This window comes from Paenibacillus sp. CF095 (genome assembly GCF_900101225.1).
GTDB lineage: Bacteria > Bacillota > Bacilli > Paenibacillales > Paenibacillaceae > Paenibacillus.
In genome coordinates this window covers 3,402,616-3,460,286 of the sequence record NZ_FMZN01000001.1, presented here as the reverse complement: position 1 = coordinate 3,460,286, position 57,671 = coordinate 3,402,616, and the positions used below count along the sequence as shown (strand labels likewise).

Below are 57,671 nucleotides of genomic sequence, written 5' to 3'. Positions count from 1 at the left end.
AAGGAAAGAAGCCTGGTGAAATTTGACCTTGCTATCTATGGAGCCAATGTCTATGTGGTATTGCTTACGTTCCTGATGACGGCTGTGATGTGGGTAGACATGGCTATATTCAGCGGTCCGCACATTGCTAATATTTATGGATACTTCCCGTTATGGGTTGGGTTCGTGGCTATTGGCTTGAACATTCTGACGTTCCTACTGTCCATGGCGCTGGAGAAGGTTACCTTTGCCAAAGTTTATCTATATCTGATTTTGTTCCCGATCTACCTGCTGTCTTGGTACCCGATTACGTTCTACGCTTTCTTTACGCAGAACAACAAACAGTGGAGCCACACTCAACATACACGTGTTGTACGGTTGGATGAGGTACAGAGCAAACAAGGGTAAGGAACATGCACATGAGACTTTGTCGACATCTGATATCACAAATGTGTAATTCACGAAAAAAGTTGTGAAGAATGTTGACAATGTGTTTTATGGGTGATATAGTATTCAAGTGCCTTAAAACGAATAGAAATGGAATCACAAGCAGAAGTCCGACTTCTCACCTGATCAACAAACATGTTGGCTGGTCAACGATCCCAATAATTTATGAAGTGTATACTCATGAAGAATTGTGTTGATTACAGGGATGTCGGTAGCTTGACCGGCATCCCTTTTATTTTTGTTTAACTGGATATTCAAAATGACCTGGAGGTGGACGATTATTAGTAAAGATCACATGATTAATGATGAGATTCGGGCGAAGGAAGTACGCCTTGTCGGAGCTGAAGGAGAACAAATTGGGATTACGCCCATTCGCGAAGCACTGCAAATGGCGATTGACCTGAATTTGGATCTGGTCAATGTGGCACCACAGGCTAAACCGCCGGTGTGTCGTATTATGGACTATGGCAAATTCCGCTATGAGCAACAAAAGAAAGATAAAGAAGCCCGTAAGAACCAGAAAATTGTTGATATTAAAGAAGTATGGTTCCGTTCCAATATTGAGGAGCACGATTATCAAACGAAGCTTCGTAATGTAGTTAAGTTTTTGAACGAAGGCGACAAGGTGAAATGTTCTGTTCGTTATCGCGGACGTGAAATTGCACATGCCGCGATTGGTCAACGGATTTTGGAGCGCGTTAAGGTAGAAGTTGCAGAACTTTGTACTGTTGAACGTCAACCAAAATTGGAAGGCCGCAGTATGATCATGATCTTGGCTCCTAAAGCCTGATAACATTGGAGGAGGAAACACAAAATGCCTAAAATGAAAACACACAGCAGTTTGAAAGGACGCTTCAAAATTACCGGTTCCGGTAAGGTCCTTCGTTACAAAGCTCACAAAAACCACTTGCTTTCCCACAAATCCAAACGTGCTAAGCGCGTTCTGAACGGTAACCCAGTTATGGCTGCCGGGGATGTTAGACGTTTGAAACAAGGTTTGGCTAACTTGAAAGGCTAATTCTAATTAGTACATTCCGTATGGGGGATCGGCTACGGCCGTACACATACCACGGATACATTTATATTTATTTGGGAGGTTCTTTAATATGGCAAGAGTAAAAGGCGGTTTTGTAGTACGTCGTCGTCATAAAAAGGTTTTGAAACTGGCAAGAGGTTATTTCGGTTCCAAACACCGTATTTTTAAAACAGCTAACGAGCAAGTAATGAAATCCCTGGTATACGCATACCGTGACCGTCGCAACACGAAACGTAACTTCCGCAGACTGTGGATCGTTCGTATCAATGCTGCAGCACGTATGAATGGTTTGTCTTACAACAAACTGATCCATGGACTGAAACTTGCTGGAGTAGACATGAACCGCAAAATGTTGGCTGATCTGGCCGTTAACGACATCAATGCGTTCAACTCTTTGGCTACTGTAGCTAAAGGCAAAATCAACGCTTAAATTGTATGATACAAGCCGCCGTACCTATATGGCGGCTTTTTTTACGGCTTGGAAGAAATTCGAAGATGAATCTCTGAATGAATAGAGCGAATAGGCTGAAGTCTGGAAGGGAACAATGAAACCAGATAACTGGTGAATAAAGGCCCATGGGAATACATAAAATACGAACGGTGAAATAATACAAAAAAAAACAGGTAAATCCCACTTATCACTAAAGTTCGCGATATGTTTTTGTTATATAACATCACATCGTTGTAACGTTAGTGTGTTAAAACGCTAAATTATTAAGCGTTTTCAATAAAAAAAGAACAAAAATATGTGATATTTGGTGATGAAACATCTGGATTTTAACACTGGTTGATTGTATAATCACCTCTAGTAGGCTAGTCCTAGATCTTTCTCTCCATGTCATAATGTTCGGTTTTTCGACAGATGATAGGATGCTACAAGGGTGAGAATGCGCTTTTAATGTCGAAGAAACCATACATTCTGCATAAAAGTCATTCCTGCTATCTGTTAACCGTTCAATTGTAGGCTGGATTGGAATGAGGGATATATCATTAAGGGGGAAAAAGAGAAATGAAAAAGATGCTCAGCTTGTCTTTGGTAATGTTGCTGGCGGTATCGGTTATGCTCGCAGGTTGCGGTAGCAAACCGAAAGAAGAAACAAATGCCGGAGGAGATACAGGTGGCACTTCCACTGAAGCGAAATCCGATCTCAAAATCGGTATGGTTACTGACGTAGGTGGAGTTAATGACAAATCCTTTAACCAATCCGCTTGGGAAGCTCTGCAAGCGACTGAAACAGAAACAGGTACTGCTGTTAAATACCTGCAAAGTAAATCCGATGAAGAATACATTCCTAACTTGAACGAATTCGTTAAAGGTGGATATGATCTGACTTGGGGTATAGGTTTCCAATTGGCTGATGCAATCAAAACGGTTGCTGACCAAAACCCGGATGCTAAACTCGCGATCATTGACAGCGTAGTGGATTCTCCTAATGTTAAATCCGTAACTTTTGCTGAAGAAGAAGGATCTTTCTTGGTTGGTGTTGTTGCTGGTCTGACAACAAAAACGAACAAAATTGGTTTTGTTGGCGGCATGGAAAGCCCACTGATCAAAAAGTTTGAAGTTGGATTCAGAGAAGGTGTTAAAGCAGTTAACCCTGACGCTAAATTCATTTCTAACTACACAGGTGCATTTGATAAACCTGACTTGGGTAAAGCAGCAGCAGCAACACTTTACAATGAAGGCGTAGATATTATCTTCCACGCTTCTGGCGCAACAGGTAACGGTGTGTTTATCGAAGCAAGTGCTCGCAAGAAACAAGGTCAAGATGTATGGGTTATCGGTGTTGACAAAGACCAATCTCTTGAGTTTGGTGATGAGATCACTTTGACTTCAATGATCAAAAAAGTTGACGAAGCTGTTAAGCGCGTAAACCAAGAAATCATCGATGGTACCTTCAAAGGCGGAGCTGAGAATCTGACTTTGAAAGACAACGGTGTAGGTGTCGCTGATACTTCCACGAAAAATGTTTCTGCTGATACACTTGCAAAAGTGGACGAGTACAAAGAAAAAATCATCAGCGGCGAAATCAAAGTTCCTACAGAGTAATTTGATCTTCGTTGCAAAAGAATAATCATTGGGGCCGGTCTTGACCGGCCTTATGATTGCAAAAACAGGAACATTTGATCAAGTCATCATAACAATTGTACAAGGTCACTGTGCACCAACGCTCCGGTAGGAGCTTTTCTTAAGATAATAGAATGTACATGTTCTTATTGAGCTGAACCATTCGATTATCGCAAGAAAAACTTCAGCTAAGCGCGGTCTGTCTTCTTTGAAAGTACGTCGATAGACGTTTTTTTTTACGTTTGCGGAACCACACTATATCAGTTATAAGGGTGATTACATGGGTGCAGCAACCCCCGTCGTTGAGTTAAAACAAATTACGAAGCGTTTCCCAGGCATTGTTGCCAACGACGCCATCAGCCTTCAGCTTCGTAAAGGCGAGATCCATGCGCTACTGGGCGAAAACGGCGCTGGTAAGTCAACGTTGATGAATATTGTTTTTGGTCTCTATCAGCCAGATGAAGGTTCCATTGAAGTGAATGGCAAGCCTGTCATCATCGACAGTCCTAACCGAGCGATCGATCTTGGCATCGGCATGGTGCATCAGCACTTTAAGCTTGTACAGCCGTTCACGGTAACAGAGAACATTATTTTGGGATCTGAACCAACGAAGGGTCTCAATATTAATTATAAAAAAGCAGCCGCTGAAGTTCAGCGTCTGTCTGAACAGTATGGACTGAAAGTGAATCCTCATGCCAAGATTCATGATATCTCTGTCGGAATGCAGCAGCGTGTTGAGATCGTTAAAACATTGTATCGTGGTGCAGATATTTTGATTTTTGACGAGCCTACAGCCGTATTGACTCCTCAAGAGATTAAAGAATTGATAATCATCATGAAGAAGCTTGCTGCTGAAGGAAAGTCCATTATTTTGATCACACACAAACTGAAAGAGATTATGGAAATCTCCGATACGGTAACCATTATTCGTCGGGGTAAAGTAATTGATTCGGTTAAAACATCGGAAACCAATCCGAATGAGCTGGCAGAGAAAATGGTGGGGCGGAATGTCACATTCAAAGTGGACAAAAAACCGGCTACACCTGGAGCTAATGTGCTCGAAGTCAGTAAATTAACGGCCAAGAATAAAGAAGGTATTTCGGTTCTGAACCAACTTAACCTGAACGTACGTGCAGGAGAGATTGTCGGAATCGCAGGCGTGGATGGTAACGGTCAAAGTGAACTGATTGAAGCCCTTACCGGACTTCGTAAAGTCGAGAGCGGTTCGATTCTTTTGGAGGGTAAGGAGCTGTCCAATCATTCTCCGCGCCATATCTCGGAGTCGGGTGTAGCCCACATTCCGGAAGATCGACATAAACACGGACTTGTACTTGATTTTTCAGTGAGTGAAAATATCGTTCTGGAATCGTATTATAAAGCACCATACACACGTAAAGGGTTCCTTAACTTCGATGCGATCAAAAAGCAGGCTAAGCGGCTTGTTGAGGCATTTGACGTGCGTACACCAAGCATCGAGACCAAAGCTCGTTCCTTGTCCGGAGGAAACCAGCAAAAGGCCATTATCGCCCGTGAGGTAGATAAAAACCCTGAACTGCTTATCGCTGCACAGCCAACGCGTGGTTTGGACGTAGGGGCTATTGAGTTCGTGCAAAAGCAACTGATTGCACAGCGTGATCAAGGTAAGGCTGTTCTGCTGATTTCATTTGAGCTTGATGAGATTATCAATGTATCTGACCGAATTGCTGTCATCTATGAAGGCCAGATCGTTGGCGAGGTGCTGCCGGAAGAAACCAATGATAGGGAGCTCGGCTTGATGATGGCGGGCAGCACTCAAAAGAGAGGTACTGCGCATGAATAACGTATTGAAATGGTTTACGCGAGATTCATTTATTTTGCCTGTAGTAGCTATTATTATGGGTCTTATTCTCGGTGGAGTTGTCATGCTGATTGGTGGCTACAATCCAATCGAAGCCTATGGAGCATTGTTCACCAAGGTATTTGGAGACATGTACAACTTTGGTGAAGCAGTACGGGAAATGACACCATTAATTATGACTGGACTTGCATTTGCATTTGCATCACGTGCAGGGCTGTTTAACATCGGGGGAGAAGGTCAATTTCTCGTCGGAATGACAGCTGCGACATTTGTTGGTGTTAAATTTGCAGGTTTGCCGATCTACCTTCATGCGCCACTGGCTTTGATTGCTGGTGCACTGTTTGGTGGTCTCTGGGCAGCTATTGCTGGTTATCTGAAAGCGGCACGTGGGGTCAATGAAGTTATCAGTAGTATCATGTTGAACTGGATTGGTCTGTATCTGGCCAACCTTATCGTACGCCAATTCTTGCTGTTGAAGGGCGAGAATCGCTCCGTGGATATCAGCGAATCGGCTTCGATTAGTCTCACATGGTTATCTGAACTGATGGGCAACTCCCGTGTACACATGGGGACGTTGATTGCCCTTGTGATGGCTGTGCTCTTTTATATCTATATGTGGAAAACAAAACAAGGTTTTGAAATCCGCGCGGTAGGCTACAACCCTAATGCGGCTGAATATGCAGGTATGCATGTTAACCGGAATATCGTAAAAGCGATGTTTATCAGTGGTATGCTTGCCGGTCTTGGTGGTGCATTCCAGGTTCTTGGTGTGTTCCATTACCAGACCGTAATGTCGGGTTCACCAGGTACAGGCTTTGACGGAATAGCTGTTGCGCTAATTGGTTTGAATCATCCGTTTGGGGTGTTGTTGGGTGCAGTGTTGTTTGGTACCCTCACGTACGGATCTGCAGGTATGAGTTTTGCTGCGGATGTTCCGCCTGAGATTATTCGGATTGTGATCGGTTCGATTATCTTCTTTATTGCGGCACAAGGCATCGTGCGCTGGATACTCAAACCGTTCTATTCGAAGCGTAAGAAAGAGAAGGTGTTGTAGATGGACTTGTTGACAATTGGGCAAATTATCAATACGACGCTTGTCTTTGCTACGGCATTGATTTTTGCATCACTCGGCGGAATCTTTTCGGAAAAATCAGGTGTAACAAACCTTGGACTTGAAGGTTTTATGGTCTTTGGTGCCTTTGCAGCTGGAATCGGGGCGCATTATGCTCAAGAAGCGGGCATGGGTGGAACGACTTCGGCCTGGATGGGGGTTTTGCTTGCGATTGTATTGGGCGTACTGGTATCGCTGATTCATGCCGTTGCGTCTATCACATTTAAGGCAGACCAGATTATCAGTGGTATCGTCATTAACTTTTTGGCAGCAGGAAGTACGTTGTACTTGGTTAAACTGTTGTTTGAAGGTTCTGGTGATTCACCGTTGGTTCAAGGCTTCAGCAAGTTTGATGTGCCATTCTTGAAAGACATTCCTTTGCTTGGAGAAGCCTTTTTCAAGAACGTATATCCAACGACATATCTGGCCATTCTGTTCGTATTCCTGACGTATTACATTATGTTCAAAACGCCATTTGGTCTGCGCCTTCGTTCTGTAGGTGAACATCCAAGTGCGGCTGATACGGTTGGTGTTAAAGTGCTTCGTTATCGCTATATTGGCGTTATGATCAGTGGTGCGCTTGCGGCCATTGGTGGAGCTGCGATTACGTTGACAACTACGGGTACATTCTCACACAATACAGTTTCCGGCCAAGGTTATATTGCCATTGCAGCTATGATCTTTGGTAAGTGGAATCCGATTGGTGCCTTTGGTGCGGCTGTCTTCTTTGGATTCTCACAAGCGATCCGAAACTATGTACAGTTGTTTGAATGGTCACAAAGTATTCCCCAGGAAATTATTTTTATGTTGCCTTACCTGCTTACCATCATCGTTCTCGTTGCAGCGGTTGGACGTTCTTCGGCTCCGTCTGCACTCGGTGAAGCGTATGACCCGGGTAAAAGGTAAACTTGCAATATGTCAATTTACTATCCAAAAGCTTGATAAAAGGGTCCGCCTTGTGCGGGCCTTTTTTTGTTTTCTTGAGCGTCACCAATCCACTTTTTCACGTTTGTTTTGGTTCTCATGCAGATACCCATATTTTCAGGTAGGGACAAAGAAACAGGCGAATTCAGTGATGGACGAATACACTGTTTTGAACGATCCGAGGAGGAGGGGAAAGTATGAAACAACAAGTTACGCGTGATGAAGCGATGAAATTAATAGGCAAAAATATTGTTGCAATCAAAAAAGACGGCACTCGGGTTACGGGAAAGCTGTTGAAAGTATCGGGCAACAAACTGGTACTCAAGCGTTTGAATGGCAAAAAAGTACGTACAAAAGCGATTCTGCCACTGGTATTGTTTGATCTGCTCGCTATTGCCACACTGCCTTATGCTTATGGAGGTGGTCCCGGCTTCGGTCCCGGATATGGACCTGGACCAAAACCAGGCCCTGGATATGGTCCTGGCTACGGACCGGGATATGGACCTGGAGGACCTGGTGGCGGATATGGACCTGGTCCTGGATTCGGCCCTTATGGTCCAGGTCCACGCCCACCAGGATTTTTCTAGGACATTCTACAATGTTTTTTCCAATTCGTAGCAGCGGCTTATCATGATGTATCGAATCGCGCTGTATCCATTTTTTTGATAAAACTGAAGCCCTTTGGTATTGCCCTCATCCACCATCACTTTAGATCTTCGACAACCCCGAGATGCCGCAAAGCTCTCTGCTTTGAGCAACAAAGTTTGCCCGTAACGTTTGCGTTGTTCTTTCGGACTAACGGCCATCATATCGACATAGAGCAATTCCCCATGCATGAGAAAATGGATGAATGCCACAGCAGCTTTGTCTGGCTCCGGCGAGACAACAAAGGTCATGCCCCTGTTCATTCGCAGGGGTATTTCTTTGCGGATTTTATTAATTTCTTTTTCGCTCATATGGGATAAAGGAACAAGTTGAGTGTCAATCAACTTCATGATGGCGCCATCATCCAGCTTGGATGTGCGTTGCCGAATCACCATACGGAGCCTCCTTTCAGGACCAGTCGTGCTGCTCGTATATCCTATGCCCGAAGCAAGATAAAAGGTGACTGAATGAAGCGCTGGGATTAGGGCAACCTTATAGGCTGAAGAGGGAAGAAGGAAGGTTCTCTGAATTTTTATGCAAAACAGGTATTGACTTATCGGTTGGAGGAATCATATAATGTTCCTAACATTTAACGAGAATATTTCATCGGCTATGAAGAGGACGAAGTTTTAAGGGCTCTTTTGCTCAGAGAGTGGCTGGAATTGCTGAAACCACCACCATTATCCCTTATATACGAGCTCACCTCGGAGCTGTTTTCCTGAAAAGCACTGGATGTCACTCCTTTCGCGTATTAGGGAAAATCGTATGTCTGCGTTACAGACAACAGGTATGGGAAACGACTATGTTCGTTTGAGCTATTCGTTTTGTTGTACCTGGTAAGGTCCGTTATTGCGAAATTTCGGGCAAAGTTGGGTGGTACCACGGAAGCGATAACCTTTCGTCCCTCGCAAGCATGAACTTGTTTGCAGGGATGGAAGGTTTTTTTTGTAACTTTAAATGTCAGAATGGTGTAAATTTCGAGAGGAGGATGACTGATGGGAGCTCAAATTCCAGAAGTACGGTCAACAGATGAATTACGTGAAAAATGGATGAAGCCGGAGGTCATTAGCGGATCCGAAATTCTGCTGAGAAGTTTGTTACTTGAAGGTGTCGAGTGCGTATTTGGTTACCCGGGCGGCGCAGTGTTGTACATTTACGATGCGATGTATGGTTTCGAGGATTTCAAACACGTTCTCACTCGTCACGAACAAGGTGCAATACATGCAGCTGACGGATATGCACGTGCAAGCGGCAAAGTTGGTGTCTGCATCGCTACTTCCGGACCAGGAGCAACAAATCTGGTTACGGGTATTGCAACAGCGTATATGGATTCAGTACCACTCGTAGTCATTACGGGGAATGTTATTTCAAGCCTGATCGGTTCAGATGCTTTCCAGGAAGCGGATATTACCGGGATTACAATGCCAATCACTAAACATAGTTACCTGGTGAAAGATGTAAAAGATCTGTCCAGCGTAATTCATGAGGCATTCCATATTGCCAATACCGGTCGTAAAGGTCCTGTACTGATCGACATTCCAAAAGATGTATCAGCGAACAAAACATTGTTTGAACCGACAACTGAACCTGTTATATTGAGAGGGTACAATCCACGGACAGTACCAAACAAACTGCAGGTTGACCGTTTGGCCCAAGCCATTCAGGAAGCAGAACGTCCAATGATTCTGGCTGGTGGCGGTGTGGTATACTCGGGAGGACATGAAGAACTGTTCGAGTTTGTTGAGAAGACAGGCATTCCAATTACGACTACTCTCCTTGGTCTAGGCGCTTTCCCAAGCGGTCATGAATTATGGACGGGTATGCCAGGTATGCACGGAACGTACACTTCCAATCAGGCTATTCAAAAAGCAGACCTGCTGATTAATATCGGCGCTCGATTCGATGATCGGGTAACAGGCAAGCTGGATGGATTCGCTCCACATGCCAAGATCGTTCATATCGATATTGATCCGGCTGAGATTGGTAAAAACATTGCAACCGATATTCCAATCGTTGGTGATGTGAAGACGGTACTGGAAATAGCCAACAAAGAAGTTGGACGTGCAGAGCGTGCAGATGCATGGAGAGACCAGATCAAACAGTGGAAACAAGAGAAACCTTACAGCTATACGGATTCAGACGAAGTGCTGAAACCCCAGTGGGTTGTTGAAATGCTGAATGATACAACCAAAGGTGAAGCAATTGTAACTACGGATGTGGGACAACATCAGATGTGGGCAGCACAATATTATAAATTTAATCAACCGCGTTCATGGGTAACTTCGGGTGGTCTCGGAACGATGGGCTTTGGATTCCCTTCTGCCATAGGTGCTCAGATGGCCAATCCGGACAGACTAGTTATCTCCATTAACGGTGACGGCGGAATGCAGATGTGTTCCCAAGAACTTGCGATCTGTGCCATTAACAATATACCGGTAAAAATTGTGATCATTAACAATCAGGTACTCGGAATGGTTCGCCAATGGCAAGAGATCATCTATGAGAACCGTTACAGCCATATTGATCTGGCAGGAAGTCCGGATTTTGTAAAACTGGCTGAAGCTTATGGCGTAAAAGGTTTGCGTGCAACCAATAAGGAAGAAGCCCAGCGTGCTTGGCAGGAAGCCTTGGATACACCAGGACCGGTCGTTGTTGAATTCGTAGTACGCAAGGAAGAAAATGTATATCCAATGGTTCCGCAAGGAGCGACAATTGATCAAATGCTGATGGGGGATGCTGACGAATGATAAGACATACGATCTCGATACTGGTAAACGATCAGCCTGGCGTCCTTCAGCGGGTATCAGGGTTGTTCGGTCGACGCGGATTTAACATTGAGAGTATTACAGTAGGTCAATCGGAAGAACCTGGACTCTCCCGGATGGTTATTGTCACCATTGGTGACGATAAAACGCTGGAGCAGATTGAGAAACAATTGTACAAAATCATCGATGTCATTAAAGTGGTTGATTTCAGCCTGAAACCGATGGTCGCCCGTGAACTTGCCCTGATCAAAGTGAAAGCAGAGCCTTCCGAGCGTCCTGAGATTCTGGGTGTGGTAGAAACATTCCGCGCATCTGTTGTAGATGTTGGTCCAGGCAGCCTGATTGTGCAGGTAGTCGGAGATACGGACAAAATTGATGCTATGATTGAATTGCTCAAGCCATATGGCATTCGCGAATTGTCCCGTACAGGCATAACTGCATTGGTACGCGGCAACGTATAAAGCTATAATGAATGAAGTAGGGACGACGGTTAGCTAACATATACAGTTGATCTTATGTGAGTGTCAGTCCCTTAACAGTTGTAATTTAACATTTTAGTGATGTAACGCTTGAAAATATAGCTACATTCCCGCATTAATGGGCGGGTGTCTGAACGGATCGGATCAGACCAGAGATGCTTTTGACACTCCAAGCGAGTCGGTCCCTTGAGACACCCGCTCATTAATGAAGGGTTCTTTACAATACAAAGGAGGACTTATAAACATGCCAGTAACTACTTATTATGAACAGGATGCAGAGCTTAACGTATTGAAAGGAAAAACGATCGCGGTAATCGGTTATGGTAGCCAGGGCCACGCCCAAGCTCAAAACCTTCGTGATAGCGGATTGAACGTAGTCATCGGACTTCGTGAAGGTAAATCCTTCGACACTGCAAAAAATGACGGATTTGAAGTTCTGTCCCCGGCTGAAGCAACAAGCCGCGCAGATGTAGTTCAAATCTTGCTGCCAGACGAAACTCAAGCTTCTGTATACAAAAACGAAATCGAACCAAACCTGAAAGAAGGCGCTGCATTGCTCTTCTCACACGGTTTCAACGTTCATTTCGGTCAAATTGTTGCTCCAAAAAACAGCGATGTATTGCTGGTAGCTCCTAAGTCCCCTGGTCACATGGTACGTCGTACTTATGTGGAAGGTTTTGGTGTACCGGGCCTGATCGCGATTGAGCAAGATGCAACGGGTAAAGCTAAAGAAATCGGTTTGGCTTATGCTAAAGGTATCGGTTGTACACGCGCAGGGGTTATCGAAACTTCCTTCCGTGAAGAAACAGAAACAGATTTGTTCGGTGAGCAAGCTGTCCTGTGTGGTGGCGTGAGTGCATTGGTAAAAGCTGGATTCGAAACATTGACAGAAGCAGGTTACGCTCCTGAAATGGCATACTTCGAATGTCTGCACGAACTGAAGCTGATCGTTGACATGATGTATGAAGGTGGACTTGCAAGCATGCGTGATTCCATCAGTAACACAGCTGAGTACGGTGACTACGTAACTGGACCTCGCGTTGTAACTGAAGATACGAAGAAAGCAATGAAAGAAGTGCTGACGGATATCCAACAAGGTAAATTCGCACGCGACTTCATCCTGGAAAACCAATCCGGACGTGCATTCTTGACAGCAACTCGTCGTAACGAAGCTGAACACCCAATCGAAGTGGTTGGCGGACAATTGCGTGAGATGATGCACTGGATCAAGAAGTAAGCATTAACTTCTAGAACATGCACTTTAAGGTATTCAAGTAAACTTAGAGCTTTAACTGGGAATAGCGGCCGTGCTTATGCGTGAGCCGCTATTGCTGGTTCAGAGAAACATATAATAACAAGTACAGGAGGTGCGAAGCGTGCGTAAAATCTATGTATTTGACACAACGCTGCGTGATGGAGAGCAATCCCCGGGAGTCAATCTGAACACTCGTGAAAAGGTGGAAATTGCCCATCAGCTCGAGCGGCTTGGCATTGACCGGATGGAAGCGGGTTTCCCGGCGGCATCTCCAGGTGACCTGGCAGCTGTCAATGCAGTAGCAAATGCAGTCAAAAATGTGACTGTAATTGGCTTGTCCCGTTCCAGAGAGCAAGACATTGATGCGGTTAAAGAAGCACTTAAAGGTGCTCAGGACCCGTGTATTCACGTTTTCCTGGCAACTTCACCTATTCACCGCCAACATAAATTGCGCATGGACAAAGCGCAGGTACTGGATACAGCTCGTTCCGCGATTCGTTATGCAAAGAAAACATTCTCGAAGATTGAATTCTCACTTGAGGATGCAGGTCGTACCGAGTATGATTTCCTCGTGGAAATGGTGAATATGGCTGTTGAAGAAGGTGCAGCGGTCGTGAATATTCCGGATACGGTTGGTTACCTGAGCCCATATGAATACGGAAACATTTTCAAACATCTCAAGGAGAATGTACACGGTATTGAAAAGGTACAGCTGAGTGCCCACTGTCATAATGACTTGGGTATGGCGACGGCCAATACACTTGCTGCTATTCTCAACGGAGCCGATCAGATCGAAGGTACGATCAATGGCATTGGTGAACGTGCCGGAAACACGGCGATCGAGGAAATTGCTATGGCACTGGAGACACGTCAGGAATTTTTCCAGGCGAAAACATCGCTGCAGTTGTCTGAGATTGCACGGACCAGTCGTTTGGTTAGCCGTTTGACAGGTATGGTTGTGCCTGGAAACAAAGCCATTGTTGGCGCAAATGCCTTCGCACATGAATCCGGCATTCACCAGGACGGCATGCTGAAGGAAAAAACAACGTACGAAATTATGACTCCAGAGTCCATCGGTCTGAAAGAAAGCAAGCTTGTACTGGGTAAACATTCTGGTCGTCATGCCTTCCGTGAGCGGTTGATTGATCTGGGATATGAGCTGGAAGAAGAAGCATTGAATCGGGCTTTCGCCCAGTTCAAAGATCTGGCTGATAAGAAAAAAGAAGTTACTGATGAAGATCTGCTTGCCGTAATTGAAGAGAAATTGCAGGATGCACCTGAGGTGTATAAACTGGAATCCATCTTCGTAACGTACGGAGATGAATCGGTACCAACGGCCAAAGTCCGCATTGCAACGCTTGAAGGGGATACGATTGAGAAGCAAGCAGAGGGTAACGGATCGGTAGATGCAATCTACAATGCGATTGACCAAGTGAGTGGGGAAGATGTAACGTTGTCTGACTACTCCATCAAATCGGTAACGCATGGCAAGGATGCATTGGGTGAAGTACATGTTGTGCTGACTCAAAATCAGGTTTCGGTACAAGGACGTGGCGTAAGCACAGATATATTGGGTGCAAGTGCACGTGCCTATGTAGACGGTCTGAATCAATTGATTGAGAAGCGTAAAACATACACGAACCGTGTAAACGTTAATCTGTAGGCTCCGATGCAAGAAGCACGCACCCTTCATTGAACTGAACTTTAGCTGAGGCATATGTATGCTGTTAGAATGATCTATCTTTAATTTAATGGATATAGAAGATCGTTCGGCTTGCTTTGTTACGTTTAGTGAGGTACGTAAAGAGTCTGACTCTCCTGTGGAGGGTCAGACTCTTTTGCTTGTATTTAAGCATTTTGCATAAAGCCTCTAAGCGTCTTCCAATCAGCAAGATATAGATCGAAATGATTCTGTTCGTCTATATCTTGTACCCGTGAGCGGTATAATTCGAATTATGCAAAATGCTGATTTATATAATTATGGCAGTGAAACACAGAACCTTTTCTACGCTTACCTATTGCATTGGCTTACGCTATCAAGCTATTACCACGCGTATGCATTAGGGGCATGTCCACCTGGACCCGGGAAAATCTCATCCAGACGTTTGAGCACCGCTTCATCCAAAGTCACGTCCAGACATTTGAGTGCGGTCTCAAACTGCTCCAGCGTACGCGGTCCGATAATCGGGGCGGTCACTGCCGGATTGGCTGCAACCCATGCCAAAGCCACCGTATCCTGTGGTTCACCGAGATCACGACACAGTGCGGCAAAGTCTTCAAGCTGAGTTTGCTGCTGCTCGATCCGTCCAGCGATGCCCCCGCTGCGTGTTCCTTCCAGCTTCTGCAGAGCGTTACGTCCTAATAAACCACCATCCAGCGGACTCCATGGAATAACGCCGAGGCCCAGCTCTTTGGCAGCGGGCATTACTTCCAACTCGGGCAAACGACAGTTGAGGCTATATTTATGTTGTTCGGAAACCAGGCCGAGGAAATGACGATTCTTGGCTTCGCTTTGAGCGATTGCAATCTGCCATGCAGCAAAGTTACTCGATCCTACATAACCGATTTTACCCTGATGAACGGCATTTTCAAATGCGCCCCACAGCTCATTCCACGATATGGCAGGGTCTACATGATGCATCTGGTATAGTTCGATATGATCGGTCTGTAAGCGGCGGAGGGAACCCTCGAGATGCCGTCTGATTTTGTAAGCGGAGAGGCCAGCTTCGTTGTTGGGGCCATCTGTATCATCATGCATGGAGCCATAGACTTTGGTGGCCAGAACCACTTTCTCACGTCTGCCACCACCCTGGTTGAACCAGCGTCCGATAATTTCTTCGGTAAGACCGGAATTCTCACCCCAGCCGTAGATGTTAGCGGTATCAAAAAAGTTCACGCCTGCATCAAGTGCTGCGTCCATAATGCGAAAAGCTTCTTTTTCATCTGTAGCAGGCCCGAAATTCATGGTACCGAGACAGATTCGGCTGACCTTGAGTCCTGATTTACCCAAATACGAATATTGCATGTTGCTTATCCCTCCTGCGTACCTAATTTGAATTCAGCTATATTTTAACCCAGCCGGGAGGTCAGAACAACTTGGAAAGGCCAATCTCTATTGGCTTATAGGTAAAATCTATTAAAGTCATAGATTGTATATCTTGGTCAAATGACCTTGGAATATGATACAAAAGAGAGAGTTAATATGAGACGTTACTTTATGAATAATTAATGAATGAAATATAAGGAGTGGACAACCCAATGGCAGATGTGAAAAAAATTGCAGTTATTGCTGGTGACGGAATCGGCCCTGAAGTCGTAGCTGAGGCTGAGAAAGTTCTTAAACGTACGGAGGAAGTATTCGGTTATCGTTTTGAGACAGAGCATGCGCTGTTTGGCGGAATCGCAATTGATGAGAAGGGTACACCTCTTCCTGAAGAAACACTGACTGTATGTAAAAGTGCAGACGCAGTCCTGCTTGGAGCAGTTGGCGGTCCAAAATGGGATAACAACAGCAAGGAGCTTCGTCCGGAAACAGGCCTGCTGGGTATTCGCAAAGCACTTGGGTTGTTCTCCAACCTGCGTCCAGCTGTCGTATTTGATTGCCTGAAGGATGCTTCAACTCTGAAGCCTGAAGTCCTGGAAGGTACAGATCTGATGGTGGTACGTGAGTTGACAGGTGGTATTTACTTTGGTGAGAAGTTCAGACGTGAAAGTGCACAGGGCGAAGAGGCAGTAGATACATGTGCGTATAATGTAACAGAAGTGGAGCGGATCGTTCGTCAGGCATTCGAAATTGCGCAAGGACGTCGCAAAAAGCTGGCTTCTGTAGACAAAGCCAACGTATTGGAAACTTCCCGTCTCTGGCGTGAAGTCGTGAACCGGGTAGCACCAAATTATCCGGATGTTGAACTGGAGCATGTACTGGTAGACAACTGCGCGATGCAATTGCTGCGTCGTCCGTCCAGCTTCGATGTCATCGTAACGGAAAACATGTTCGGAGATATCTTGAGTGATGAAGCAGCGATGCTGACTGGCTCCATCGGTATGCTTGCATCTGCATCACTGGGAGAAGGCAGCTTCGGACTCTATGAGCCGGTACACGGTTCTGCACCAGATATCGCAGGTCAAGGCCTCGCTAATCCGATTGCAACCATTCTTTCTTTGGCGTTGATGTTCCGCACAACCTTTGGTTATGCAGAGGGTGCAGATGCCATTGAAGCAGCTGTGTCGGATGTATTGAACGCAGGACATCGCACAAGTGATATTGCTGTAGACAAGAGCACAGCGATCAGCACGACCGAGATGGGCGATTTGATCGTAGCGGCTATTCAGAAACAGGCGTAATTATATTACCAACAACATGGCAGCCCTTTGTTTCCAGTTATGGAATGTACAGAGGGCTGTTCCTTTATCATTTTTGCCACGAAAAATCCTTATTTATAATGATTATAAAAAAATAATGTTTATAATCTTGACTTTGGGAAGTCCGGATGATAACATTTTACTTGTACTTGTTATCAAGTATCAAATCATTTTAATTACAGGAAAAGCGTACGCGTTTTTCTTGATGATGAGCAATCCGCAAGGATGCTTACATAATCCCAAAGGAGGAATTTTTAGTTATGGCAGAACGTTTGGTAGGTAGACCAGCACCGGATTTCGCAATGGAAACAGTATCGGGAGACGGACAAGACTTTGGTTCCGTTAAACTGTCCGATTATCGTGGCAAATGGCTTGTATTCTTCTTTTATCCTTTGGACTTCACATTTGTGTGCCCAACTGAAATTACAGCTTTGAGCGTTGCTTCCGAGCAATTCAAAGCTTTGGATACAGAAATCCTTGGCGTGAGCGTAGACTCCGTACACAGCCACAAAGCATGGATCAACACACCAGTAGACAGCAATGGTTTGGGTCAATTGAACTTCCCGCTGGCTTCTGACATCACGAAGCAAGTGGCTAAAGATTACGGGGTTCTGATCGAAGAAGAAGGCGTAGCATTGCGCGGCTTGTTCATCATCGATCCAGAAGGCGAATTGAAATATCAAGTGGTTAACCACAACGATGTAGGCCGTAGTGTTGAAGAAACACTTCGCGTACTGCAAGCACTGCAATCCGGCGGATTGTGTGCAATGAACTGGAAACCAGGCGACAATAACCTGTAAGCCAGATTAACTTGAACATTTTTTGTTCAAGCCCTCATCCCGTTAGGGATTGAGGGCTTTTTGCACCCTTTTGCCGGAAGTTATCACGAAGTTAATCAAAAGTGTTTGAACAAGCAGCTAAGCGTGTTAATAATATATTAGAAGAAAGTCTTCTTTTTATCTGTTGAAAGAGGAATTGATGGCCTTTAAGGCGAATAGGGTATGGAAACCCGGTAAATATTCCGGTGCTCTGCATTTATAATCTGTACATGAATGTGATACACTGATGGAACTATTCCTTTTCGGAAGTGCTGGAAGTGTACGGGATGGCATTTTAACAAAAAAGTCCCGGCACGTAATAAGGAGGGTGAACAAAAATGAGTTACTGTTGTGGGGCAAGTATGGTTGGAACGAAGGGCACGCTGAAGCATTACCGCACCCAGGTTCATAATGTTCCCCTGCTGTTTTGCCCGGTGTGTCACCGGGTTGAGGTGCATTATAAAGTGGAAAATGAATATGAAATTCTGGCTGAATATGCGCATGGAGACGGTGCATCCGAGATCGACTTTCAAGATTATGTTACAGAAGATGAGGATGCGATTTTTGAAAACTGTGTAAACCGTGAGAGCGAGGATGCCATGGTTATTGTGCAGCGCCAGATTGATATGGCTCTGGATTTGCTCAGGCTCGCGAAGGAAACCAAAGACGAGAAGTGGGAAAGCGAACTTAAACGTCGATTAGCTGTGATGAGTCAGCGCAGACTGAAAATTCAGCATAATAAGACCGGACTATAGATGAACTCGGATATATCACAAATTAAAGATATTAAAAACGAAGCTGATTTGCCTATTGGGTGAAACGGCTTCGTTTTTTTGCTGTATTCTGGAACTAGTTCGAGGTTTTTTTTAAAATAATTTCCATTCGACACTTTCTCCGATTGACTCTCTTCTATAAACTTGTCTATGATAAAAACAGACTTGCAAAAGAGGCGGAGCAAAAAAAATGTTCGTGTTTGGGAATAGGAGAAGGTCAGAATGGGACAAACGTATATGATTTTCCGGATCGACTGTTGGTTACCGGGAATAGACCAGCTTGAGTTCCGGCCATGCCATCCATATTTTCGGCTCAGCCCCCCAACGAAAGGGCACCGGTAATGAAAAATAAAATCGGCCCTTCCTGTTTCTGTGATGATATGATGTCCGAATGGCAAGTTTATCATTTACGTGAAAAGGAGGAACCTGACATGATTAGTGAATTTCAGGATACAGTGCCTCAACCAACGGATGGTTTCCCGCCTGTGCATCTGGATAACAACAAGTACGAGAATGTACTGGAACATCTGGATAGCGGTATTATGTTGTTTGACAGTCACGGTGTATTGACGTTTATTAACGTTCAGATGGCAAAGTTGTTGGAACTTCCAAGAAGTCTGTTGAGCGGCTGCACCCTGATGCAAATGCTGCATCATCCGCAGATGAGCCGATTCAAGAAAAAGAAAATTTTACGTATCTATCGGGAAACTATTTTTCACCGTAAGCGCTATCATGAGTTGATTGATGAATACGGAAGGCATTGGCTGGTTACTGTGACGTACGGTGATCAGATGGATGGCGACTTCTTGTTCAGCGTCAAAGATGTATCTGATTATAAACAAATTGAACAGACCGCTTATCAAAATGACAAACTTGCGATGCTGGGGCGAATTTCAGCATCTATTGCTCATGAAATTCGTAATCCGTTGACTGCAATCCGTGGGTTCATCCAATTGCTCAGGCCCCATTTGCTGCAGCTCGGCAAAGACGAGTACGCTCGAATCATACTGACGGAGATTGATCGGGCGAATGACATCATCTACGAATTTTTGAATTCTTCCAAACCGTCAGCTCCACAGAAGACCGTGATGTCCGTCGACTCTTTGCTCAAAGAGGTGGTCTTGCTGACCGAAAGCGAAGGTTTGATGAAGGGATGCGAGATCATACTGGATGAAGGGGATGCCCCGCTGAATGTGTCCATTGATGTCAAACAGATTAAGCAGGTTATTTTGAATATGGTGAAAAATGCAATGGATGCCATTGAGGAAGTTGGCGAAGAACATACGGGTCTAATTCGAATATCTACCGCCACCGAAAACAAGTTTGTGCAGATCTCCATCGCGGATAACGGTCATGGAATGGACCATAATACGCTTGTACGTCTGTTTGATCCATTCTTCACGACCAAGGAGAGCGGAACGGGGCTTGGACTTTCGGTGAGTTACCGAATCATCAAGAACCATGGAGGCACCATCTCTGTGGATAGCAAAAAGGGCGAAGGCACGCAGTTTATGATTATGTTACCCTTAGTATATTGAGAAAAGTGGGGAGTCAAGGAGTTGGCCATTTGCCAACTCCTTTGTTTTATGTTGCCAATTAGGGTTATAGTTAGTAATGAATGCGAATACATAAGCTCCATAACGGAAGGATGAGATGCAGATGGAAATCCAAGGAATGGAACAAATGAATCAACAACTGATGGATCACGTGGGAAAAGTGATTGTGGGAAAAGAGCATACCATAGAGCTGGTGATGACAGCCATCATAGCGTCAGGACATGTGCTGTTGGAGGATGTACCGGGTACCGGGAAAACGATGCTTGCCAAATCGGTAGCCTCTTCATTGGACTGCACATTCCAACGGATACAGTTTACACCGGACTTGCTGCCCTCTGACTTAACAGGGATTCATTTTTTTAATCAAAAAGAAGGGGATTTTGAATTCCGACCCGGCCCCTTGTTTGCCAATCTTGTACTAGCTGATGAGATTAACCGTGCTACACCGCGTACACAATCAAGCTTGCTGGAGTGCATGGAAGAGCGCCAGATCAGTATCGACGGTTCAACGAGACAGCTGGAACGGCCATTTATCGTTATCGCTACCCAGAACCCTGTAGATAACCAGGGAACTTTTCCACTACCTGAAGCGCAGATGGATCGTTTTATGATGAAAATTCGCATGGGTTATCCAAGCAGTGAAGAGAGTGTAGAAATTTTGAGACGTACGGTAGCCAGTCGTTCAGTTGATGATCTCTCGGCAGTGATCAGTCGTGAAGAACTTTTGAAGGCGCAGGATACGTATAAAACAGTGCAAATCAACGAAGATTTGCTGCGATATATCATTCAGTTAACCGAAGCGACAAGGCAACATCCCGAGCTCTCGCTTGGCGTAAGTCCACGAGGGGCTCAGGCATTACTCAAGGCAAGTCAGGCTTGGGCTGCACTGCATGGCAGAGATTTTGTTTTACCTGATGATATTAAAGTGCTGGCGGAACCTGTGCTGGCCCACCGACTTGTATTCCGTAACCGGATCAGACAACAAGAGGGCTTGGCTGAGCGTATCATCCAGGAACTTCTGAATCAGACAGAAGTGCCTACGGAGAATCTCGCTACAAGCGGGCGTTAATCTTATGGCATTATTATGGCTTGTCCTTGTTGGAGGCATTGTCGTAGTTATACATGGTGTGTGGTTTGGACGACCTGCACTGCGAAAACTCAAGTACAGCAGACAATTCAGCAAGCTGCGTTGTTACGCTGGAGATGAACTTGAGATGGTGGAGACGATATCGAATGAGAAACGAGTCTCTGTTCCGTGGCTCAGACTTGAATCGATGATGCCAGTGTCGTTTGTATTTCGTTCCGGCTCAGGTATGGATATTAGTCAAGGCGAAATCTATCAGAACCATAAGAGTATTTTTACGTTAAAACCGTTTACTCGTATTACGCGTAAGCATCCTTTTACATGTACTCAGCGTGGAATTTATCCATTAAATACAGCAACGATGACAGGTGGGGATCTCTTTGGCGTGTGGCGTTCCACCAAACCGATTCCTTTGCAAATGTCTATGATTGTGTATCCTTCATTAGTGAATGCAGAGGATCTTCCTGCAATTTATCAGGTATGGCAGGGAGAAGTGGAAGTATCACGATGGATCGTTGAAGATCCGTTCTTGATCCTGGGTGTTCGGCCTTATGGTGCAGGAGACCCCATGAATCGTATCCACTGGAAAGCGAGTGCACGTACAGGTGAATTACAGGTCTACAAACAGGGATGGACAGCTGATCCGCAGTCCTGGATTGTAGTCAACATTCAAGAATCTGCAGATATGTGGAGTGTAGTCACTCGACCGGAAAAGATTGAACGGGCACTCCGTTATGCTGCCACGGCTGCAGTGGATGCCATTGGTAGAGGGTTGCCGGCAGGCTTCGCCCATAATGGTTATCATGTGGGTGGAGGCCGCGATACACTTCGGATTGAGCCGGATTATGGCACGCCTCATCTGGAACGGTTACTGGAAGCTATGGCTGAGACAGAGTTGAAATGCATGGTGCCCATGGAGCAATTCCTGAATGATGAAGTACGTCTGAATGAAGAAGCACAGCAAATCCGCAGCTATCTGCTGATTACATCCTATGTATCTGCCGCTATGGAGCACGAGATTGCACGTCTGCACGAACAAGGACATCGTGTAACGATTCTCCCGGTAGAGGACGTGAAGGGTAATACAAAGGCGGTGAGTGCATGAGGAACAGACCGGTAGCGACGACCAAAGGACTCATAGCAATGCTTGCCGTCTTGATGGCTGGCATCTACCTTTTTCCGATATTTACGCTTGCTTCATTCTACGCAATGGAACATTTGCCGTTCACATTATTCATCCTGGTCATTCTTGTAGGTTGGTTAGGACAGTTCATTCAACATAAAATTCCAGGTTTTAGCGAGAAGAGTACATTCATTCGTGGAGTAACGGCACTCGTCATAGGATTTCTCTTTGCACTCGTTGTTGGGATGAGCCTCATTCTCCCGTTGCCGGATATCATCACATTGGTACTGTGTGGAGTCATCTCGGCTTATGCAGGTCTGACCTTCCAGCCAGTCTTTCATTCTGTGTTGTTATGGCGCTTGCAGATTATGGGTGTAATCAGTGCAATCGTGCTTATGATTGCTTCGAACTCGTTGGAATTCATGCAGCCGATACGAACCTATACCCTATGGATTTATATTGCGGGAGTGATCAGCTTTGCCTTTTGGCTGGTTGGACGATATATGCTGCAACTGGATCAGGCAATACTCAACGATGGCAAGAGAAGATTGGTATTAAGAGATTTTGCACGTGCGAATCATCAGCGGTTCATGTGGATGTTTATTGTTATCGTCGCGATTGGTGCTTTCCCAAGTCTGGCTGCCTGGCTGGGACCGCTACGTGATCGCTTGCTCGCATGGATCAGGGGATGGTTTGGTCCGATTTCCGGCGAGGAGCCACGATTACCAATGGACAACCCCAATCAGCAGTTAAATATACCGAATGACTGGAGAGAGCCGCCATCCGAGCCCTCAGTCTTCTGGAACATCCTCGGATGGGTAGTGATGTGTGCTGTAGCAGGAGCAATTCTGTGGCTGCTTCTGAGGTTGGGACAAAAAACGATAAACAGACTTATGGACCGATTCAAGGGGATGTTACAACCCGGTGAAAAGAAGGCAGAACCACGGACGGAGTATATCGATGTCAGTGAGACGCTTGATGCGCCAGCAAAAGTCCGAAAGAATTGGTTTCGGAAGAAAGAAGCGCCCCCTGCACAGGATGCCGAACGTGTTCGGTATTACTATCGGACATGGATTGAAAAAGCAGCTCATCGAGGCGTGGTAATACAGGGGACGCATACTCCGCTGGAGGCTGCACAGACCATTATTCAGAATGGTGTGAAGGTAGAAGAAGATGAGCTGTCTGCGAGACTGCCAGATACGTATAATGCCGTTCGTTATGGAGAGAAAGCTCCCGATCGTTCCGATATGGTTGAGATTGACCGAATCTGGAGATCTTATCGAAGTAAATAAGTCCGGAATCCCTTTACTTTTCTTGTCACGTTCAAGTATCATGAGAGGAATACACAAGTTGGTCAGAAAAGGAGCAGACATTAATGAAGACAAATCATTGCAAAATTGTAGATTGTACGATCCGTGATGGCGGATTGGTGAATAATTGGGACTTTAGCGTGGACTTTGTTCAACAGCTGTATGCTGGATTGAATGAAGCTGGCGTTGATTATATGGAAATTGGATATAAGAACTCTCCGAAGTTGCTTAAAGGTGCCGAGGAAGCAGGACCATGGCGTTTCCTGAACGATGATTTCCTGCGTAAAGTTATTCCTCAAAAAGGAAATACCAAACTGTCTGCTCTGGTTGACGTAGGTCGTGTGGACGAAAATGATATCTTGCCTCGCAGTGAGAGCATGCTGGATCTGATCCGGGTTGCCTGCTACAGCAAAGATGTGGACAAGGCACTTGCTCTGGTTCAAACATTCCATGATCGTGGATATGAAACTACACTTAATATTATGGCACTCTCCAATGTTATGGAGAATGAGTTGCTGGAAGCATTTGAATTGATCAAAGAAAGTGCTGTGGATGTTGTTTACATTGTAGACTCCTACGGTAGCTTGGACCATAATGATGTGAAATACCTGGTAGAGAAGTTCAAGACTCACTTGCCTAACAAGCGTCTTGGTGTTCACACACATAATAATATGCAGCTTGCGTTTTCTAACACATTGGTTGCGGCAGAACTTGGCGTCGAACTGCTTGATGCTTCTGTGTATGGCATGGGACGTGCGGCAGGAAACTGTCCAACCGAATTGCTCGTAGCTCATCTGAAAGGAACGAAATACAATCTGCGTCCAGTACTTGGTGTATTGGAACAGCTGATGGTTCCACTGAGAGAAAAAGAAGAATGGGGTTACATTCTGCCTTACATGATTACAGGTGCGTTGGACGAGCATCCACGTTCAGCGATGGCGATTCGCTCATCGGAAGACAAGGATAAGGTTGTTGATTTTTATGATAAATTAACAACACCAGAAGTGAATTTTGATAAGTAATATAGTCTGAAATACAGTTGTAAAATAGGAAAACATGGACTCTAAATGGAGATCCATGTTTTTTTAGTTCTTAATGCCTTGTTTTTCTCTATATTTATGAATAAATATTCCTAGGAGTAACTATTTTTTAGTTCACGTATACAAAATTAAATGTTATTATGTACCAGATAGCATGTGTATGCATGTGAATTGAACGTTGGTTAATATGTTTTTTGTCGAATCGTGTAGTAAGCTGTTAAGTTTGGTTAATGTAATTCAGGATAGGTGATCCCGGGAAGGAAAACACGGCATGAAGGTTAATCTGCAAGATCAGAGAAAAATAAGTTGGGTCGCTGTGTGCGGCTTATTGTGTTTCCTCGCAAGTCAATGGTTTCGTTCTTCTTCAAGCTCTGATCTGATCATATCGGGTTACCCGGTTTTGACACTCTTGGGTGGATTCGCTGCGGCAGCGGCTTGTATCGGCATCTACAATCAAAGCTGGTTGTTTCGGACACAGAAGCTAACTCTTCGGAGGACATTATTGACAACACTCTTTTTATTGATTGGTCTGTTTGAACTGGTTCATATTGTTTCATTTGCAGAAGAGATTCCAAATGGAGCCATGATGGAATCGGAGTTCTCCTTAATGATGTCAACCATGGGATCTTTGGTATGTTCCGTAGGTTTACTGCTCGTGTATACCTTAAATGAGAAAGAAATTGCATTACCACGCAAATTCTTACTGTTCAGTGGGACATTGGGTACCTTTGTTATTTTGTACATACTGGCTATTCAGGAATGGAGCATGTTACCAAGTATGCTTGATGGGGAAGTACTTGGTGGTATCTTCACCCGAGTTCATTTTATGGTCGGATTGCTCTATGGCATTATTGCAGTTCTGTTGTTTGTACAATGGAAAAAAACCAAAGATGGTGATTTACCAACCATTCTATGTGGCATTCTGTGTTTCTTTTTTGGTGAATGTTATTTTGTTTCAGCAACTGGGGTGAACGATCTCAATCTGTTATTAGGATTGCTGAGTAATTGCATGGCGTATTTTTTCATTCAAAAAGGGCTGTATACTTCTGTAGTGGACACGCCTTTTCTGCAACAGCAGGTCGCGGAAGCCAAGATGAACTATATTGCTCATCATGATGATGTAACGGGACTTCCCAACCGTCGTCGCCTTTCCCAGCGGTTGAAAAAGATGATGGATGATGCCGTGGTACAGGAACAGCTTGTTGGTGTATTGGTCCTGAATATTAATCGGTTCAAAACCATTAATGATTCGCTCGGACAGCAAGCAGCTAACCGGGTTTTGCGTCAGGTAGGTCAACGACTGAAACATCTGTCACTTCCAGGAGAAGAAGTCTTTGGATTGGGGAGAGATGAGTTTGCTTTAACGATGACAGATTTCAGTTCAACCGATACAGCGTTGCGTCGAACAAGATCCATTTTGCAACTTTTTGAGAAGCCCGTCTTGGTTGATGGCAATGAGTATCATCTTACACTTGGAATCGGGATGGCCATTTTCCCGCATGATGGAGAGTCACCACTGGAGATTATTCAGAATGCAGATACGGCTTTGCACAGTGCCAAGGAACAAGGAATGGAACTGAATCGTTTTGCCCATGCGATGCAGATGAAGGCACAGGAGCGTTTGCAGCTTGAGAATGATCTGCGTAAGGCGTTGGATCGAGGTCAGTTTTACTTGGTCTACCAGCCGCAGGTTAATCTGCAAAGTGGGCTAATCGTTGGCATGGAAGCCTTGGTGCGTTGGCAGCATCCGCAGCGAGGCTCGGTATCTCCGGCGGAATTTATTCCTCTGGCAGAAGAGAGTGGGCTCATTGTGCCACTTGGCGAATGGGTGCTTCGTGAAGCGTGTGCACAGAACAAACAGTGGCAGGAAGCCGGTTATCGTAAACTGTGTGTTTCGGTGAATCTATCGATGAGACAATTCAGGCATTCCCATTTGTTGGACAATATCAATGGCATTCTCAAAGAGACAGGACTAGAGCCTGTATGGCTTGAACTGGAGATTACAGAGAGCATGACATTTGACAAAGACCGGTCATTCGAACAGTTGCGCAAAATCAAAGAAATTGGTGTGCATATCAGTATTGATGATTTTGGAACGGGATACAGCTCGTTGCACTATCTGAAGGATCTGCCGATTGATCGGCTCAAGATTGACCGTTCATTCGTGAATGAAGTCATGGAAGACAGCAATAACGCCGCGATTGTATCTACCATCACTTCAATGGCGCATCATTTACAACTGAAAGTCACAGCTGAGGGCGTGGAGAACGAAGATCAGATGGTCTTTCTTCGCAATCAACACTGTCACGAGGCACAGGGTTATTTCTTCAGTAAACCGATTAAAGCCGCTGAATTTGAAAAGCAGTTTTTGAGAGATGTGGATAAGCCTACAGGATAGGGAACAGCGGGGGCGCGAGGGTGCTCCTGCTTTTTTTGATGGATGCGTAATGAAAAAAATGGGAAATATGACTTGCATGCTATAGAGGATCATGGTATATTATTGTTTGTAAAAACACTGTTAAATTCTAATGAACTTAACAATAAAATCTTCAATCATGCGGGTGTAGTTCAATGGTAGAACTTTAGCCTTCCAAGCTAATAGCGTGGGTTCGATTCCCATCACCCGCTTAACGAAGCAGTACCGGAGTCCTTGCGATGCAGGGGCTTTTTTTATTGCGCTAAAGGAAATCCCGTGGTAACAGCGATCAGAAGATTGTTCTGTCTTCGGAGTGGAGAGTAGTAAGTATTCTTTAGTTTAATTTATATAACCTTTGCTTTTTTACAATGATCTGGTACAATAACGGAGAAATTGATACTACACATGAATGAGAGGTAACCATACGTCCCATGAAGTAAAACACATGAATTGAACCCCAGTTAACTGCAGACGGTTTTATAACGCAGTCAGCCAGAGCGGCTGAGCAATGAGGGGATTCGTGTGTCCAAATTCAGCTATGGGAAAAGGTATGGAGCAAGTAAGCCTTGAAGGTTTACGTGTACCCTGTATTTTGGGTTTCTTTGTTCATGCCGTAGCTTACCTTAGATCTGTCTTTGAATGCTTGATCCAACCCTGAATTGCCAAACCGCCGGCTGATGCCAGCGGTTTTTTTTGTTCAGCAAAAAGGATGCAGGAAGGATGAGGCCTCATGATGACATTGGTACGCTTACATGAAGTATCAAAAGAGTGGAACGGTAATGAATTGTTTACAGGATTGAATTTGGAGATTAATGAGGGCGAACGACTCGCCATTTTGGGTCGAAACGGATGTGGCAAGACAACGTTGTTACGCATCATTTTGGGTGAGGAGCATGGTGGCGGACGGATAGAACGTCATATCCCTCAGCAGGAATGGGGGTTCATGCGCCAGCGCTCGGAGATTGAGGCCGGGATGAATGTACTGGATGCGGTCCGGCGTGAGAGCGGTCAGATCTATGAAGTAAAACGGAACTTGGAAGACCTGGAACAACGTCTGAGCATCAGCACTGAAGCGGATGAAGAACTGCTTGCAGCTTATACACAAGTGATGGAGCAATATGAACAGTTGAACGGTTATATGTGGGAGACTGAGGTAGAGAAAGTACTGACTCGTCTTGGATTATCCGCAGAGCATTGGAATAGACCCTATCATTCCTTGAGCGGTGGACAAAAAACAAAGGCTCGTTTGGCGGGGCTGCTTGTCAGCAAACCCAAATTCCTGATCCTGGATGAACCTACGAATCATCTGGATGAGGGAAGCATGCGCTGGCTTGAAGAGTGGTTATCCTCATATGAAGGTACGCTGTTATTTGTATCACACGATCGTACGTTTATTGATCAGGTAGCAACAGGCGTCATTGAGTTCAGTCCAGATGCCCTGACCAAATACAAGGGCGGATACTCCGACTACAAGATCCACAAAGAGCGTGAATTACGCGAACAGGAAACGATCTACCGCAGGCAGGAATTGGAACGTAAGGCGCTGGAAGAAACGATTCGAAATTATCAGGAATGGTTCCATAAAGCGCATAATTCGGCAACCGATGTGGAGGTGAAGATCACCCAGAGCTTCTACAAGGCCAAAGCCAACAAAAATATTTCACGATACCATGCGAAACAAAAACAGCTGGAGCGTTTGGAGCGGGAACGGGTGGATAAACCTCGTGAAGCTGCAAAATTGAACATGGAATTACAGATGAATCCACTGGCTGCACGCCAGCTGCTTGCGCTGGAAGAGGTGAGTTTTTCATATACGGGAGACAAACCATTGCTGCGCAATCTTCGAATTACTGTGGAACGCGGAGATCGGCTTGCTGTACGAGGTCCTAATGGAACGGGCAAGACAACACTGTTGAAGTTGATGATTGGTGAACTGGAACCTTTGCAAGGCAAGGTCACACGGCATCCACAGCTGAAAATCGGTTACTTTTCACAGGAGCTGGAAGGGCTTCCCGAAAATCTGACGTTGCTGGACAGCTTGCTTACCCTTCCATCCATGACACAAAGTGCGGCACGTACCATTCTGGGATGTTTCTTATTTTCCAGAGATGATGTGTTCAAGCGCATTGGGGATTTGAGCATGGGGGAAAAGTGCAGAGTGGCATTTCTGAGACTGTATTTTGGCGGAGCAAATCTGCTGGTGCTGGACGAACCGACAAACTACCTAGACATCGATACCCAGGAAGTCATGGAGAATGTATTAAAACAGGCTTCAGGTGCTTTGGTGCTTGTATCCCATGACCGGATGCTGACGAAGTCACTCGCGAATCGGTTATGCGATCTGGAGACTGGTGGCACAGCAACGCTGTTTGAAGGAGGTGTGTCGGATTGGGAGCAGTCCACCAAACTTCGGGAGGTTGCGCTGGAGACCCGGGAATCCGATGATGAGCGGTTACGATTGGAGATGCGACTATCGGAGTTGCTGTCTCCTGTAAGCACTGCTGGAAAAGACAGTCTGACACAGCCCGAGCATTCGAATGAGCGAGCAGTCGAGGCAGCTGAGATTCGGGAAATCCAGCAGCGCCTGAAACAATTGAAAGATAAGGGTGCAAGCATAAATTAGAACATGGACGGCTTGCTATTTCGATCTATTTTGCATATAATTATGAACGATCATCGATGATTACATCGATATGGGTTTAACTAACAAAGAAACGTGATGATGGAGATAAGTAAGCAGTGCCTCTGGACAGGGAGGAAGCGCCGTAGATTGAGAGCGTTTCTGTAGAACAAGGCTGCCGAAATTCACTCCGAAGCGGTTCCCTGAACCTGTTTGTGTGCAGACACAGAGGCAACAGTAGGGGCAAACGGTTAACGGTCGTTATTCCGTACAAAGTGAGACAGAACCAGTTGCAGGCCAGAAGGCCACGCAGCAATGGATGTCTAACAAGGGTGGTACCACGGTCTTTTCGTCCCTTCAGGGGAGAGAAGGCCTTTTTTTGTTGCAAAAACACCACAAAAAGGGGGCAATTACACATGAAAGAACGTTTAGAGGCATTGAAGATCGAAGCGCTGGAGCAGTTGTCTGGTGTGAATGATCCGCAGACGCTCGGTGATCTGCGTGTAAAGTATTTGGGGAAAAAGGGTGCATTGACTGAGATTTTGCGCGGAATGGGTGCACTTAGTGCAGAGGAACGTCCGGTTATTGGTCAAGTAGCCAACGATGTTCGAGCTGCCATTGAGGAAGTTATCGACAGCAAGCAGGATCAGTTCCAGAAGGAAGAGACGGCGAAACGTCTGCAATCCGAGAAAATTGATGTAACTCTGCCAGGACGTCGTGGACGTCAAGGCGGACTGCATCCACTGACCAAAGTGGTACAGGAGATCGAAGATATTTTCATCGGTATGGGATACCGCGTTGCGGAAGGTCCTGAAGTCGAAATGGATTATTACAACTTTGAAGCATTGAATCTGCCGAAGAATCACCCGGCGCGCGATATGCAGGATTCCTTCTATGTTACAGAAGACTTGTTGATGCGTACCCATACGTCTCCGGTTCAAGTACGTACCATGCAGAGCATGAAGGGCGAAGTGCCTGTCAAAGTCATCTGCCCAGGTAAAGTATACCGCCGTGATGATGATGATGCGACGCACTCTTTTCAATTCAACCAGGTTGAAGGATTGGTCATCAGCGAAAACATTCGTATGAGCGATCTGAAAGGAACCCTGCTGCAATTCGTGCGCGAAATGTTCGGTTCCCACACAGAAATTCGTCTGCGTCCAAGCTTCTTCCCTTTCACAGAGCCAAGTGCGGAAGTGGATGTAACTTGTGTACAATGTGGCGGCAGCGGCTGTCGCGTATGTAAGCAAACAGGCTGGCTTGAAATTTTGGGCGGCGGTATGGTTCACCCGAAAGTACTGGAAATGGGTGGTTATGATCCGGAGAAATACAGTGGTTTTGCATTTGGTATGGGCGTAGAACGTATCGCCATGCTGAAGTATGGTGTCGATGATATCCGTCACTTCTACAACAGTGATCTGACCTTCCTGAAGCAATTCGGACGGCTGTAACTTTACAATAAATAGATTAACGTATATAGAGCAAGCGTTATGAACCGGGAATACCAATTTATAGATGAAGGAAGTGAACGTCCATGAGAGTATCGACAGATTGGCTGTCTGATTATATTTCCCTTGAAGGTGTGACGCCACAGGAATTGGCGGAGAAAATCACCCGTGCGGGTGTCGAAATTGATGTAGTGGAGAACCGCAACAAGGGCGTGAATAAAGTTGTTGTAGGTTATGTGAAGAGCAAGGAGAAACATCCCGATGCAGACAAACTGAATGTATGTGTCATCGATGCCGGCCAAGAAGAAGATCTGCAGATCGTGTGTGGTGCGAAAAATGTGGATGCTGGCCAAAAAGTAGTCGTAGCCCTGGTTGGAGCGAAGCTCCCTGGTGGATTGGATATCAAAAAAGCCAAACTGCGCGGTGTTGTCTCCCTTGGCATGATCTGTTCCGCCAAAGAGCTGGGCATGAACGACAAATTGCTGCCGAAAGATCAGCAGGAAGGTATTCTCGTTCTGCCAGAACAAACGGAGGTTGGCACGCCAATCAGCCAGGTTCTTGGTCTCGACGATCATGTGCTTGAACTGGACCTGACACCAAACCGTTCCGACTGTCTCAGCATGCGTGGTGCAGCTTATGAAGTGGGTGCCATCCTGGGTCGTGAAGTGAAGCTGCCGAGTCCCAAAGACCAACTGGTTGAAGTTGGTAATGCAGCTGCGAATCATATCTCTGTAGAGATTAAGGCACAGGAGCAATGCAGTCACTATGCAGCTCGTTATGTAACCGGCATTAAGCTGGGTGCTTCCCCGCTGTGGATGCAAAACCGTCTGATGGCGGCAGGTGTTCGCCCAATCAATAACATCGTTGATATCACGAACTATGTCATGCTTGAATACGGTCAACCGCTACATGCATTTGATGCGGATAAGCTGGAAAAGGGCCATATTGAAGTGCGGATGGCCAACGAAGGCGAAACGATTGTTACACTGGATGGACAGGAGCGTAAGCTGGAGCCGCACATGTTGCTCATTACGGACGGCGTGAAACCTGTAGCCATCGCTGGGGTTATGGGTGGCGAGAATTCCGAGGTATCGGAAGGCACGGTGAATCTGCTCTTGGAGTCCGCCAAGTTCGACGGCGGAACCGTTCGGAAAACGTCGCGCCAACTGGGGCTGCGTTCCGAAGCAAGCATGCGTTTTGAGAAGGAAGTAGATCCGGGTGCGGTCATTACGGCTTTGGATCGTGCAGCTGAACTGATTCAGCGTTATGCTGAAGGTGAAGTGCACCAAGGAATCTTGGAAGCTGGAGCTGAAGCTGCGGAGAAACGTGTAATTCAATTGTCGCTGGATAGACTGAATCGTTATCTGGGAACCGATCTGTCTTTGCTTGAGGTAAAAACCATCTTCGCTCGTTTGCACTTTGCATGTGGTGATGCCGATCAAGGATTGCTGGATGTGGAAGTACCAACACGCAGAGGGGATATTACGCTCGACGTAGACTTGTTTGAAGAGATTGCACGCCTGTACGGATACGACAACATTCCAACCACATGGATTGAAGGACCAACGACTCCAGGGGCATATACACGCTCTCAAGCGATGCGTCGCACCATTCGTGGATTGCTCTCCGGCAGTGGCTGGCAGGAAATGATCAGTTACTCCTTTGTACACCCGGATAAAGCGACATTGTTCCCGGCGTTGACACAAGGCAGTAAAGCCGTGAAACTCGCGATGCCTATGAGTGAGGACCGCAGTGTGCTTCGTACGAGTATTTTGCCGCAAATGCTGGATGCAGCGGTGTATAACATGAACCGTAAACAGGATTCACTGGCTGTATTTGAAGTGGGCAATGTGTTCTTCACCGAAGAAGATCAGCTGACCAAGCAACCGCATGAGATTCCGGTACTGGGCTTGCTGCTCACCGGGAATCGTGCAAGCCAGCAGTGGAATGTTGGAGCAGAGAAAGTAGACTTCTTCGATCTGAAAGGTGCACTTGAGCATCTGTTCGCCTATGTGGGGCTTGAACAACGCATTCGCTTGGTAGCAAACAGCCCTGAAGGATTCCATCCGGGACGTTCCGCATCGGTTTATCTGGAAGGCAAGGATGGCGGGGAAGGCACATTGATCGGTACATTGGGTCAATTGCATCCGGAACTGCAACAGCAGTATGATCTAAATGATGTGTACATCGCAGAGATTGCACTTGAATCAATCTACAACGAAGCAGACGCTGACATTCGTTATCGTGAACTTCCGCGTTTCCCAGCCATGGAACGTGATATCGCGGTTGTTGTGAATGAGGATATTGAAGCTGGAGATATGCTTCGCGCCATTCGTGAATCGGCGGGTGAATTGTTACAAAACGTACAGGTATTCGATGTGTTTACTGGCAGTAAACTGGGTGAAAACAAGAAAAGCGTGGCGATGGCACTGGTATACCGGAATCGTGAACGTACACTGACCGATGAGGAAGTTACTGAAGTTCATGCCCGTGTAGTGGCTCGTCTGGAAGAGCAATTCGGAGCGGAATTGCGCAAATAGGACAAAAGAAGATTTTTTGAACAAAGATTAGCAGGAATTGTTTGAAGTCACATCGAATCCTTAGCATTAGAGGATCGATGTGACTTTTTTGTGATTACAGCTTAGAATCAACATACAGACTTGAAGGAGGGCACAACTGTGACTACACCTGATCGTACACGCGTCACCGTAGAGATCTACGGGACTTCCTATAAACTGGTTGGCAGCAGTGCCGACTATATGAAACAAGTAGCTAACCTGGTAGATGAGCGTATGGGCGCAATCTCCAAGCAAAATTCCCGTCTGGATACTCCGCGTATTGCGGTACTGGCGGCTGTACATATGGCTGAACAGTCTCTTCAGACTCAGGAAATCCGTAATGAACTGAAGATGCTTACTGGAGAACGTACAGAACTGAGAAACGAATTGAATCGGTTAAACGCCATACAAAATGAACATCAACAAGAATTGGAACGGCGTGACCAGGCTCTTGCTGATTTGCAAAAGCTGAAGATTGAAGCAGAGCAGGCGTTGCAAAAGTCCGAATTGGACAAAAATTCAGAGATAGCCAAGTTGAATACGCTGCTGGAGCAAGAACGCGCTCAAGCAACGGAGCGAGTGCAGAAATTGCAGGCCCAAGCGACGGCACAACTGAAGGAAGCAGAAGCCAAGGGAACGAAACAGCTGAAGGAAATGGAAGAGAAAGCGGCTAACCAGCTTAAAAATGCACAGGCACAGGCTGCTTCCCAGCTCAAAGAAGCTCAGAACCGTTCTGCAGCCGAATTGCAGCAGGCGCAGGCCAAAGCTGCGGCGCAATATAAAGAGCTGCAGGACAAGACTGCAGCTCAATTAAAAGAAGCCGAAAGCCGTGCCGTTGCAGAACGTCAACAGATTGAAGCCAAAGCTGCGCAGCAGGTTCAGACAGCCAAGGAAGAAGCCGAGTCGGCCATTTTGTCCGAGTTGGAGCAGGCAGAGAGCAATCTGAAGAAAGCTCAGGAAGAAGCAGCGCTACAGTATAACGAACTTCAGCAACAGATGGAACTTCGTCTTCAACAGGCTGAAGAAAAAGCGCTGCAACAGACACAAGAGCTCACGGATCAGGCGAATCAGGAACGGGCTGACTTGCAGGCACAAGCGGAGCAGAAGCGCCTGACTGAGATAAATCAGTTGAATGCGGAGTTTAAGGCGTTATCCGAGCAGTTGGAACTCGAATGGATGGAGAAAGAAGCGGCCCTCGAGGAACAATTACAGCAAGTCAAGGAAGCAGCAGCGTCCCAGGCGAAAGAAGCCGAAGCGGCGGCAGAGGCCTTATTGCAAGAAGAACAGGGCAAGCTCAAGCAGCAACTTGAGGAACAACGTAAACAGGCGGAGACTCGACTATTAGATGTCGAAGAGCAATTAGAAGAAGTGATGACCCAGCTCATCAGTGCACAGGACATGGTTGCTGAACAAGAACAGCAACTTCAGCACGAGCGTGGTCAATTGGAATCGTTACGTCATGAGCATGGGGTCCGTAAACAGGAGCAGGAAGTTCAGACTCGCCGAATCACGGAACTGGAGCAACAACTGGAGCAGTTGAAAGAGGACCGTTCCCAGTTGCAGGAGCTTCTGCGTGAAACGGAACAGGCTGCCCAGCAATCCCGTGATTCACAGGAACAATGGAAGCAGAAGTATAATGAAACTGTGGATAGAGAAACCTCTCTCACAGCACAGCTACGCAAACTTCAGGAGCAACATGCACAGCTTGAACAGGAAGTTCAAAAGCTTCGTGAGGCTGAAGTGAAGTCGGAAGAGGAACAGCGTAGGTTGCATAAGGTGCTTGAACAGGCTCATGCCGCGGTGCGTACATTGCAGAATGAGATCGGCACGCTTACGGAACGTGAGCAGTCCTGGAAGGACCTTGCTGAGCAGCGATTGGCTGAGATCGGGGACCTGGAGAATCAGATTCTTGAAGTTGCTGAACAAAATGAAACGTTGGAGTCTGGTGTGCAATCCCTTCATGATGAATTGTCCGTGGTGAAGGAAGAGTCTCGTTTCAACCATGAAGAGGCTGTGCAATACCAGAAGGATGCAGAGCTTTTGGAAGAGAAACGCAATCAGCTTGAAGTTGAGCTAAATGTTGTTCGGGAAGAGCTGAACCGACTTCAGGATAACTATAAACAAATCCGTAATGATTACAGTGATGCATTACAACGGGAAGAGAATTATAGTTCCAAGCTGGATGAATTGAGCAAGGAGAAACAAGAGATTGTGAGCGCACTTGAAGAAGCGAGACAGTCTTCAGCTAAACTTTCCGAGCGCTACTCGGAGCAAGAGAGCCGGCTAGCCCAGACTGAGGAAGAAGCGTTGGAGTGGCAGATCAAATACGAAGAACTGTCAGCCAAACAGACCGAGTTGGCATCCCGTCTGGAGCAGTTGACAAGACGTGAAGAAGAACTTCGCTCAAGCGTTGAACAAGCAGAGCAGAACGATCAGGTATGGCAACGCCGTGCAGATGAATGGGCGGCTCAGGAACAATCCTGGCAGGAACGCTGGGCTGCACTTGAGAATGAACTGACGGTTTGGAAGAGAGAAAGTGCGGCAAGTAGTGAGTTGCTGGAGGGACTGGAGCAAGAACGACAGCAGCTGGACAAGTTACGTGCAGAAGCGACCCAAGAGAAAGAGATCATGGAAACGGAACTGCTTGAGATGGGGGAGCGTTACGAACTAGCGGCCAATCAATTACGTTTGTTACAGGTTGAACGTGAAATGGAGCAGGAGAAGGCAGAGCAGCTGAACACGGAATATCGTCAGTTGCATGATGAATATACGAAATTGCAGACGGAATATAACGAATGGATTGAATTGATTGAACAGGACCAGACCTAGCGTAATGAATGTAGCAGAACTGGCTCGTGGGCAACGTACTCTGGTACAATTTGTTATACTAAAGAAGGAGCTCCCGTCGCTGCGGGGGCTCCTTGTCTTGAATACTATTCTTCAACGATAATTTTGGAGATCATGCTGCTGTGTCCTGAACCACAGAAGACGGAACAGGACATTTCAAACTCACCAACTTTGTCCGGGGTTATGACTTTGGAGCTATTTCTGGTATCCAGTTGAAGATTCAGCTCAGGCACAAGGATACCGTGATTTCCGTTTTCATTTTCATAAACAATGTTGACTGGAACGCCTTTTTTAAGATGGTACTCATGTTGATCGAATTCATAGTTACTCGCCTTGATGACCAATTCTTCACTGGCTGTAACTCCAGCATCAGCATCGGATCCATTGCTGCCAGATTCTGCGGACTGTTTCGCTCCTCCACATGCAGTGAGGACCAGAATTAACATACAGGCAGCAAGCCATGTTATGCCTTTCTTCATCATGTGCCTCCTTAAAGCGTGATTTGGATAAAATTTGAATGATTGCTCCAGTCATCATACCGCAATATGTGGATGCCTGTACACGCTGCGTATGTCGTTTTTTTGAAAATTGAACGTGTACGGCAGAGCGTGCGTACTGCCCGAATGAAATAAACCCCTTCCGGCACAGGGCCTTCAGAGGTTTAGGAGAATTCATGGGGACGTTAAGGTGAAGTGGAGATTAACTTTTGGAGCTTCGTCCGGCATCAAAAGGGGTGGATACCGGGATGAAGAGATCGATAATCCCGATGACCAGCGCAGCGAGAATGGCACCGAGCAGGCTGACTTCAACATGATCTACAACATATTGACCAAGCCAAATCACCAGTGCGCTAACGATAAATCCGACAATACCGCGACCAAACGGGTTGACTCTTTTGCCGAAGATACCTTCAACGATCCAGCCGAGCAGGGCAATGACGAGAGCAAGCAACAGGGCGCTCCAGAAGCCACCAACGGCGAATCCGGGAACGATCCAGCTAACCACCATTAATACAATTGCAGCGATGATAAATCGCACGACATGTCCCAGAAAATTCATGGTGTTTACCTCCTTTTATTCGGATTGAACTGAGCAGGGCAACTCCAAGGGGATGGAGAGGTTGCACAGTCCTGACACCTGTAGTTTGTGGTGCTATGGTTGAAGTTATGTGTGGAAGGATTCGTTAAATAGCGTAAGAAAGTTTCTTTCGTTATAATACAGATATAGTTTGGAAGGAGTTGTACACTTGGACACGAAAATTTTACACACACTGGAATATCGCAAAATTTTAAATACATTGCTTAGCTTTGCTCAGACAACCATGGGAAAAAAGAAAGCGGAGCAACTTGAACCAAGCAGTGAACTTGAAGAAGTGAAACGGTTGCTGCAGCAAACTGATGAAGCCTTCACATTTGATCGTCTAAAAGGCTCACCGTCGTTTGGAGGAATTGTAGATATTACGGCTTCCATCAAACGTGCTGAAATTGGAGGCACACTTAACCCTCACGAACTTTTGGGAATATCCAATACAACCTTTGCGGCGCGGCGATTGAAACGTCAGATTGGTACTTTGCATGAAGATGAGCCCATCGAATCTTTGTTCTATATCAGTGATCAACTGTCAGAGCAAAAAACGCTTGAGGATGCCATCAAAATCTGTATTGACGATAATGCAGAGGTTGCCGACAGTGCAAGCGTAACGTTGGCGCAGATTCGTCGTGAACTGCGAGGCGGAGAAGCGCGGATTCGCGAAAAACTGGATTCCATGATTCGATCCTCTACCGTATCCAAGATGCTTCAGGATCAGCTCATCACCATCAGAGGAGACCGTTTTGTTATCCCGGTGAAAGCTGAATATCGTTCGTACTTTGGCGGGATTGTGCACGATCAATCTGGTTCGGGTGCGACATTGTTCATTGAGCCGGAATCCATTGTTGCAATGAACAACAAATTACGCGAAACCCGGATTCGGGAAGAACGCGAAATAGAAATTATTTTGCAGAAATTGACAGCACTTGTCAGTGAGCAGGGAGAGTGGCTGTTGTATGATGTCGACTTGCTGGGATCACTTGATTTTATCTTTGCCAAAGCACGTCTGGCTCGTGAACTGAAAGCAACATTGCCTCGCATGAATGACCGCGGATTCATCAAACTTAAAAAAGGTCGGCATCCGCTGATTGCGATCGAAAACGTGGTTCCAATCGATATTGAGCTGGGCAATGATTACACATCCATTATCGTGACAGGTCCGAATACGGGTGGTAAGACGGTAACACTCAAAACGATTGGATTGCTGAGCCTGATGGCTATGTCCGGTTTATTTGTTCCGGCTGAGGATGGCAGTCAGTTATGTGTATTTGATGCGATCTATGCAGACATTGGGGACGAGCAGAGTATCGAGCAGAATCTGAGTACTTTCTCCAGTCATATGACCAACATCATTCGCATTCTGAAAAACATGACGCCGAAAAGTTTGGTATTGCTCGATGAACTTGGAGCAGGGACAGACCCGGCTGAAGGTTCTGCACTGGCGATCTCCATGCTGGAGCATATGCACCGGACGGGATGTCGCATGGTTGCAACAACTCACTACAGTGAACTGAAAGCATACGCATATGAGCGTAAAGGTGTCATTAATGCCAGCATGGAATTTGACATCAACACACTGAGCCCGACCTATCGCCTTCTGGTGGGTGTGCCTGGACGAAGTAATGCATTTGCCATTGCAGAGCGACTGGGACTGCCGGGTTACATTCTCGACTACGCCCGTGGCGAAGTGAAGGAAGAGGATCAACGGATTGAGCACATGATTGCTTCTCTTGAAGAGAACCGTCTTACGGCTGAACAAGAGCGTGAGAAGGCAGAGAGTTTGCGCCAGGATATGGAGAAATTACGCAGTCGTCATCAGACCGAACTGGAGAAGCTGGAACAGCAGCGTGATCGCCGGATTGAAAAAGCAGAAGAAGATGCACGCAGCATTGTGGAAAAGGCTCGCGCGGAAGCGGAGAAGATTATAGCAGATCTTCGCCTGTTGGCTATGGAAGAAGGTGCTTCCGTGAAGGAGCACAAACTCATTGCTGCCCGCAAACAGCTGGACGAGGCAGAACCGGAGAAACGCCGGAAAACGGTCAAGAAGACGGCAACCACGCCGAAGACTCGTGCCATCGGTCCTGGTGATGAAGTGCTTGTCTACAGTTTGAATCAAAAAGGCCATGTTGTAGAGATGGCGGGCAGCAAAGACGCTATGGTACAACTGGGGATTATGAAAATGAAAGTATCCCTGGATGACCTGGAACTGCAGCAGTCGGCTCCCGCAGCCAAACCGAAACAAAAACCGGTAACAGGTATGAAACGTACACGTGATGACAATGTGAAAAGTGAATTGGATCTGCGTGGTACCAACCTGGAAGAAGCCCTGATGGAGACAGACCGGTTCATTGATGAAGCTTTCCTTGCCAACCTGGGCCAAGTTTATATTATTCACGGTAAAGGTACAGGAATTTTACGTTCCGGTATTCAGGATTACCTGCGTAAGCATAAACATATTAAAAGCTACCGGCTGGGCAATTACGGAGAAGGCGGGAACGGTGTGACCGTCGCAGAATTGGAATAGCCGGTCCATGAATCAATGATATTCTGCGACCTTATTCATGAAGGTCGCAGATGGGGAGAGGGGAACGGTGCGTGATAGAAAGCATTGACCAATTGCTATCTCATCCCTTGGGGATGGTACTCGGTTTTTTCTCGGTAGCGATTATGGAGCTGCTTGTATTTCTGGCTTGCTTCGAACTGGTGACTAAGTATAAATGCTGGACTGAGATCAAGAAGGGCAATGTGGCCGTTGCGATGGCTACAGGAGGTAAGATCTTCGGGATCTGCAACGTATTGCGGTTCTGCATACAAGCAAAATCTTCGGTATATGAAGCCATGACGTGGTCGTTTGTAGGGTTTATCCTTCTGCTCATTGCCTATTTTTTGTTCGAATTCCTGACACCCGTGTTCTCCATTGATAAGGAGATCGAATCGGATAACCGAGCTGTCGGATTGATATCCATGATTATTTCAGTCTCGCTGTCGTTTGTTATTGGCGCGAGCATTATCTAGGGGGACCGGTCATGAAGATATTGATACGGATTCTGTTTGCGGCATCGATCGTGTTTTTTGCCATCGGTGTGATCTATGTAATGAATACATGATGATTTGAAGAGAGAGGTTGATTCAATATGGAAACAACAATATGCCCTTGGTGTCAGACGGAGATTGTATGGGATGAGGAACTCGGTCCTGAAGAAGAGTGTCCATACTGCCACAATGAATTAAAGGGATATCGAACGCTCAACATTAACATCGGTGACGAAGAGAACGATGAAGCTGAGGACGACATCTATGATGTGGATGATGTAAAGGATGAGGAGCAGACTACGGATCTTTCGGATCTGTGGGGGGATGAAGTTGAACTCAAATTGCCGGAGTTGCGAACGTTGACCAAATATGCGGATGAAGGTAATGATCTCATTCAGTATGAACAAGGTGTTCAGAAGCAACTTGATCATCAGGAAGAAGTGCCTGAGTGCCCGAATTGCCGGGAATTCATGATTCTCGCAGGTACGCAAGCTACAACGCAGGATAACTTCATACCAGTTGCTAACGCAGCTTCAGGTGAAGGATCACTATTGTCACCACCGTTTAAAGTATTGACCTATGTATGTTCGGGATGTTTCCAAGTTCAATACAGTCTGTCTGAGGAAGATCGTCTGCGTCTGATTAAGAACCTAAGTACGCAGGAATAAACATTTCGGAAGATTCTAACCAATTTCATAGCAATCCTGAAGATTCATCATGTTTTCCTCTTGCTTGGGGCACGTTAACCCTAAGACCTACCTGTACACAATTCACTTCAGGTGGATGAAGGAGGAGCAGATGAAGATTACTTTAGGCCGACAATCCATTCTGCTTTTGGGCGTGAATGGATTGTTTGCGTTAGCCGGAGCGTTGTCGGGAACCTTTTTGAATGTGTTTCTGTGGAAAAGCCGTCCGGATTATGCCATGTTGGGGTGGTTCACTCTCAGCCAGCAACTGGCCATTGGACTGACATTCTGGCTTGCTGGCAAATGGGTCAAGGAACACAATAAAATGAGTGCACTACGATTAGGTACTGCGCTGTCCGGCATATTTTATATGATAGTCCTCTGGGCTGGTTCCAAAGCTGTAGACTGGATATGGCCTCTGGGTATACTACTGGGTTGTTCCCTGGGGCTATTCTGGATCGCATTTAATGTTGTGTATTTTGAAATAACGGATCGGGAAAACAGGGATCTATTCAATGGCTGGGTTGGGTTACTTGGTTCGATGACCGGAATTATAGGTCCATGGTTCTCCGGTCTGATTATTACTCGCATGACAGACAACACAGGATATCGGCTCATCTTCACGGTATCACTCGTTATTTATGTCATAGCGGTAGTTTTCAGTTTTTTTCTGAAAAAAAGAAAGGTGAGCGGTACATACCGCTGGTCAGAACCTTGGATACAGCTATCCAAGCGGGATAGTCCCTGGAGGACCTTAGGCTTGGGGTTATTCGCTCAGGGTGCCCGTGAAGGTGTCTTTGCCTTCCTGATTGCACTGCTTGTATATTTGGCTACCGCACAGGAGTACAAATTGGGGCAGTTCTCACTCATCACTTCAGCTGTGGCACTAGTAAGTTATTGGGCAGCTGGGAAATGGTTCAAACCACAGTATAGATCAAAAGGCATGTTCATCGGAGCCCTCATTCTGCTCGTTGTGCTTCTTCCTCTTCTCTGGAAAGTGACCTATGGAACGCTGTTAATCATGGGGATTGGGAGTGCTGTTGCGATGCCGTTATATGTACTACCGATGATATCAGCGGGATTCGACATGATGGGCACAAGTGGCGAAAATGTGGAGAAAAGGGTTGAACTTGTCGTTTTGAGAGAGTTATGCCTGATGCTTGGCAGACTATGTGGGTTGGTCATATTTATTGTGACAGTCTTAAATGCTCCGTCTCTACGCATGTTAACCTGGCTTATTATTGTCCTCGGTGCTTCTCCGCTAATTGGATGGATCTTTATGCGCAAGTTATTGAACCAAACGGAAGGGCAAGAGCCCTCGGCTTAGCAGGCTTCCCAATATATAGACAGGGTACAGCGGCGGGAAAAGAGAACTTTCCATGTGCTGTACCCTGTTTGTAGTTGTATTGGTTCAGTTGTTGGTTATACAGGAGATGGTTTACTTGTACGTGTGAGAGAGAACAGATCCATATCAGGGTTTTGTTTGCCCGTAATGGCATCCACAATTAAGGAAGCAGCAATCATACTGTATACGGTCCCGTTACCTCCATACCCTTCTACAAAGTACGAATTCGGATAGTCTGGGTGTGGACCGATTAACGGAAGACCATCATGGGTGCTTCCAAAGACAGCCTCCCAAGCGTAATCGACTTCGAGATCAGGTAATGGGAAATACTCGGCAATCTTTTGTAACAAAATCTCACCTTTATGAACCGCCTTGATCGCCCGTTGTTCTTCTCGAGGACGATTCTCATCAAGTCCACCTGCAATAATTCTTCCGTCTGGAGTAGTGCGCATATATAGATAAGGTCGTTCGGTCTCCCATATCATGCATTGCTTGTACCAGCTGCTGAGATCCTGTAGTGGCTTGGTAGCGATAGCATAGGTGCTTTGAAGGTATGCGCCTCTATCCTTTTTAATTTCTTGTGTTTCATAGCCTGTTGAGAAAATAACATGTTTGGCACGTACAGTGCCAAGAGGTGTGTAACATAGGACACCATTTTCATCATAATCACAATGGGTGAATTCACTATGAGCATAGACTCTTGCTCCTTGACGTGAGGCTGAGTGGAATAGTGAGTGAACCAAACGATACGGATTAACCTCAGCATCCCCGCTTGTGTATAATGCAGCACGTTTGCTGAACGGGAATAGTGCACTAATTTTTTCCTGATCCCACAGCTCCACATCAAATCCATAATGTTTCAGGTTACGATATTCTTCCTCTAGCAACGATACATCTTCCTCGTGACTGGCACAATAAAGACTTGTGCGAGGCACAAACCAAGGATCTATCTCAAGCTTCGATGAAATTTTTTCGAGATGGTGCATGGCATCCCGGCATAATTCGTAGAATCGAACACCACGTTCTTCTCCAAATGTCTGGATACAAGAGGTGAGCGTTTTGTCATTCGTATATTGGAGCAGGCCCGTATTTGCCATACTACTGCCATAACCGATATCTCTTTTGTCAATAACAACGGTGTCAATCCCCTGATCCGTCAAAAGCTTAGCAGACAACGCGCCTCCCATTCCACCACCGATGATTAGACAATCACAGGACAGGTTTTCTTGCAAAACAGGATAATGGGGATGGGAAGCAAAGGTAGTTGGCCAAAATGTTTTTCCGTTAATAAGTTCCATAATTGATCACCTCTGTTGAATATAGTTGAAGTATACTTTTTCGGGTTAGGGTAACAATAAATTCGCAATAACTTTAGATTAAGGAGGTCAGATATACATGCAAAACTCACAAATGCAAGCACTGAGCCCCAAGGAACTGAACTATATTGCGGATTCAATTTCCAATGAGGAAATGTTAATCAAACAATGTGCAGCTACAGCCTCCATCACACATAATCCGCAAATTCAACAGGCGCTGAATCATTATGTTCGCTCACATGAGCAGCATCTGAATACTCTTGTCAATACGTTACAGCAACATCAATCTCTTGCACCAGCGCAATCACAGTAAAGTTCAAAACATGACAAGTTATTTCAAAGTATAGGAGGAAAATACGTGTACACTCAATCTTTGTCATCTGGTGGAAATTTTATGCAGGAGCAGGATCTGCTGAAGTCGATTCTTGCAGATTTAAGACGAACCTCACGCGAATATACAACTGCGACAACGGAAGCTTCCTGCCCCATGACACGTCGAATGTTCACAGATCTGACGAACGATACCCTAAGATTACAAGGGGAACTGTTCAATCTGATGCAGCAAAACAACATGTATTCTGTCTCATCCAAGGCACTTCGTCAGGATGTGGACAAGCAAATTCAGTCCGCCCACCAGACCCAACAAAAGTGTCAGCAATTCATCCAGGAAAAGAATTCGCAGAACAGTTCATATAGCCAAGCTCCTAATGTGCCTCAGCATCAACCGAATAACGGTAACCCTTATTACATGTAACCTTTGCAAAAGAGGTTTGAAGCACCTAACGTTCCAGGACCATACCACCGCTTGCCTGAATTCAGGGCAGGCGGTCTTTTGTCTATGCATCAACGTCAAATTCATGTAATATAAGTATTAATTCATTTTCAGGAACCTGGATGATGCTGGAGGGAAAACCATGAAAGATTTGAACGATCTGCAATTAAAAGTTCTGGATCTGCTGAAGGAAGACGCGAGAAGGACTCCCGCACTGCTGTCGACGCTGCTGGGGGAGTCGGAAGACAAGATTAAGAACGCCGTGGCACAGCTAGAACAAGACCACGTTATCGTAAAATACGCAACCGTCGTGAACTGGAGCAAAATAGATGATGAGAAAGTAACGGCCCTGATTGAGGTGCAGATCACGCCGGAGCGTGGTCGTGGCTTTGAAGGGATTGCCGAACGCATTTATCTCTATCCGCAAGTGAAGTCCGTATATCTCATGTCTGGTGCATACGATCTGCTCGTTGAAGTGGAAGGTGGCAACCTGCGTGAAGTCGCTAATTTTGTGTCAGAGAAACTGTCTCCGATAGACTCTGTACTTTCAACCAAAACGAATTTTATTCTTAAAAAATATAAGCAGGACGGGATTATTTTTGAAGACCATCAGGAAGACAACCGTCTCATGATCTCGCCGTAAAGGAAGATGTGTCATGATAGTGAATGAACAGACAACCGGGAACAACAAGAAAATGACATCTTATCTGGCACCCCTCGTGCAGCAGATACCTCCATCCGGAATTCGTAAATTTTTTGATCTGGTTGGAGACAACAAGGATATTATCACATTGGGTGTGGGTGAACCTGATTTTGTTACACCTTGGCATATGCGTGAAGCTTGTGTATACTCGCTGGAAAGAGGTATGACCAGTTACACATCCAACGCAGGTATGCCGAAGTTGAGAGAAGCCATCAGTGAATATCTGGATACTCAGTTTGATACCAAATACGATCCCAAGGATGAGATTATTGTTACCGTGGGTGGCAGTGAAGCGATTGACTTGGCTTTGCGAGCATTAATCGTACCTGGCGACGAGATTCTCATTCCTGAACCTTCGTACGTGGCTTATTCACCAATCGCTTCAATCGGTGGCGGTATACCGGTTGGTGTTGAAACCTACGCGAAAGATCAGTTCAAGTTAACGGCCGAAGCACTTGAAGCTGGCATCACGCCGAAGTCGAAAGTGGTTATTCTGTGTTATCCGAGTAATCCCACTGGAGCCATCATGACGTATGAAGAGTGGCTGCCTATTGCTGAAGTGATTAAAAAGCATGATCTGATTGTGATCGCGGATGAAATTTACGCTGAATTGACGTATACGCAAAAACATGTTAGCTTTGCAGCTATCCCTGACATGAAGGAGCGGACCATTCTCGTAAGCGGATTTTCGAAGGCTTTTGCAATGACAGGTTGGCGGATCGGTTACATGTGTGGTCATCCTGAGCTTATTGCAGCCATGCTCAAAATCCATCAGTATACGGTAATGTGTGCGCCGGCCATGGGTCAGGTTGCTGCACTTGAGGCGTTGACAAATGGTTTGGGTGAGAAAGATCGGATGGTAGAATCGTATAATCAGCGTAGACGTTTAATTGTGCAGGGCTTCAGGGATATTGGACTTGATTGTCATGAACCTCAGGGAGCATTCTATGCATTCCCAAGCATTCAAAAGACGGGTATGAGTTCCGACCTGTTTGCTGAACGATTGTTAACGGAGAATAAAGTGGCTGCTGTTCCGGGCAATGTTTTTGGCCCTCAGGGTGAAGGCTTCTTGCGTTGTTCTTATGCTACTTCCGTAACCCAATTAAATGAAGCTTTGGAACGAATCGGAAACTTTGTTTACAAACTGCAAAAAGAGGGTTAATACTAAAGTAGAATCTTTTTACAAATGTGACATTTTCATTATTGGAAAAAAATAACTTTCTTTTACAAAATAATGTGATATAATTTCAATTTGAAATAAGTTTTCATAAATTTGGAAACCATTTTTCCAAGGAGGGGTTAGCTTTGTTTTGTGTTGAATATGATTTACCGACGAATCGTGGGCACTATCTGGCAGAAGGCGATCATGGCGACCGATGGTCGGTGAAACCCGATAACGCATCTTTGCATGACATTTCCTTGGAAGATGAAATTCATATGCTTCGTCGCAAGATGGAACAGATCTTCCTCGAAGAGAAATCATTCACATCCGATATTGTAATTGAAATCAGCAGTTTGCTGGATTTAAAGATTAATGAATATATGAAGGCTAACCCGATTAAAGGAAAATAACGTTTATGCTGGAGTGAAACGTTTCATTAATTGAATTAGAAAGGGAGACCTGAGAAGGTCTTCTTTTTTTGTGTGAAAAGGCAAGGTGATCCCCCGATAAACTAGGTTATTTTTTTGCGTGGAACAATTGTGATATATTGGACATAGGAGACTAAAGGGGGAACTGGAATGAAGAGATTTTGGGGGCTTACTGCAATCATTTCTATCGTTTTTCTGCTTGCTGGTTGTGGAGGTAAAGATGGTTTTTCCATATTCATCATTGATAACCAAGGAAATCCATCTGTAATCTCAGAGCAGTTACAGGCCAATCTGCAACAGAAACTGGGTGAGGAACCTAAGGTGGAAGTGATTACCAGTGCAATGTATGATGTTCAGAAAATTATGGTAGAATATGCGGCTGGAGGACATGATATTTTCATTTTGCCTGAGTCCGACATGAAACAATACGGAAGTAATGGCTCCAATGTTCCGCTGGATGATACTTTTGATCCGAAGAAGTTTGAACGGGGTGTATTTGAGGGTGGAGTATTGGTAGAGAAGGGTGAAGGAGATGGAGGTTCAGATCTCAAGCAAGAATCACATCTTTACGGCATTCCGCTTGAAGATATGAAAATGTTTAAAGATGTAGAATATGCTGCGAGCAATTTGTTCGCCACCATTCCAGTGTCGTCTTCCAATGTCGAAGAATCCAAGAAAGTGCTGAAGGCGCTGACAGAGTAAAGAAAATTCAGAATGGCTATGGAAGGAGGGAAGCGGATTGCTGATTACGGTCACAGGCGGCATAGGTAGTGGTAAAACCCGGTTTGCCCTCAAGTACGCAGCCGGGATTAGCCGGGAGGGTGTGTATTTATCCACTGGTGATCATGATCCCGTTATTCCCGAATTGCCATCCGCTCATTATCGTGCCATTCATGCCGGGAACGGTCAGCATCTGACAGAGGTGATTACCCAGATTAATCGGGAATCCAATCTGTTTTTGGCGGATCAGCGAATTGTAATTGTAGACAGTCTGACCTCCTGGATGGCTGCCGGTTTCAGGGCAACAGAGGATCTGGATCATCAGCGTTCAGAGACACAGCTTTTGCTTGATGCTTTATTGTCTTATCAGGGGAAGTTGCTTGTGATTACCAATGAAATGCATGGCACATTGCATCCTACCGAGGAAGAACGAATATTTACAGCGAGAATGGCTTCGGTTAATCGGATGCTGCAGATACATGCTGAAAAGATGTACTTGCTGGTATCTGGTCTGGCTATCGATCTTAAGAGTCAGGGCATGCGAAATGAAGATGAACGATAGCAGATGACATAAACGGGTGACATAAAGAAGCCTCCTTAACCACGAATTGGTGGCGAGGAGGCTTTATTTATTAAGTTATTTTTTTTATTTCTGCTTTTTGCTACGTCTGATCCACCAGATGATACATCCGATGACAATGATGGCCAGAATGACGTACACTACAATGGAATAGACGTCCATGAAGTGCAAAATGCTCTCCCATGATGCGCCAAGCGCAGCACCAACGCAGACCAGAATGACATTCCAGATCAATGTACCAATGGTTGTAAAGAGAAGGAATAAACCAAATTTCATATTGGACATGCCTGCGGGAATGGAGATCAGACTACGGACGAGGGGAACCATTCGGCAGAACAATACGGTCCACATGCCATATTTGTCAAACCATGCATCGACACGGTGAATATCCTCTTTTTTGATGCGCAGAACATGTCCCCAGCGTTCCACAATTTTCTCAAGGCGTTCGACGTCAATGAGTAGACCAATACCATACAGGAGAACAGCACCAAGGACAGAACCAATGGTTGCGGCGATAATAACTCCTGGAAGAGTGAGACTGGTATAGGTGGTCATGAATCCGCCAAATGGCAGAATGATTTCGGATGGAATCGGGGGAAATACGTTCTCAAGAGCAATAATGAGTGCAATGCCTATGTAGCCGTATTGTTCCATGAAATCGGTTATCCAGTTTTGCATAATCGTCTCCTTTACTTTTGGTTTCCTTCGATTTGTCGTATACTCGGCAGAGCACACCAATTCTTATATACGTGTAAAGCGATAGACGGGTTTCTGAAAAAATGGCATTCCCGTATTCATTATTATATTACCAATTGGAGGGATAACGATGGGCATATATACACGAACAGGTGACGAAGGACAGACTTCGGTCATCGGTGGACGCGTCATCAAGGATGATGATCGGGTTGAGGCTTATGGCACGATTGATGAATTGAACTGTTTTGTAGGCCAGGCGATCAGCCTTATTGACTCTGCTCAAGGGGAATTTGAAGATCTGCGTGAGCATCTTCTGGAAGTTCAGCAGGAACTGTTTGATTGTGGGTCGGATCTGGCCTTTGTGAAGATTAGTGAGACCAAATATAAGGTGAGAGATGAAATGGTCACACGTTTGGAACAATGGATCGACCAGTATGATGCAGAGAATCCAAAAGTGGAACGATTCATTATTCCTGGTGGCAGTCAGCTGTCTTCTGCTCTTCATGTGTGCCGTACTGTATGTCGTCGCGCAGAGCGTCGCACGGTAACACTTGGACAACATACAGATATTAATCCGTCTGTACGACGGTATCTAAACCGACTGTCTGATTACTTCTTCGTGGTTGCACGGACGGCCAACGCGAGACAACAGGTGGCGGATATTGAATATGTGCGGAGCAAAAAAGTATTCCGCCGCAAAGAATGAGCCAATATTATTCGCCGATTGTCTACACGGTGACCGAACAAGAAGATGGCTGGCTGCTGAAGACCGTGCTTCAGCGCCGGTTGCTGGTGTCGCGTAAGCTTTTGTCTAAAATTAAGCTGACTGAACAAGGTGTCATGCTAAATGGAGAGCGCGTTTATATTAGCGTCAAGGTGGCTGCGGGTGATGTCGTTGAAGTTCGGATGGAGCAAGAGGAATCGGATGATATTTTGCCTGAACCTATTCCATTTACCGTTCTGTATGAAGATGAGCACTTGCTTATTGTTAACAAGGACGCGGGCATCATCGTTCATCCGACACATGGACATTACACGGGTACTTTGGCAAATGGCGTTGTTCATTATTGGAAATCCAAGGGCGAGCGCTTCCGGTTCAGACCGATTCATCGACTTGATCAGGAAACGTCAGGAGTGCTCGCGATAGCCAAGAATCCTTATGTCCATCAGCATGTCTCTGAACAGATGATTGCGGGAACGGTGGATAAGAAATATATTGCGCTTGTACACGGAAGCCCTGTTCCGGAACAGGGCGCAGTGGATGGCCCGATTGATCGTGATCCTGAAGAGCCGCACCGCCGAATCGTAACACCTGATGGTTACGCTGCAAGAACGTTGTACACGACCTTAACACGTTGGACAGAAGGCAGCGCCAGTGCAGTAAGTCTTAAGCTGGAAAGTGGCAGAACCCATCAGATCAGGGTACATATGACGTCCATCGGCTGTCCATTAATCGGTGATCGAATGTACAAGACACTACCTATGCATGAGATCGATGAGCAGACCATGGCTGTTCGAGAAGAACGGGATACCTGGATCGAACGCCAGGCATTACATGCCTGTGAGCTGACGTTCGAACACCCAATTCTACAGAAACGCATAACGTTTCAGGCGCCTTTTCCACCAGATATGGCCGCGCTGGAGCAGCGTTTGAATGATGAGGCAGCTCCCAGAGAAGAACTGTAGGAAGCTGCGACGGGGCTCTTAGTTCTGCACCCTATGTCGCATTCTCTTGCACGGCCCGTCCTGCTTGGGAGCAACAATGATCGGCTATTCCATGTGAGGGGGGCTTAATGCACCCGAACAACATGCCGTAGGCTAATCCTTATGGTTGTATGTTTCATGTATGGATGTTTAGCATTTTCATAATAAATCCGTTAACATGTCCAAACTTTAAAATGCTTTTAAAGTGATTAAAGCAAAGTAGTAAGGTCTTGATCCCAAAAAATATAGCGAATGTGTGTTTTTGATCTCATTCGCAAAAGTCAGTAAAATTACATGGCGATGGTATCGATTTGGAGCGACTTTTGGATTTGCGAAGCAAACCAAGGGAAGCGAGAAGTCGAAACCGGAGCCACACTGGAGCCACAGGAGGAACACATACATGAGCAACTTAAAAGTATATCAATATGCCAAATGCGGCACATGCCGCAAAGCTGTAAAATGGATGGAAGCGCAAGGACATGAGCTGGAGTTAATCCCTATTTTCGACACACCGCCATCAGAAGCTGAACTAACAGAACTCATCCAAAAGAGTGGGCTGGAAGTGAAAAAGTTCTTTAATACAAGCGGGGAAGTGTACAAAGAACAACAACTGAAGGACAAGCTGCCAGGCATGTCCGCTGATGAACAGATTCGTTTGTTGGCTTCCAATGGTCGGCTGATCAAACGTCCGATCGTTACAGATGGAGAAAAGGTGACGGTTGGATTCAAGGAAGAAACGTACGAGCAGGAATGGAATAACGCGTAAACGTGCTGAATATCAGCCTTGAATTGTTCAAAATTCAGGGCTTTTTTGGCTGATCGATGGTTGGCGGAACTATGCTATAATGATAGAATTAGTTCGATATTTTATTTGCTATAGAAATTGAACTAAACATTTACACGAAAATGGAGAGGACAGAAATAACCTGAAGAAGCGGAGCGTTCGCCTTTATCCCCGGATTTTCCCTTTTGGAAAAGGGAATCAAAAAAATCTGGGGATAACAGCGATCAGAAGGTTGTTCTGTCATCGGAATGGTAAGTGTAAATATACTTTAGTTTAATTTCTATAGAATCAGGACAGGAGAGAACAAATTCAAGTGAATCAACGTAATGAACCTACTTTGTTGCTGGTAGACGGTATGGCGGTGTTGTTCCGTGCTTTTTATGCGACATCTGCAAGCGGATATATCAGACGTACAAAGGCAGGAGTGCCTACCAACGCAGTCTACGGATTTATCCGTTATTTCTGGGATGCGGTTCAGACTTTTGGGCCAAGTCATGTCGTATGTTGTTGGGATATGGGCGGTAAGACGTTCCGCGGTGAAGAATATGCAGCCTACAAAGGCAACCGGGCCGAAGCTCCGGATGACCTGATTCCCCAGTTTGCCCTGATTCGTGAAGTCATGGATAGCCTGGGTATTCCGAACATAGGTGCACAAGGTTTCGAAGCCGACGATTGCATCGGGACGCTTGCGAAGTATTATACCGAAGAGACCGATATGAATGTTATGGTACTGACGGGTGACCACGACATGTTGCAACTGATCAATGACCGCACAAGTATCATTATTATGAAAAAAGGCCATGGCAACTACATGGTGTACAACCCTGAAACGCTCATGGCAGAGAAACAACTGACACCACGTCAAGTGATTGACATGAAGGGTCTGATGGGAGATGCCAGCGACAATTATCCGGGAGTACGGGGAATTGGTGAGAAAACAGCGTTGAAGCTTGTACAGGAATACGGCTCCATTGAAGGGATTTTGAGCAACATGGATAAACTGACCCCTTCGGTGCGTAACAAGATTGAGAATGATCTGGCCATGCTTCATCTGTCCCGCAAACTGGCAGAGATTCATTGTGCTGTTCCGGTTGCCTGTGCGCTGGATATCTGTGAATTGCGTCTTGATCCGGATATGGTGATGGACAAGTTTGAACAACTTGAGATGAAGAGCCTTGGCTCTTGGATGGGAGTGGCAATAGGGTGAGCAACAAGCAGAACGTACGAACAGGCAAAAAGTGGTGGACAGGGGCTATGGCCCTCGTCCTGGCCTTGCCCGTAATTCTTTCGGGAGCAGTAAGTGCGCCACAGACAGTGGATGCCAAAGCAGCAATTAGCACCAAAGTACAGAAAGTAAAAGCAGCAGGACGTAATTTTACCGTACAGACCGTTTCGATTCCGAAGGGGACACCGGTTACTGTGGGACTCGCGAAGAAGCAAGTTGGCCAGACAGCAACATTACCATCAATTGTGAAAGCCTATGGTGCACAAGCAGCCATTAACGGAGCATTTTTTGAAGCATACAACGGAGCACCAGATCCATACGGCATGTTAATAGCAAATGGTAAGGTCATACATATTGGAAGATACGGAACATCCATTGGATTTAAGGGAGACGGCTCGGCGATCATGGATTCACTTCAGGTGAGTTTGACAGGTAAAGTAACGGATACAAAAGGTAAATCACGGAGTTGGTATGCAACCTTTATTAATCGAACACCTTCAGCGAACGCGAGCATAACAATGCTGTATACGCCTGAACGAGGTGCCACAGTCGGGTTCAAAGGTGGCACTGCGGTTGTCATGGAGAAAGGTATCGTGACCAAAAAAGTGCCCAATACAAATGTAGCGATTCCTAAGAATGGCTCGGTATTGGTCTTCACAGGCAACCAGAAGTCTTCTTCGGATCGTTTCACCGTTGGTTCGACCGTAGAAATGAATTATAAGTATACGAACGCAGCAGGCAAAGAGATCCCTTGGCAAGATGTAGTGACTGCTGTTGGGGCAGGACCCCGTCTGGTGAAAGACGGCAAGGTAGCTGTAAATCCGACGAGCGAAGGTTTCAAGGATGCCAAGATTCTTAATGCTTCCGGAGCCAGAAGTGGTATTGCGATCATGGCAGACGGTTCTGTTATGCTGGCTACCGTTTCCGGAGCAACAATCAAGGAGTGGGCAGCGGTGATGCAGAAGCTTGGTGCCAAACAGGCCATGAATCTGGATGGTGGTGCATCCTCAGGCATGTATGCCGGGGGCAAAATGCTGACTTCTCCAGGTCGGCTTTTGAGTAATACACTCGTTTTTGGCGGCTCTGTGCGTTAAAAGAAAGTGATTATGGGAGGTATGACGCAAATGACACTCACATCTGATCGAAAGCCAGGGGAGAGCAATACAGCTGTTCTGGCCATTAATGTAGGCATGCCGCAGCCGCTCCCTGGGCATAAGCGTGAAGTGCTGAGCGGCATTGTGAAACATCCTGTATCCGGCGCGGTTTTCCTGTCATTCACTGGAATGACAGGGGACGGCCAGGCGGATCTGGTGCATCATGGCGGCCCTGACAAAGCCGTTTGTGTATACGATTACAGTCGTTATCCGGCGCTGGAACAACTGATGGATCGCAAGCTGGATTGGGGAGCTTGTGGAGAAAATCTGACGGTTGAAGGCTGTGCCGAAGAAGACGTACGGATTGGTGATGTGTACGAGTTGGGCGAAGCCACAGTGCAGGTCAGTCAGCCCAGACAACCTTGCTTCAAGCTGGGTGCGAGGTATGACTATAAGGAGCTGCCTGTTTATTTTCAGGAGAGTGAATTTACCGGATTTTACTTTCGTGTACTGCAAGAAGGTGAGGTAAGGCCTTCATCGATATTTCGACGGATCAGCACCGATCCAACATCAATGACGGTTCTTGAAGCCAATCGAATTATGCATCAGGGGAAAGAAAATGTCGATGGTATCCAGGCGGTGCTGGCCATTCCTGCACTGTCAGACAGCTGGAGGCAAACGTTAATGAAACGATTGTCCAAGCTGGAGAACAAGTAGCAGGGTAATTATAGTGTCATCAAGTAAAATAATCCGAATTCCTTTTTTAAATTAACTTGGGAGTGTGACTAACATGACGATCTTAGGCGCAATTGAAGCAGGCGGAACCAAATTTGTATGTGGTATTGGCACAGAAAACGGAGAAGTTTTGGAACGTGTAAGTTTTCCAACAACAACACCGGAAGAGACCATGGCTCAAGTGATTTCATTTTTTGAAGGCAAAGGCATTGAAGCTTTGGGTGTAGGTTCATTTGGTCCGATTGATCCGATTGAAGGAAGCCCAACATATGGCTATATCACAACAACACCAAAACCACATTGGGGACAGTATAACGTGATTGGCAAGCTCAAGGAGCATTTTGATGTACCGATGACATTTGATACGGATGTGAATGGTGCGGCACTTGGAGAAGCAACCTGGGGCGCTGCACAAGGTCTTGAGAGCTGTCTGTATATCACTGTGGGTACAGGTATTGGTGCAGGCGCTGTGGTTGGCGGTAAAATGGTGCATGGATTGTCACATCCAGAGATGGGACATATCATTGTACGCAGACATCCGGAAGATACATACGAGGGTTTCTGTCCGTATCATGGTGACTGCCTCGAAGGCCTTGCAGCAGGACCGGCCATTAACAAACGTTGGGAGCAACCGGCCTATGAACTGCCTGCAGATCATAAAGCTTGGGAGATCGAAGCACATTACCTGGCACATGCACTGATGAATTATGTTCTGATTCTCTCTCCGCAGAAAATTGTCATGGGTGGCGGAGTAATGAAGCAGGAGCACCTGTTCCCGATGGTTCGTAGCAAACTGCAGGAGTTGCTGGCAGGGTACGTTCAGCATCCGGCACTTCAATCCGAGATTGACCAGTATGTTGTCTCACCAGGACTTGGCGACAATGCAGGGCTGTGTGGTTCGCTGGCGCTTGCCAAATTGGCATTGAATAAGTAGAGCAATAAGGGATTGACGAATTTTACCATTGTGGTATGATATGGGCAACAGCATAGTACGGTTAATGAGGAAGCACCTCTCTTGCATGGTTTTTGCAGGAGGGGTGTTTTTTTTGTGCTGCCTGTAGGTAGTATCTCTAACTCGTATAAGCTGAATATTCAAAGGGAGGGAACGAAAATGGAAGTCATTTTCATGAACAGATTGTCCAGAATGTCAGATCAGAATGCAGAGTATGCACAGTTATGGATTGGGGAAGAGGAAGATAGTTGGCAGCTGGGATGGAGTCGCTACGAGGAAGGAGAGCGTGAGGACAGCATCTGGTATGAAGGGACTTCTTGGGAGGAGCTGCTTCATATTTACCGTCATCAGCTTGCCATACAGATGAGTGAGGGGTACCGACCGCAGTTGCAGGGGTTATTTCATGAGAATGATGATCTGAAGTCACGCAGTTATGGTGGACAGCGGCTCCATTGTTACAGTGAGTTATACAGCAATGAACAATTATATACGGATCTGTGCACATGGCGCAGGAAGAGAGCTGTGTCTGACCGGAAGGCACCGTATTTTATTGCAACGAATCGTCTGCTGCGTTTGATCAGTGCCTTTGTTCCGCAATCGCTGGATGAACTGATGCAACTGCCGGGCGTAGGAGAGAGCAAAGCGACTGAGTATGGTACGGAATGGATGGAGATTACAAACGGGTTGGAGCGTTCAACGACATTCCCGCTGGACTGGGTATACACGGCGCTGAAGGAAGAAGAGTATGAGAGTTGGTTATACAAGCAGAGAGAGCAGAAGTACAAGCAGGAACTTGATAAGTTCACCACGCGTAAGCAGGTGCTTGAAGGCATGAAGGAAGGGTATACGTTAGAGGAGATTGTTAATCGTTCTGGATTATCCCGACGCGAGTTGGTTGAGCTGTTAGAGGCACTGGATCACGAAGGTTATGACACCGATTGTCTTCTTGACGTGGAGCTGGCAGTGATGCCAGAGAACGAACAAGAGGCCGTATGGAGTGCGTATGAGGAGCTGGGAGATACGTTCCTGAAGCCAGTATTACATAAGGTGTATGGAGGAGAGAAACCCGATGGAGGAAGTCTGGAGCAGGTCTATGAAAGACTGCGCATGATTCGAATCCGTTTTCGTCGGCACGCAGAGACAGAGAAGAATGTTGGTTAATGATCAGAAATGAAAAAAGACGAGGCGTTTCTCCCGGAGGAGCGCTTCGTCTTTGTTATTTCATACGAGTTCATACCCAGTCTTTCTTGCGGAAAATGAAGAACATGCTCAGGCCCAGAGTAACCATCAGGCCAATCACAACAAAATAGCTGTATTTCCAGTTAAGCTCTGGCATATTCGTAAAGTTCATGCCGTATATACCGGTAATGACCGTCAGCGGCATGAAGACCGTGGTAATGGCGGTAAATACACGCATGATCTCATTCGCCCGGTTAGCAATACTGGATTGGTAGGCTTCTCGCAAGTTGCCCATCAGGTCGCGATAAGTCTCAAAGGTTTCAGATATTTTTACAGCATTCTCATAGATGTCACTGAAATACTTTTGCAGTTGATCATCGATGAGACGCAGATCTTTTTTGTTCAGGGTGTTAATGACCTCTTTCTGAGGTCCAAGGACTTTTTTCAGCCACAGAATCTCACTGCGTAGCCCGATAATTTCATTCAGATGTGACTTTTTGGTGTGCATCAGAATGTCTTCCTCAAGTTTCTCGATCCGTGCTTCAATTCGGTCACCTACGGTGAAATAATTATCAACGATCAAGTCAACCAGCAAATACAACAGACGATCCGGTGTACTGATTTCCTGTTCCCACAGGATTGGTTTCAGTGTGCGCAATTCGCTGACCTTTTGCTTCGTAACACTAATAATGAAATGTCTGCCGAGGAATAAGTTCACCGCACGTAGAAATATCTCTTCATCATCGAAACGGATGCTATTAATCACAATAAAATAATGGTTCTCATAAATTTCAATCTTCGGACGTTGTTCTTCGTCACTAAGACAGTCTTCCACAGCCAGATCATGCATCAAGAACAGCGGCTGAAGTACCGCCAAATCGTCTACGTCTGCATCAATCCAGTAAAACCCTTCCGCTGGTGGAGTCAGCGCCTGCTGAATGTCGTCCACCGGAATAAATACACCGTT

At 45.9% G+C, this 57,671-nt stretch carries 52 protein-coding genes and 1 tRNA gene (2 of these 53 only partly in view); 46 read left to right on the top strand and 7 right to left on the bottom strand.

The window, feature by feature from the left end:
• From BLS69_RS15080 to BLS69_RS32145, 9 genes are all read left to right on the top strand, one after another.
• Window positions 1–387, top strand: partial view of a glycosyltransferase family 2 protein gene (locus tag BLS69_RS15080; protein WP_036610177.1) — the 3' portion only. The gene continues 852 nt to the left of window position 1, outside the view; the window shows 387 of its 1,239 coding nt (coding positions 853–1,239); its start codon lies off the left edge, out of view; it ends in the stop codon at window positions 385–387.
• A 334-nt stretch (window positions 388–721) separates the two neighbouring features.
• Window positions 722–1,216 (top strand): translation initiation factor IF-3, encoded by a 495-nt coding sequence (infC, locus tag BLS69_RS15075; RefSeq protein WP_017689666.1) that lies wholly within the window; start codon window positions 722–724, stop codon window positions 1,214–1,216.
• A 24-nt stretch (window positions 1,217–1,240) separates the two neighbouring features.
• Window positions 1,241–1,444, top strand: coding sequence for a 50S ribosomal protein L35 (rpmI, locus tag BLS69_RS15070; RefSeq protein ID WP_017689665.1), 204 nt, complete (start codon window positions 1,241–1,243; stop codon window positions 1,442–1,444).
• A gap of 88 nt (window positions 1,445–1,532) precedes the next feature.
• Window positions 1,533–1,892, top strand: coding sequence for a 50S ribosomal protein L20 (gene rplT / locus BLS69_RS15065; protein ID WP_017689664.1), 360 nt, complete (start codon window positions 1,533–1,535; stop codon window positions 1,890–1,892).
• Between the two features lie 579 nt (window positions 1,893–2,471).
• On the top strand, window positions 2,472–3,512 hold the full coding sequence (locus BLS69_RS15060) for a BMP family lipoprotein (RefSeq protein ID WP_091032858.1): 1,041 nt from the start codon (window positions 2,472–2,474) through the stop codon (window positions 3,510–3,512).
• 298 nt (window positions 3,513–3,810) lie between these two features.
• Window positions 3,811–5,349 carry an ABC transporter ATP-binding protein gene (locus BLS69_RS15055; protein WP_091032855.1) on the top strand — a complete coding sequence of 513 codons (1,539 nt, stop codon included), beginning with the start codon at window positions 3,811–3,813 and terminating at the stop codon, window positions 5,347–5,349.
• Window positions 5,342–6,421, top strand: coding sequence for an ABC transporter permease (locus BLS69_RS15050; protein ID WP_091032853.1), 1,080 nt, complete (start codon window positions 5,342–5,344; stop codon window positions 6,419–6,421). Before BLS69_RS15055 ends, BLS69_RS15050 begins: the two co-directional genes overlap by 8 nt.
• Window positions 6,422–7,384 carry an ABC transporter permease gene (locus BLS69_RS15045; RefSeq protein ID WP_062833426.1) on the top strand — a complete coding sequence of 321 codons (963 nt, stop codon included), beginning with the start codon at window positions 6,422–6,424 and terminating at the stop codon, window positions 7,382–7,384.
• A gap of 215 nt (window positions 7,385–7,599) precedes the next feature.
• On the top strand, window positions 7,600–7,989 hold the full coding sequence (locus BLS69_RS32145) for a hypothetical protein (RefSeq protein WP_047842246.1): 390 nt from the start codon (window positions 7,600–7,602) through the stop codon (window positions 7,987–7,989).
• A gap of 6 nt (window positions 7,990–7,995) precedes the next feature.
• Here the strand turns inward: BLS69_RS32145 and BLS69_RS15035 are convergent, their stop codons facing one another.
• A complete protein-coding gene (locus BLS69_RS15035; RefSeq protein WP_237176231.1) occupies window positions 7,996–8,439 on the bottom strand; it encodes a GNAT family N-acetyltransferase in 444 nt (147 codons plus the stop codon).
• Between the two features lie 603 nt (window positions 8,440–9,042).
• Here BLS69_RS15035 and ilvB point away from each other — a divergent pair.
• From ilvB to BLS69_RS15015, 4 genes are all read left to right on the top strand, one after another.
• Window positions 9,043–10,794: a biosynthetic-type acetolactate synthase large subunit gene (ilvB, locus tag BLS69_RS15030; protein WP_091032851.1), complete on the top strand. Its 1,752-nt coding sequence runs from the start codon at window positions 9,043–9,045 to the stop codon at window positions 10,792–10,794.
• Window positions 10,791–11,273 (top strand): acetolactate synthase small subunit, encoded by a 483-nt coding sequence (ilvN, locus tag BLS69_RS15025; protein ID WP_024628317.1) that lies wholly within the window; start codon window positions 10,791–10,793, stop codon window positions 11,271–11,273. Before ilvB ends, ilvN begins: the two co-directional genes overlap by 4 nt.
• 262 nt (window positions 11,274–11,535) lie before the next feature.
• Window positions 11,536–12,528 carry a ketol-acid reductoisomerase gene (gene ilvC, locus BLS69_RS15020; protein WP_062833429.1) on the top strand — a complete coding sequence of 331 codons (993 nt, stop codon included), beginning with the start codon at window positions 11,536–11,538 and terminating at the stop codon, window positions 12,526–12,528.
• A 139-nt stretch (window positions 12,529–12,667) separates the two neighbouring features.
• Entirely contained in the window at window positions 12,668–14,209 is a 1,542-nt protein-coding gene (locus BLS69_RS15015; RefSeq protein WP_091032848.1) for a 2-isopropylmalate synthase, read from the top strand.
• 381 nt (window positions 14,210–14,590) lie between these two features.
• On the opposite strand, the gene BLS69_RS15010 is transcribed toward BLS69_RS15015, so the two are convergent.
• Window positions 14,591–15,571 carry an aldo/keto reductase gene (locus BLS69_RS15010; protein ID WP_091032845.1) on the bottom strand — a complete coding sequence of 327 codons (981 nt, stop codon included), beginning with the start codon at window positions 15,569–15,571 and terminating at the stop codon, window positions 14,591–14,593.
• A gap of 233 nt (window positions 15,572–15,804) precedes the next feature.
• On the opposite strand from BLS69_RS15010, the gene leuB reads away from it, so the two are divergent.
• The 14 genes from leuB (at window position 15,805) to BLS69_RS14940 (ending at window position 36,483) form a co-directional block, all read left to right on the top strand.
• Window positions 15,805–16,890, top strand: coding sequence for a 3-isopropylmalate dehydrogenase (leuB, locus tag BLS69_RS15005; protein WP_091032843.1), 1,086 nt, complete (start codon window positions 15,805–15,807; stop codon window positions 16,888–16,890).
• A gap of 278 nt (window positions 16,891–17,168) precedes the next feature.
• Window positions 17,169–17,708 carry a peroxiredoxin gene (locus BLS69_RS15000; RefSeq protein ID WP_091032840.1) on the top strand — a complete coding sequence of 180 codons (540 nt, stop codon included), beginning with the start codon at window positions 17,169–17,171 and terminating at the stop codon, window positions 17,706–17,708.
• 356 nt (window positions 17,709–18,064) lie between these two features.
• Complete coding sequence (locus BLS69_RS14995) at window positions 18,065–18,481, top strand: hypothetical protein (RefSeq protein ID WP_017689649.1); 417 nt, start codon at window positions 18,065–18,067, stop codon at window positions 18,479–18,481.
• A gap of 449 nt (window positions 18,482–18,930) precedes the next feature.
• Window positions 18,931–20,037, top strand: coding sequence for a PAS domain-containing sensor histidine kinase (locus tag BLS69_RS14990; RefSeq protein WP_091032835.1), 1,107 nt, complete (start codon window positions 18,931–18,933; stop codon window positions 20,035–20,037).
• A gap of 121 nt (window positions 20,038–20,158) precedes the next feature.
• Window positions 20,159–21,124, top strand: a complete 966-nt coding sequence (locus BLS69_RS14985) for an AAA family ATPase (protein ID WP_047842249.1) — start codon at window positions 20,159–20,161, stop codon at window positions 21,122–21,124.
• 4 nt (window positions 21,125–21,128) lie between these two features.
• Complete coding sequence (locus tag BLS69_RS14980; RefSeq protein WP_047842250.1) at window positions 21,129–22,244, top strand: DUF58 domain-containing protein; 1,116 nt, start codon at window positions 21,129–21,131, stop codon at window positions 22,242–22,244.
• On the top strand, window positions 22,241–23,554 hold the full coding sequence (locus BLS69_RS14975) for a DUF4129 domain-containing protein (protein ID WP_091032786.1): 1,314 nt from the start codon (window positions 22,241–22,243) through the stop codon (window positions 23,552–23,554). The genes BLS69_RS14980 and BLS69_RS14975 overlap by 4 nt, the downstream gene beginning before the upstream one ends.
• 83 nt (window positions 23,555–23,637) lie before the next feature.
• Window positions 23,638–24,594 carry an aldolase catalytic domain-containing protein gene (locus BLS69_RS14970; protein ID WP_047842252.1) on the top strand — a complete coding sequence of 319 codons (957 nt, stop codon included), beginning with the start codon at window positions 23,638–23,640 and terminating at the stop codon, window positions 24,592–24,594.
• A 289-nt stretch (window positions 24,595–24,883) separates the two neighbouring features.
• Window positions 24,884–27,010: a bifunctional diguanylate cyclase/phosphodiesterase gene (locus BLS69_RS14965; protein ID WP_091032783.1), complete on the top strand. Its 2,127-nt coding sequence runs from the start codon at window positions 24,884–24,886 to the stop codon at window positions 27,008–27,010.
• 159 nt (window positions 27,011–27,169) lie between these two features.
• A tRNA-Gly gene (locus tag BLS69_RS14960) sits at window positions 27,170–27,240 on the top strand.
• Between the two features lie 518 nt (window positions 27,241–27,758).
• Window positions 27,759–29,651, top strand: coding sequence for a ribosomal protection-like ABC-F family protein (gene abc-f, locus BLS69_RS14955; protein ID WP_091032780.1), 1,893 nt, complete (start codon window positions 27,759–27,761; stop codon window positions 29,649–29,651).
• Window positions 29,652–30,064: 413 nt separating this feature from the next.
• A complete protein-coding gene (gene pheS, locus BLS69_RS14950; RefSeq protein ID WP_017689641.1) occupies window positions 30,065–31,099 on the top strand; it encodes a phenylalanine--tRNA ligase subunit alpha in 1,035 nt (344 codons plus the stop codon).
• Between the two features lie 83 nt (window positions 31,100–31,182).
• A complete protein-coding gene (gene pheT, locus BLS69_RS14945; RefSeq protein WP_091032778.1) occupies window positions 31,183–33,636 on the top strand; it encodes a phenylalanine--tRNA ligase subunit beta in 2,454 nt (817 codons plus the stop codon).
• 138 nt (window positions 33,637–33,774) lie between these two features.
• Complete coding sequence (locus BLS69_RS14940) at window positions 33,775–36,483, top strand: cell division protein ZapA (protein WP_091032776.1); 2,709 nt, start codon at window positions 33,775–33,777, stop codon at window positions 36,481–36,483.
• Between the two features lie 104 nt (window positions 36,484–36,587).
• On the opposite strand, the gene BLS69_RS14935 is transcribed toward BLS69_RS14940, so the two are convergent.
• Complete coding sequence (locus BLS69_RS14935; protein ID WP_091032773.1) at window positions 36,588–36,980, bottom strand: cupredoxin domain-containing protein; 393 nt, start codon at window positions 36,978–36,980, stop codon at window positions 36,588–36,590.
• A 220-nt stretch (window positions 36,981–37,200) separates the two neighbouring features.
• Window positions 37,201–37,560 carry a phage holin family protein gene (locus BLS69_RS14930; RefSeq protein ID WP_017689637.1) on the bottom strand — a complete coding sequence of 120 codons (360 nt, stop codon included), beginning with the start codon at window positions 37,558–37,560 and terminating at the stop codon, window positions 37,201–37,203.
• Between the two features lie 187 nt (window positions 37,561–37,747).
• Here BLS69_RS14930 and BLS69_RS14925 point away from each other — a divergent pair, with 187 nt between their 5' ends.
• The 4 genes from BLS69_RS14925 to BLS69_RS14910 all read left to right on the top strand — a co-directional run bounded on the left by BLS69_RS14925 (window position 37,748) and on the right by BLS69_RS14910 (window position 42,636).
• A complete protein-coding gene (locus BLS69_RS14925; RefSeq protein WP_091032771.1) occupies window positions 37,748–40,114 on the top strand; it encodes an endonuclease MutS2 in 2,367 nt (788 codons plus the stop codon).
• 113 nt (window positions 40,115–40,227) lie between these two features.
• Complete coding sequence (locus BLS69_RS14920; RefSeq protein ID WP_283945688.1) at window positions 40,228–40,605, top strand: DUF350 domain-containing protein; 378 nt, start codon at window positions 40,228–40,230, stop codon at window positions 40,603–40,605.
• A gap of 119 nt (window positions 40,606–40,724) precedes the next feature.
• Entirely contained in the window at window positions 40,725–41,291 is a 567-nt protein-coding gene (locus tag BLS69_RS14915) for a hypothetical protein (protein ID WP_091032768.1), read from the top strand.
• A gap of 130 nt (window positions 41,292–41,421) precedes the next feature.
• Entirely contained in the window at window positions 41,422–42,636 is a 1,215-nt protein-coding gene (locus tag BLS69_RS14910) for an MFS transporter (protein WP_091032766.1), read from the top strand.
• Between the two features lie 95 nt (window positions 42,637–42,731).
• On the opposite strand, the gene BLS69_RS14905 is transcribed toward BLS69_RS14910, so the two are convergent.
• Window positions 42,732–43,952 (bottom strand): NAD(P)/FAD-dependent oxidoreductase, encoded by a 1,221-nt coding sequence (locus BLS69_RS14905; protein ID WP_091032763.1) that lies wholly within the window; start codon window positions 43,950–43,952, stop codon window positions 42,732–42,734.
• A 97-nt stretch (window positions 43,953–44,049) separates the two neighbouring features.
• On the opposite strand from BLS69_RS14905, the gene BLS69_RS14900 reads away from it, so the two are divergent.
• The 7 genes from BLS69_RS14900 to BLS69_RS14870 all read left to right on the top strand — a co-directional run bounded on the left by BLS69_RS14900 (window position 44,050) and on the right by BLS69_RS14870 (window position 48,317).
• Window positions 44,050–44,283 carry a hypothetical protein gene (locus BLS69_RS14900; protein ID WP_091032761.1) on the top strand — a complete coding sequence of 78 codons (234 nt, stop codon included), beginning with the start codon at window positions 44,050–44,052 and terminating at the stop codon, window positions 44,281–44,283.
• A gap of 45 nt (window positions 44,284–44,328) precedes the next feature.
• Window positions 44,329–44,724 (top strand): spore coat protein, encoded by a 396-nt coding sequence (locus BLS69_RS14895; protein WP_091032758.1) that lies wholly within the window; start codon window positions 44,329–44,331, stop codon window positions 44,722–44,724.
• A gap of 160 nt (window positions 44,725–44,884) precedes the next feature.
• A complete protein-coding gene (locus BLS69_RS14890) occupies window positions 44,885–45,385 on the top strand; it encodes an Lrp/AsnC family transcriptional regulator (RefSeq protein WP_024628343.1) in 501 nt (166 codons plus the stop codon).
• A 13-nt stretch (window positions 45,386–45,398) separates the two neighbouring features.
• Entirely contained in the window at window positions 45,399–46,607 is a 1,209-nt protein-coding gene (locus BLS69_RS14885; protein WP_036610094.1) for an aminotransferase class I/II-fold pyridoxal phosphate-dependent enzyme, read from the top strand.
• Between the two features lie 188 nt (window positions 46,608–46,795).
• Window positions 46,796–47,017 (top strand): aspartyl-phosphate phosphatase Spo0E family protein, encoded by a 222-nt coding sequence (locus BLS69_RS14880; protein ID WP_176872852.1) that lies wholly within the window; start codon window positions 46,796–46,798, stop codon window positions 47,015–47,017.
• A 168-nt stretch (window positions 47,018–47,185) separates the two neighbouring features.
• Complete coding sequence (locus BLS69_RS14875) at window positions 47,186–47,737, top strand: type 2 periplasmic-binding domain-containing protein (protein ID WP_017689626.1); 552 nt, start codon at window positions 47,186–47,188, stop codon at window positions 47,735–47,737.
• A 37-nt stretch (window positions 47,738–47,774) separates the two neighbouring features.
• Window positions 47,775–48,317 carry a bifunctional adenosylcobinamide kinase/adenosylcobinamide-phosphate guanylyltransferase gene (locus tag BLS69_RS14870; protein WP_017689625.1) on the top strand — a complete coding sequence of 181 codons (543 nt, stop codon included), beginning with the start codon at window positions 47,775–47,777 and terminating at the stop codon, window positions 48,315–48,317.
• A gap of 84 nt (window positions 48,318–48,401) precedes the next feature.
• Here BLS69_RS14870 and BLS69_RS14865 read toward each other — a convergent pair whose 3' ends face one another.
• The gene (locus BLS69_RS14865) at window positions 48,402–49,013 is read right to left on the bottom strand and encodes a DedA family protein (RefSeq protein WP_091014720.1); all 612 of its coding nucleotides are present in this window, start codon (window positions 49,011–49,013) and stop codon (window positions 48,402–48,404) included.
• Between the two features lie 148 nt (window positions 49,014–49,161).
• Here BLS69_RS14865 and BLS69_RS14860 point away from each other — a divergent pair, with 148 nt between their 5' ends.
• From BLS69_RS14860 to BLS69_RS14825, 8 genes are all read left to right on the top strand, one after another.
• Window positions 49,162–49,737, top strand: coding sequence for a cob(I)yrinic acid a,c-diamide adenosyltransferase (locus tag BLS69_RS14860; protein ID WP_036610088.1), 576 nt, complete (start codon window positions 49,162–49,164; stop codon window positions 49,735–49,737).
• A complete protein-coding gene (locus BLS69_RS14855; RefSeq protein ID WP_091032756.1) occupies window positions 49,734–50,717 on the top strand; it encodes an RluA family pseudouridine synthase in 984 nt (327 codons plus the stop codon). The genes BLS69_RS14860 and BLS69_RS14855 overlap by 4 nt, the downstream gene beginning before the upstream one ends.
• 418 nt (window positions 50,718–51,135) lie before the next feature.
• Entirely contained in the window at window positions 51,136–51,501 is a 366-nt protein-coding gene (locus BLS69_RS14850) for an arsenate reductase family protein (RefSeq protein ID WP_091032755.1), read from the top strand.
• A gap of 331 nt (window positions 51,502–51,832) precedes the next feature.
• Complete coding sequence (locus BLS69_RS14845) at window positions 51,833–52,726, top strand: 5'-3' exonuclease (RefSeq protein WP_091032753.1); 894 nt, start codon at window positions 51,833–51,835, stop codon at window positions 52,724–52,726.
• Window positions 52,723–53,838 (top strand): phosphodiester glycosidase family protein, encoded by a 1,116-nt coding sequence (locus BLS69_RS14840; RefSeq protein ID WP_091032751.1) that lies wholly within the window; start codon window positions 52,723–52,725, stop codon window positions 53,836–53,838. The genes BLS69_RS14845 and BLS69_RS14840 overlap by 4 nt, the downstream gene beginning before the upstream one ends.
• Before the next feature lie 30 nt (window positions 53,839–53,868).
• Window positions 53,869–54,555, top strand: coding sequence for an MOSC domain-containing protein (locus BLS69_RS14835; RefSeq protein WP_091032749.1), 687 nt, complete (start codon window positions 53,869–53,871; stop codon window positions 54,553–54,555).
• A 73-nt stretch (window positions 54,556–54,628) separates the two neighbouring features.
• Window positions 54,629–55,507, top strand: a complete 879-nt coding sequence (locus BLS69_RS14830) for an ROK family protein (RefSeq protein ID WP_017689617.1) — start codon at window positions 54,629–54,631, stop codon at window positions 55,505–55,507.
• A gap of 177 nt (window positions 55,508–55,684) precedes the next feature.
• On the top strand, window positions 55,685–56,686 hold the full coding sequence (locus tag BLS69_RS14825) for an HRDC domain-containing protein (protein WP_091032747.1): 1,002 nt from the start codon (window positions 55,685–55,687) through the stop codon (window positions 56,684–56,686).
• Between the two features lie 70 nt (window positions 56,687–56,756).
• Here BLS69_RS14825 and corA read toward each other — a convergent pair whose 3' ends face one another.
• Window positions 56,757–57,671 carry the 3' portion of a magnesium/cobalt transporter CorA gene (gene corA / locus BLS69_RS14820; RefSeq protein ID WP_062833460.1) on the bottom strand. It continues 21 nt past the right edge of the window, so the window shows 915 of its 936 coding nt (coding positions 22–936); its start codon lies beyond the right edge, outside the window; its stop codon occupies window positions 56,757–56,759.

Excerpts from the sequence above, each read along its gene's own strand:
- infC (WP_017689666.1), top strand. The coding sequence starts at position 722 with ATGATTAATGATGAGATTCGGGCGAAGGAAGTACGCCTTGTCGGAGCT.
- rpmI (WP_017689665.1), top strand. The coding sequence starts at position 1,241 with ATGCCTAAAATGAAAACACACAGCAGTTTGAAAGGACGCTTCAAAATT.
- rplT (WP_017689664.1), top strand. The coding sequence starts at position 1,533 with ATGGCAAGAGTAAAAGGCGGTTTTGTAGTACGTCGTCGTCATAAAAAG.
- BLS69_RS15060 (WP_091032858.1), top strand. The coding sequence starts at position 2,472 with ATGAAAAAGATGCTCAGCTTGTCTTTGGTAATGTTGCTGGCGGTATCG.
- BLS69_RS15055 (WP_091032855.1), top strand. The coding sequence starts at position 3,811 with ATGGGTGCAGCAACCCCCGTCGTTGAGTTAAAACAAATTACGAAGCGT.
- BLS69_RS15050 (WP_091032853.1), top strand. The coding sequence starts at position 5,342 with ATGAATAACGTATTGAAATGGTTTACGCGAGATTCATTTATTTTGCCT.
- BLS69_RS15045 (WP_062833426.1), top strand. The coding sequence starts at position 6,422 with ATGGACTTGTTGACAATTGGGCAAATTATCAATACGACGCTTGTCTTT.
- BLS69_RS32145 (WP_047842246.1), top strand. The coding sequence starts at position 7,600 with ATGAAACAACAAGTTACGCGTGATGAAGCGATGAAATTAATAGGCAAA.
- ilvB (WP_091032851.1), top strand. The coding sequence starts at position 9,043 with ATGGGAGCTCAAATTCCAGAAGTACGGTCAACAGATGAATTACGTGAA.
- ilvN (WP_024628317.1), top strand. The coding sequence starts at position 10,791 with ATGATAAGACATACGATCTCGATACTGGTAAACGATCAGCCTGGCGTC.
- ilvC (WP_062833429.1), top strand. The coding sequence starts at position 11,536 with ATGCCAGTAACTACTTATTATGAACAGGATGCAGAGCTTAACGTATTG.
- BLS69_RS15010 (WP_091032845.1), bottom strand. The coding sequence starts at position 15,571 with ATGCAATATTCGTATTTGGGTAAATCAGGACTCAAGGTCAGCCGAATC.
- leuB (WP_091032843.1), top strand. The coding sequence starts at position 15,805 with ATGGCAGATGTGAAAAAAATTGCAGTTATTGCTGGTGACGGAATCGGC.
- BLS69_RS15000 (WP_091032840.1), top strand. The coding sequence starts at position 17,169 with ATGGCAGAACGTTTGGTAGGTAGACCAGCACCGGATTTCGCAATGGAA.
- BLS69_RS14995 (WP_017689649.1), top strand. The coding sequence starts at position 18,065 with ATGAGTTACTGTTGTGGGGCAAGTATGGTTGGAACGAAGGGCACGCTG.
- BLS69_RS14990 (WP_091032835.1), top strand. The coding sequence starts at position 18,931 with ATGATTAGTGAATTTCAGGATACAGTGCCTCAACCAACGGATGGTTTC.
- BLS69_RS14985 (WP_047842249.1), top strand. The coding sequence starts at position 20,159 with ATGGAAATCCAAGGAATGGAACAAATGAATCAACAACTGATGGATCAC.
- BLS69_RS14980 (WP_047842250.1), top strand. The coding sequence starts at position 21,129 with ATGGCATTATTATGGCTTGTCCTTGTTGGAGGCATTGTCGTAGTTATA.
- BLS69_RS14975 (WP_091032786.1), top strand. The coding sequence starts at position 22,241 with ATGAGGAACAGACCGGTAGCGACGACCAAAGGACTCATAGCAATGCTT.
- BLS69_RS14970 (WP_047842252.1), top strand. The coding sequence starts at position 23,638 with ATGAAGACAAATCATTGCAAAATTGTAGATTGTACGATCCGTGATGGC.
- BLS69_RS14965 (WP_091032783.1), top strand. The coding sequence starts at position 24,884 with ATGAAGGTTAATCTGCAAGATCAGAGAAAAATAAGTTGGGTCGCTGTG.
- abc-f (WP_091032780.1), top strand. The coding sequence starts at position 27,759 with ATGATGACATTGGTACGCTTACATGAAGTATCAAAAGAGTGGAACGGT.
- pheS (WP_017689641.1), top strand. The coding sequence starts at position 30,065 with ATGAAAGAACGTTTAGAGGCATTGAAGATCGAAGCGCTGGAGCAGTTG.
- pheT (WP_091032778.1), top strand. The coding sequence starts at position 31,183 with ATGAGAGTATCGACAGATTGGCTGTCTGATTATATTTCCCTTGAAGGT.
- BLS69_RS14935 (WP_091032773.1), bottom strand. The coding sequence starts at position 36,980 with ATGAAGAAAGGCATAACATGGCTTGCTGCCTGTATGTTAATTCTGGTC.
- BLS69_RS14930 (WP_017689637.1), bottom strand. The coding sequence starts at position 37,560 with ATGAATTTTCTGGGACATGTCGTGCGATTTATCATCGCTGCAATTGTA.
- BLS69_RS14920 (WP_283945688.1), top strand. The coding sequence starts at position 40,228 with ATGGTACTCGGTTTTTTCTCGGTAGCGATTATGGAGCTGCTTGTATTT.
- BLS69_RS14915 (WP_091032768.1), top strand. The coding sequence starts at position 40,725 with ATGGAAACAACAATATGCCCTTGGTGTCAGACGGAGATTGTATGGGAT.
- BLS69_RS14910 (WP_091032766.1), top strand. The coding sequence starts at position 41,422 with ATGAAGATTACTTTAGGCCGACAATCCATTCTGCTTTTGGGCGTGAAT.
- BLS69_RS14905 (WP_091032763.1), bottom strand. The coding sequence starts at position 43,952 with ATGGAACTTATTAACGGAAAAACATTTTGGCCAACTACCTTTGCTTCC.
- BLS69_RS14900 (WP_091032761.1), top strand. The coding sequence starts at position 44,050 with ATGCAAAACTCACAAATGCAAGCACTGAGCCCCAAGGAACTGAACTAT.
- BLS69_RS14890 (WP_024628343.1), top strand. The coding sequence starts at position 44,885 with ATGAAAGATTTGAACGATCTGCAATTAAAAGTTCTGGATCTGCTGAAG.
- BLS69_RS14885 (WP_036610094.1), top strand. The coding sequence starts at position 45,399 with ATGATAGTGAATGAACAGACAACCGGGAACAACAAGAAAATGACATCT.
- BLS69_RS14875 (WP_017689626.1), top strand. The coding sequence starts at position 47,186 with ATGAAGAGATTTTGGGGGCTTACTGCAATCATTTCTATCGTTTTTCTG.
- BLS69_RS14865 (WP_091014720.1), bottom strand. The coding sequence starts at position 49,013 with ATGCAAAACTGGATAACCGATTTCATGGAACAATACGGCTACATAGGC.
- BLS69_RS14860 (WP_036610088.1), top strand. The coding sequence starts at position 49,162 with ATGGGCATATATACACGAACAGGTGACGAAGGACAGACTTCGGTCATC.
- BLS69_RS14855 (WP_091032756.1), top strand. The coding sequence starts at position 49,734 with ATGAGCCAATATTATTCGCCGATTGTCTACACGGTGACCGAACAAGAA.
- BLS69_RS14850 (WP_091032755.1), top strand. The coding sequence starts at position 51,136 with ATGAGCAACTTAAAAGTATATCAATATGCCAAATGCGGCACATGCCGC.
- BLS69_RS14835 (WP_091032749.1), top strand. The coding sequence starts at position 53,869 with ATGACACTCACATCTGATCGAAAGCCAGGGGAGAGCAATACAGCTGTT.
- BLS69_RS14830 (WP_017689617.1), top strand. The coding sequence starts at position 54,629 with ATGACGATCTTAGGCGCAATTGAAGCAGGCGGAACCAAATTTGTATGT.
- BLS69_RS14825 (WP_091032747.1), top strand. The coding sequence starts at position 55,685 with ATGGAAGTCATTTTCATGAACAGATTGTCCAGAATGTCAGATCAGAAT.